Source organism: Nocardioides pini (assembly GCF_026712185.1).
Taxonomy (GTDB): domain Bacteria; phylum Actinomycetota; class Actinomycetes; order Propionibacteriales; family Nocardioidaceae; genus Nocardioides; species Nocardioides pini.
In genome coordinates this window covers 632,138-688,579 of record NZ_JAPPUX010000002.1, presented here as the reverse complement: position 1 = coordinate 688,579, position 56,442 = coordinate 632,138, and the positions used below count along the sequence as shown (strand labels likewise).

Sequence of the window (56,442 nt, the reverse complement as noted above, 5' to 3'; positions counted from 1 at the left end):
GGTGACCTCGAGGTGGACGGCTTCACGGTGCGCAACCCCGGCGACGGGCCTCCGTCCACCGGCCAGTCGCCCGCCCCCGACGCCACCCCCTCGGAGTGGGACGCGTGGGAGGCCCGCGACGCCGCCGTCCGTCGGCACAACCGCAAGGTCGAGGTGTGGAACCAGTGCGTCGAGGACGCCACGGCGGCCTGGGACGCCTGGCAGCGCGCCCTCGAGGCCGGGGCCTCGGCCTGGCAGCGCCACGACAAGGACTACGTGGGCATCGCCGGCCAGCTCATCTCCGCGAACATCCAGCTCGAGCTCGTCCGCCGCGCCACGCCGCACCTCTCGGGCGAGGTCGACCGGATGCTCACCCGGGCCGCCGAGCTGCGCGCCCACGCCGACGCGCTGCGCACCCCCGATGGCCGGGTCACCGACCCGGGTCACTTCTACGACCTGATGGACGAGGCCGACCGGCTCGACGACGCGCACCCGTCGGCACGACGTTCGCTGTCGAACTGGGAGCTGCCCAAGGGGCTCACCCGCGGCCTCTGGGTCATCGACATCGCCACCACGGGCTACGCCATCGCCTCCGACTGGGAGGAGGAGGGCCCGACCCAGGCGATCACCTCGAACGCGGTGCCGGCCGCCGCCTCGATCCTGGCGGGCACGGCGTCGGGCGCTTACATCGGCGGCGTGGTGGGCAGCTTCGTCCCGATCCCGGGCGTCGGCACGGCCGCCGGTGTCGTCGTCGGCGCGGCCGTCGGTACGGTGGTGGGCGCCTTCACCTCCGGGGCGATCGACAGCCTCTTCGACTCCGGCGCCGACACCCTCGGCGACTGGGGCGGCGCGGTAGTCGACGGCGTCGAGGAGGTCGGCGAGACGTTCGGTGCCATCGGCGAGGGAGTGGGAGACGTCTTTGACTCGATCTTCTGAGCGAATGGCCGGACGCAACGCCTTCACCTCCCGCCCCGCCGGGATCTTCACCGCGGTGGTCACCGGCCTGATCGGCGCCGGGGCGCTCTACGTGGCCGCGACGAGCCAGGAGCGGCGCCTGCTCAACCTCGTGCTCGGGGCCTTCATGCTGTCGGTGGCGGCGATGGCCGTCCTCGCCCAGCGGCGGAGCGTCGCGACGTGGCGGCGCACCGAGCTCCGCGGCCGACCGGCGTGGGCGATGTCGCTCGGGGAGCGGGGGCAGGTGCCTGCCGTCGCGCTGGTGCTGACCGTCCTCGGCCTCGGGCTCGCGCTCGCCGCGGTGCTGGACGACCGCACGGGCGTCCGCGTCGCGGCCGGCCTCGCGGCGCTGCTGCTGCTGGTGCTGGCGGCCGAGATGTGGCGTGCGTGGTCGCGACGCCCCGAGCTGCGGATCTCGGCCGACCTCGTCGAGCTGCACGGCCCCGGCATCGACAGCGAGCTCGCGTGGGACGACGTGGGAGCCGTGGAGCACGCGAACCTCGGCACGCGGTGGGCGGCCCTCGTGCTGACCGCGACGGCTGGCGCGCCGTCGTACCACTGGACGCTGAGCCGGTTCCTGCTGCCGACCGACCGCGAGCCCGATCCGCCGGGCATCCACCTGCGCTTCGGGCTGGTGCCCGACGAGGCGCAGCTGCGGCGCGTGCTGCGCGAGCTGCACCTCGCCGACCGGGGCCGGCGGGAGGCGCTGGTCGCCGCCGGCCCGCCCTCCGACGCCGGGTCCTGATCCGGCTGCTGACACCGGCCGAGCGCAGGCCGCCCGTGCCAATAGGGTGGTGCCATGGGCAAGCAAGAGGACTTCGTGCTCCGGGCGCTCGAGGAGCGTGACGTCCGGTTCGTGCGGCTGTGGTTCACCGACGTGCTGGGCTTCCTCAAGAGCGTGAGCGTGGCACCGGCCGAGCTCGAGAACGCCTTCGAGGAGGGCATCGGCTTCGACGGCTCCGCCATCGAGGGCTTCGCCCGCGTCTACGAGTCCGACATGCTCGCCCACCCCGACGCGTCGACGTTCCAGATCCTGCCCTGGCGCACGGGGGAGGACGGCGGCCCGGCCACGGCGCGCATGTTCTGCGACATCGTGATGCCCGACGGCAGCCCGTCGTACGCCGACCCGCGGCACGTGCTGAAGCGCACGCTGGGCGCGGCCGCCGACAAGGGGTTCACCTTCTACACCCACCCCGAGATCGAGTTCTACCTGTTCAAGGACGTGCCCGGGAAGGGCGACGAGCCGGTGCCGGTGGACCGCAGCGGGTTCTTCGACCACACGGCGCAGTCGCGCGGCGCCGACTTCCGCCGCGAGGCGATCACGATGCTCGAGGCGATGGGCATCTCGGTGGAGTTCAGCCACCACGAGGGCGGCCCGGGTCAGCAGGAGATCGACCTGCGCTACGCCGACGCGCTCACCACCGCCGACAACATCATGACCTTCCGCACGGTCATCCGTGAGGTCGCGCTCGGCCAGGGCATCTGGGCCTCCTTCATGCCCAAGCCCTTCACGACGCACCCCGGGTCGGGCATGCACACCCACGTGTCGCTCTTCGAGGGCGACCGCAACGCCTTCTTCGAGGCCGGCGCGCAGTACCAGCTCTCGAAGACGGGGCGGCAGTTCATCGCCGGCATCCTGCGCCACGCCAGCGAGATCAGCGTCGTCACCAATCAGTGGGTCAACTCCTACAAGCGGCTCCTCGGAGGCGGCGAGGCGCCGTCGGGCGTCTGCTGGGGCCACAACAACCGCTCCGCGATGGTGCGCGTGCCGATGTACAAGCCCAACAAGGGCCAGTCCACGCGCGTCGAGCTCCGCACGATCGACCCCGCCTGCAACCCCTATCTCGCCTTCGCCGTGGTCCTCGGGGCCGGCATGAAGGGCATCGAGGAGGGCTACGAGCTGCCGCGCGAGGCCGAGGACGACGTCTGGTCGCTCACCGAGCGCGAGCGCAAGGCGCTGGGCATCTCGCCCCTGCCGCGCAGCCTGTGGGACGCCATCGGGATCGCCGAGGACTCCGAGCTGCTGGCCGAGACCCTGGGCGAGCACGTCTTCGACTTCTTCCTGCGCAACAAGCGCGCCGAGTGGGAGGAGTACCGCACCCAGGTCTCCGCCTACGAGCGCGACCGGATGCTGCCGGTCCTCTGAGACCGGCGGCTCTCCGATGACCTCCGCCGGGACCTACGTCCGCAAGGGCTTCGTCGACGGCGCCGCCGCGGCCCGCGGGGTCGAGCGCCTCGGCGACGCCGGCCCGCCGCTCGTGGACGAGCTCGCCGCGGCGGCCGACCCCGACGCCGCCCTCGACGGGCTGCTGCGACTCGTCGACGCCCTCGACAAGCAGTCGGAGGGTTCCGGGCAGGCGATGCTCGCCGAGGTCGCCGACGACGAGGGCACCGCGATGCGGCTGTGCAGCGTGCTCGGCGCGAGCACCGCGCTCGCCCACCACCTCGTCCGCCACCCGGAGCAGTGGCGCGAGCTGACCGACCCGACGCTGGGCAGCACCCGCACCCCGGCGTACGCCCTGCGCGAGGCGATGCTCGGCGTCGTCGGCGCGGACCCGCGCGCCGACGAGCCCGTGGCGGAGGTGCCCGACAAGGAGGCGGTCGACGCCCTGCGGGTGGAGTACCGCCGCCACCTGCTGCGGCTGGCCTCGCGGGACCTCGCCCACCACGTCGGCCTCGACGACGCCGCCGCCGAGATCTCCGACCTGGCCGCCGCGACCCTCGACGCCGCCCTCGCCGTCGCCCGCGCCCGCGTCGGCGAGCCCGCGCACGCCGTGCGCCTCGCGGTCATCGCGATGGGCAAGTGCGGGGGCCACGAGCTCAACTACATCTCCGACGTGGACGTGGTGTTCGTCTACGAGCCGGCGGGGTCGGGGTCGGGGTCGGGGTCGGGTGGCGCGGACGACGGCGTCGCGCTGCGGGCGGCCACCCAGCTCGCCTCGCACCTGATGCGGATCTGCTCCGACCACACCCGCGAGGGCACGATCTGGCCGGTGGACGCCAACCTCCGGCCGGAGGGCAGCCAGGGGCCGCTGGTCCGGACCCTCGCCAGCCACCAGGGCTACTACGAGAAGTGGGCCAAGACCTGGGAGTTCCAGGCGCTCCTCAAGGCGCGGCCGGTGGCCGGCGACGCCGACCTGGGCCGTCGCTACTGCGAGATGGTCGCACCGATGGTGTGGAGCGCCGCCGGCCGCGACGGCTTCGTGGCCGACGTGCAGGCGATGCGGCGCCGGGTGGTGGACCACATCCCCGCCCACGAGGCGGAGCGGCAGATCAAGCTCGGCTCGGGCGGCCTGCGCGACGTCGAGTTCGCCGTCCAGCTGCTCCAGCTCGTGCACGGCAGGCCCGACCCGTCGCTGCGGGAGGGCGCGACGCTGAGCGCGCTCACCCGGCTCACCGAGGGCGGCTACGTCGGCCGTGAGGACGGCGAGAAGCTCCACGAGGCCTACACGTTCCTCCGCACGCTCGAGCACCGCATCCAGCTGCACCAGCTGCGGCGCACCCACGTCCTGCCCGACGACGAGGCGTCGCTGCGGCGGCTGGGCCGGTCGATCGGCATCTACTCCGAGCCGGCCGCCCAGCTCGAGCGCCAGTGGCGCCACCACCGGCGCGAGGTGCGCCGGCTGCACGAGAAGCTGTTCTACCGCCCGCTGCTCGGCGCCGTCGCCAAGCTCCCGGGTCCGGAGGCGCGGCTGTCGCTGGAGGCCGCCGAGGCCCGGCTGTCCGCGCTGGGGTACGCCGACCCGCGGGCCGCGCTGCGCCACCTCGAGGCGCTGACGAGCGGCGTCTCCCGCACCTCCGACATCCAGCGCACGCTGCTGCCGGTGCTGCTGGAGTGGTTCGCCGACTCGCCCGACCCGGACGCGGGGCTGTTCGGCTTCCGCCGGATCAGCGAGAGCCTGGGGCGCAGCCCGTGGTACCTGACGATGCTGCGCGACGAGGGCGAGGTCGCCCAGCGGCTCGCCGTCGTCCTCGGCACGTCGCGCTACGCCACCGACCTGCTCGAGCGCGAGCCGCAGGGCGTGAAGATGCTCGGGGAGTCGCTCGTCCCGTTGAGCGCCGAGGCCGCGCTCGCGGAGATGCAGGCCCTCGTCGAGCGGGCCGAGACGCCGGAGGCCGCCGTCGCGGCGGTGCGTGCCGTCCGCCGTCGCGAGCTGCTGCGGATCGCCTGCGGGGACCTCGTGGCGGGCACCGACGTCGCGCTGGTCGGGCAGGGCCTGAGCCGGCTCACCGACGCGACGCTGCAGGCGACGCTCGACATCGCGACCGAGTCCGTGCGCCGGCAGCGCGGGCTGGACGCCCCCGCCGCGCGGATCGCGGTGATCGCGATGGGCCGCTACGGCGGCTTCGAGCTGTCCTACGGCAGCGACGCCGACGTGATGTTCGTGCACGAGCCGGCCGACGGCGTCGACGCGCAGGCCGCGTCGTCGTACGCCACCGCTGTGGTCACGGAGGTGCGACGCCTGCTGTCGCTGCCGGCGAGCGACCCGCCGCTGGAGGTCGACGCCGACCTGCGTCCCGAGGGCAAGAACGGACCGATGGTGCGCACGGTCGAGTCCTACGCCGCCTACTACGCGAAGTGGTCCCACGTGTGGGAGTTCCAGGCGCTGCTGCGGGCCGACGCCGTCGCGGGCGACCCCGACCTGCGCGCCCGCTTCACCGAGCTCATCGACCCGCTGCGCTTCCCGGTCGATGGGATCCCGGACTCCGCGGTGGTCGAGGTGCGCCGGATCAAGGCGCGCGTCGACGACGAGCGGCTGCCGCGGGGCGCCGACCGGCACACCCACCTCAAGCTCGGGCGGGGCGGCCTCGCCGACGTCGAGTGGACGGTGCAGCTGCTGCAGATGCGGCACGCCGGCACCGTGGAGGGGCTGCGGACGCCCCAGACGCTGCCCGCGCTGCAGGCGGCGGTCGACGCCGACCTGATCTCGGCGGACGACGCCGCGACCCTGGCCGAGGCGTGGCGGCTGGTGAGCCGGGTGCGCAACGCCGTGACCCTCGTCCGCGGCCGCCCCTCCGACCAGCTGCCCCGCGACGCGCGCGAACGCGCGGCGGTCGCGCAGGTCCTGGGCTATCCCCAGGGGGCGTCGGACCAGTTCGTCAACGACTACCTGCGCACCACGCGACGCGCCCACGCGGTGGTCGAGCGAGTGTTCTGGGAATGAAGCCTTTTGCTTCATCCGTGGACAAATGAAGCAATGACCTTCATCATCGGGGGATGGCTGAGACCGTCGTGGCGACCCTGATCGGGGACCTGGTCAGGTCCCGATCATCGCAGGACCGCACCGTCCTGCACCAGCACCTCGCCGCGGCGCTCGCCGAGGTCAACGACCTGCTCCGACCGCTGCGACCGATGTGGGTCACCGTCGGTGACGAGTACCAGGGTGCCTTCGCGACGGTCGCCGAGGCGGTGCAGGCGACGCTCCTGGTGCGAGTGCGGCTGCTCCCGGCGTACGACATCCGGCACGGCATCGGCTGGGGCGCGACCACCGTGCTCGACGGCGAGGCGGGGATCGAGGACGGCCCGGGCTGGTGGGCCGCCCGCGCCGGGATCGAGGCCGTCGCCAGCGCCGAGGCGAGCCCCGGTCAGCGCTGGCTCCGCACGGCGTACGTCGTCGCGGAGGGGGCGGCCGACGCGCCCGACCCCGGGCTGGTCAATGCCGGGCTGGTGCTGCGCGACGAGCGGGTCACCGGCCTGTCGGAGCGCTCGGTGTCGGTGCTGCGTGGTCTGCTGTCCCACGTGAGCCAGCGCGACGTCGCCGAGGCGTTGGGCATCAGCGCGTCCGCGGTGTCGCAGCGGGTGCGCGCCGACGGACTGGCGGCGATCGTCGCCGCCCACGACCTGCTCGCGCCCGGCCGCGGGCGCGACACCGGAGAAGGAGATCGATGAGCTGGCTCGGGATCCTGCTGATCGGCTTCGCGGTCACCGACCTGACCCACTCGGTGCGCCGCACGCGCTACCTGCCCGAGTGCGTCGGGGCGCTGGTGGCGTTGTGCGTCGGCCTGCTCGCGGGGCTGACGTCCGGACGCGACGTCGCCGCGCTGCTGGTCATCGTGGTCGTCGTCCTCGTGTGGGGGCTGACCGTGACGTGGGGCTTCGGCCATCCCGGCCCGAAGGCCGCGCGACTGCCGCTGGGCGTCTTCCTCGCCTCGCTGGTGGGGGTGATCGCCTGCTCGGGGCTCGCGCCGTCCGCAGGGGGCCCGCTCGCGCGGTGGCTGGAGTCGCTCGCCATCGCCGACCTGGGCTCGATCTCGGCCGACCGGTTCCTGCTGCTGGTCGGCGCCTTCGCGATCCAGCTGTCCACCGGCAACGTGCTGGTGCGGCTGGTGCTCAAGGCGACCGGCACGATCAACCCGCGATCCGACGGCGGGATGCCTCCGACCCAGCTCAAGGGTGGCCGCCTCCTGGGCCCGCTCGAGCGGGTCTTCATCCTCGCCCTCGCCCTCGGCGGTCAGGTGACCGCGGCCAGCGTCGTCGTCGCGGCCAAGGGGTTGCTCCGGTTCCCCGAGCTGTCGTCGCGCCACGAGCAGCAGACGGTCCACGAGATGACGGAGTACTTCCTGCTCGGGTCGTTCGCCTCCTGGCTGGTCGCGCTGGGGTCGTTCGTTCTGGTGGCCTGAGCTACTGCCGGGACGGGGCGTGCTGGCCCACCGCTGCCAGGTCCTCCTCGCGGGTCCGCATCGTGCCGCGGCCGGTCAGGATCCGCTGGCGGAGGCTCTCGGTGATGTAGTGCCGCCAGGCGTCGTGGCAGACCTCGAAGCACTCGTCACTCGCGGCCAGGCCCTCGTGCGTGAAGGTGACCGTCGTCCCGTCGCCCGTGCGGGTGATGTCGAAGCGCCCCGTCGTCCCGATCCACTCCTGCTTGTCGTCGATGAAGTCGAGGTGGCCGTCGGTGAACTCCCACACGACGCGCTCGCCCGCGACGAGCTCGACGGTGCGCTGCTTGGAGTAGTGGAGGTCCGGCACCAGGTAGAACCAGTCGGCGCCCAGCTGGTCGGTGGCGCCGACGATGTTGGTCGCGCCCCACCAGGAGCGGACGTCGACGATGGCGTCGTACGCCTCCTGCGGCGTCGCGTCGACCGTGATGGTGTGCGTGAGGTCGTTCATGTCGATCCTTTCGTGGTCTGGTCCTGCAGCGCCTCGGCGAGGCGCTTGATGCGCTGGAGCCGGCCGTCCCATGCGGTGCTCACGGCGTCGAGCTGCGCGAGCGCCCGGGCGAGCTGCTCCTCGTCGATCCGGTAGTGGCGCTCGCGTCCGGCGGTCTGGCCGTGCACGAGTCCCGCCCCGTCGAGCACGGCCAGGTGCTTCGCGACTGCCTGCCGGCTCACCGGGAGCCGCTCGCTGAGCGAGGTCGACGTGCCCGAGCCCGCGGCCAGCAGCAGGTCGATCACGCGTCGGCGGGTGGGGTCGCCGATCGCCGACCACAGCGCGTCGTCGACGGGGGCGCTCATGACCGGACCCCCACCGCCGTGGCGTGGGCGACGAGGCGGGGGAGGAAGTGGTCCCACCCGTGGACGTGGTCCTCGTAGGTCGCCTCGCGCACGGCGTCCGTCCAGCCGCGCTCGCGGAACCCGGTCTCCCGGAAGCGCACGAGCGTTCCGTCTCCCTGGGGCACGAGCTCGAACGTCACGAGCAGCGAGTTGCCCTCGGCCGCGTCCTCCCCGGCGGGGTGCGTCCAGCGGAACGAGAAGCGGGTGGGCGGTTGCACGTCGACGACGGTGAACGCCTCGACCTTCCCGCCGTCCGCGTCGGCGAACAGGATCTCGCCCTCCGAGCCGACCACCGTCTCGTAGCGGGCGTCGTCGGACCACCACTGCTTCACGTGGTCCGGGTTGCTCACCACGTCGAAGACGATCTCCGGTGCCGCCTCGACGTAGAGCTCGCGCTCGATGGTTCCCAGCTCCATGACGCCCTCCTGCAACTAGTGGTTGCGTTTCACGCTACGCCCGGTCGCCGGGAAGCGCAACCATTGATTGCGCGAATCGAGCGGGTTGTCACCCCGCCCGGGGGAGGCTCCGACGGGCGGACGCATCGTTGGATCGCACGGTGAAGCCGCACTCCAGCTCGGGGGCGGCGGTGAGGTGGCAGTGGAACGGCGCCCTCCGAGGGGCGGTCACGGCCGCCCCGGCCGCAGCCGTGGCGCTGTGGGACGTCCAGGCGGCCGCGGCACTGGCGGTCGGCCTGCTCCCGGTGTGCTCACTGCCGTTGGCGCCGGGTCGCCCGGCACGCCTCCGGTCCGGCCTCGTCGGCGTGCTGGCGGCTCTCTCGGTCTTCCTGGGCGGGTTCCTCGCCCAGTGGCCGGTCGTGGCGACCCTCGGTCTCGCCCTCGCCGGCGGCCTGCTGGGCCACGTCGTGGCAGCGCGCCCGGGCCCGGTCAGCATGCTCGGTCTCGTCATCTGCCTGCCGTTGTTCGCCGTGGGGCTCAGCTACCCGGGGGCCGGGGAGGTCGCAGGACTCGCGCTCGACCTCTTGGTCGGGACGGCGTGGTCGGTCCTGGTCGCGCTGGCCTGGCCGGAGCACCCCGCACCGCCGGCCCCTCGAGCGCCGACGCCGCCTCCCGCGCTGCTGGTGACCTACGGATGGGTCGCCGGGGTCACCGGTGCCGTCTGCGCCGCCATCGGCTTCGCCGCGTCGCTCGAGCACGTCGGGTGGGCCCCCGCAGCCGCGCTCCTGGTGATGCGCCCGGACCCGCCGACGCAGAGGCTGCGGTCCCTGGACCGCCTCGGCGACGTGGTCATCGGCGCGCTGGCAGCGATCGCGCTCGTCCTCGCCGACCCTCCCGACTGGGTGTACGGCGCCGCGATCCTGCTGGTCATGACCGCGGCGACGGCTGTCGCGGGGAGCCGTTGGTACGTGCTGCCGACGCTCACCACCTGCCTGGTCTTCATCATGCTGCTCGCGCGCGACCCCGGCGACGCCGCGATGCGGTTCTGGGAGCGGGTCGTGGAGACCGGGTTGGGCGTGGGCATCGCAGCCGTCGCCGGCTTCGTGGTGCTCCCCGCGCTCGTGCGTCGGCGTGCCTCTCGCCCGGACCGGCAGGCCCGGACATAGGTCGTCTGCCCGATCCTCGGGGCGGGGTCTTAGGCGGAGGCTGGGTCCGTCGAGCCCGTCGGAGAGGAGCTCTGGATGTCCACTGCAGACGCGCGACGCCTCACCGCTCGCCCGTCAGGTCGTCGCGCACGGCGCGTGCGGCCGCTTCGGTCCGGTTGGCGACGCCCAGCTTGGCGATGAGGTGGGAGACGTGCACGCTTACCGTTTTGGGGGACATCCCGAGCTGCTGCGCGATCTCGCGGTTCGTCAGGCCGTCGACCAGCAGGTCGAGCACGTCCGACTCACGGGGAGTGAGACCGTGCGAACCCGGCGGGTGTCCGACCGCCCCGACCCGGCTGCTCCTTGCGAGGGCCTCGACGCGTCGTCGCAACGGCTGGGCGCCGAGGCGGTCAGCGAGGGCGTGGGCCTCGCCTAGGAGATCGCGTGCTCGCGTGCGGTCGTCGTCGCGGACCGCGCACTCGGCCGCGAACAGCAGCGCGTGCGCGGCGTCGTACGGCCGGTGACGTGCGGTCCACCGGGTGGCGATGCCCCACCACCTGTCCGTGGTGTCGTCGTCGTCCACCCGTCGCAGGTGCTCGGCCAGCTCGTCTCGCCTGAGCTGGTGCACGACATTGCGCCCGGGCGGGGCAGTGGTGTGGAAGGTGGTCGCGTCGCGGGCCAGCGCTCGGGCTTCGGGGTCGACGGGCGCCCTGTCGACGCCGGAGCGGAGACCGGACACGAGCGCGTTGCACAGGGTGTCCGGCGGGTCGCCCGGATGGTGGAGGGTCACGGCCCGCAGCACGCTGAGACACACCTCGCGACCGTCGCCCTCGGCGGCCGCGACCTCGGCCTGCAGGATCGCCCGCAGCTCGGCCTCCTGGGACCAGCGCTGCCCCGGGGGTGTGCCCGGAGGGGGCGCCGGGATGGCGTCGAGGTGCACCCGGGCGGCGTCGACGTCTCCGATGCGGGCACTCCGGATGCCGGCGACGGCGTTCCACCACGAGGCGATGTCGCCGCCGAGCCTGCCCTCGGTGGCGTGGTCGAGGTCGTCGCGCGTCTCCTGCCAGGCGCCGGTCCACAGGTGCATGACGGCACGGAGCATGTGCTGGACCACCCACAAGTGGGGATGCAGGTGAGGATCGCGGGTCACGGCGAGCGTCTCGTCGGCCAGCAGGAGCCCGTCGTCCGTGCGCTCCGCGTTGACCAGCGCGTTCAGGAGGACGCATCGGGCGTGGAGCACTCGCGCGGGATGCCGTCTCCTCGTCCAGGCCAGCTGCCGCTCGGCGAGCAGCACCGCCGCATCAGGGTCACCGCGACAGCACTCGAGCCACCCGAGCAGGTCCCACGCGTCCGCAAGCACGCCCACGTCGGCCACCTCGCTCAGGTCGTCGACCACTCGGTGGAGCATGGCCTCTGCGAGGTCCGGCAGGTCCTGCAGCCACTCGTCCGCCAGGTGCACCGTCACCTCGGCCACCGTGCAGTCGACCTCGCGCGCCCGGAGGCGCGTCAGCGTTGCCTCGGCCTCCGACGGGGGCACGACGCGCCCGTACTCCTTCAGCATCGCCCGCTGCGCTCGCCAGAGGAGCAGACGCAGCCACAGGGATCGGAACCAATCCTGTTCGTCCGCGAGCTCGCGCTCGAGCAGGTCTTCGATGTCGTGCAGGTCGCCGACGGACCAGAGTGCCGCGTAGGCGCGGCTCAGAGCGGCATCGCGTGTCAGCCCGTCGGGTCCGGCGGTCGCGGCGGGCCAGCGGGCGAAGGCTCGGTGCCACCACACGCTGCGTGCCTGGTCATCCTGCGTGAGGTCGGCGGCTCGGGCGGCGGCGAGCGCCGAGGTGAAGGCGTCCCCGGTCCCGGCCGCGTCGTGGTGCCTGGCGCGCTCCATCACCACCTGCAGGTCGTGACCGTCGCGCCCGGCGAGCGCGTCGAGGTAGCAGGCCCACGCCTCGTGCCACCGTCTGCGGTCCTCCGCGAGGACGGTGCGCTCCACGGCGTCACGCAGCAGGGCGTGGTGGAAACGCAACCCGTCGTTCGTCGGGTCGAGGACGAGCAGGCCGCGACCGCGAACCTCGCTCAGGGCCGCCGTGAAGTCGTCCCCCAGACCGCTGACGGCTCGCAGGCCGGACGGTGTCAGCAGGCCTTCGCCGACGGCTGCCGCTGCGAGGACCTCGCGTGCCGGTGCCGACAGCTGGTCGAGGCGTGCCTGCAGCACCGCGTGGAGGGAACCCGCGACCTCCCCGCGGGCCGTGACGAGCTGCTCGACGTAGTAGGGCATGCCGTCGCTGAGCACGCAGATGCGGTTCACGACGTCCGCGGGCAGCGACTCATCGAGCTCCGCGATCTGTTCGACGACCTGGCGCCCGGAGAGAGGTCCGAGCTGCACGACGTCGGCACGGCGACCCAGCTCCGCCAGGGCCTGGGGCATCCCGCCGGGGGTGTCCGGGGAGGTTCGGATGGTCGCCACGATCAGCAGGGGACAGGTCGCCACCCGCTCGGCGTACAGCAGGAGGTCGCGGGTGGCCCGGTCCAGCCACTGGGCATCGTCCGCCAGCCAGCACACGGGCCGGTCGAGCGCCTCGACCAGCCGGAGCACGGCGGCCATGATGTCGGCGCGGTCCACGTGATCCGCGGGCGGATCCGCTACTGCCGGAACGAGCAGGCCGAGCACGGGGGCGTCCCGGCCGACGCGCCTGCGCACCTCGGCCGGGCCCAGCGCTCGGGTGACGGCCCGCACCAGCTCAGCGGCGCCACCGAAGGGCACCTCGGTCCCGTCCAGCGGCACCCCGTGGCTCGTCAGGCACAACCACGGCGCGCCGAGGGAGCGTGCCAGCTCCTCGGCAAGACGCGTCTTGCCGACGCCGGGCTCGCCCAGGACCAGGACGGTGCGCACTGCACCCTCCGCGGCGATGCCTGCAGCACCTCGCAGCGCCTGCAGCTCGCGTTCTCGGCCAACCATCCTGGCGCGCGTCACGGCCACGCGCTCAGGGTGCCTCCAACCCGACCCCGAGGCCACCCCCGAGCGCGGTGCCTGGCGCGAGCCCGGTGCCAGACTTCCCGCATGGCCGCACCTCGCCAGATCGTCATCCAGCCCTACGACCACCAGTGGCCCTCCGAGTTCGAGAGGGTGAGGGACAGGCTGCAGGAAGGGCTCGGTGACGTCGCGGCGCGCATCGACCACATCGGCTCGACCTCGGTGCCCGGGCTCGCTGCCAAGGACGTCATCGACGTGCAGGTCACCGTCGAGGACCTGGCAGACCGACGGCTGGTTCCTGCCTTCGAGGGGCTCGGCGCGACGCTCACCGAGATCACCAGCGACCACGTCCCGCCCGGCGACCGCAGTGGGCCTCGAGCGTGGGAGAAGAGGTACTTCAGGGCCCCCGCGTCGTGGCGGCCGACTCACCTGCACGTCCGCGAAGCCGGTCGAGCCAACACCCGGTACGCGCTGCTGTTCCGCGACTACCTGCGCCACTCGACGCCCGCCGCCGCTGCGTACGCCGAGATCAAGATGACGCTGTCTCGCCTGCACCCGGAGGACGTGGACGCCTACTACGCCGTGAAGGACCCGGTGTGCGACCTGGTCATGGATGCCGCGGAGCAGTGGGCGGACGGGGTGGGTTGGTCTCCCTGAACCGAACCACGGCGACAGGCGAGTCGACCCAGCTGGAGGAGGAGACCCGGATAACGTCCGTGGGTGGCCAGTCGTCGCTCCAGTGCTCGCCGACGCGGGTCGTCCGCCCGTCGCCAGGGCACGCGACAGCGCCAGCAGCCGCTGCCGATCGCCGGGCCGGGTGAGCGGGTGTGGGTGCTCGACATCCCCTACGGGACGCAGGTCGACGGTGCCACCTGGCACCCTGCCGTCAGGACCCACCTCCACGTGGGGCGCGACCTGCCCGCGCACCTCACGCCGTACGCCCCGGGGCCGCACACGCTCGGTCGGTTCGTCGAGAACACCCTGAACCCCGACCATCCGGCACCCGGCCCCGAGCCGGTCGGGGACCTCGAGCCCCGGAGGATCCAGTTCGAGGCGGCCGACGCCATCGCGGCCCGCGCCAGTGCCGGGGGACGGCAGTTCCTGCTCGCCGACGAGCCCGGCGTGGGCAAGACGATCTCGGCGGTCCTCGGGGCGACGGCGGTGGGCGACCTCCGCGGCGCGAGACGGGTGCTGGTCGTGGCCGACCGGCCGGCCGCCATCACGATCGGGCACTGGTGCCGGACGATCACGGCGCTGGGTGACGGCGGCCTGGAGTGGGTGGTGATCACGTGGGACCGGCTCGAGAAGGTCGCGGGCCACACCTGGGACGTGATCATCGCGGACGAGGCGCACGCCCTGCGCCGTACGACGACGAAGCGGTGGAAGCTGTGGGCACGGATCTCGGGACACGGGCGGCCGCACGACGAGGCGCCGTTCGTCATCGCGACCACAGCCACGCCCGGACACACGCCGCTCGAGCTCCCCTACCTGGCTCCGGCCTACGCGCAGGCGCTGGGCGAGTCGATGCGGGAGTGGACCTCGGCGACGAAGCCCGGGGACACGTTCGCCACCGCGCTCGAGCGCCACGGCGTCGGGGTCGAACGTGGTCGCTACGGGCCGACGTGGACGACCGACCGGGCGCGGCGCGCTGCCGACCTCAAGCTCGTGCGTGGCTGGCTCGACGAGGAGCGGCCCCCGGCGATGCTGCACCGTGCCGCGCCGTGGGGACCGGTGCCGATCTCCGGCATGCCCGTGACCCTCACTCCGGCGGAGCGAGCGGCGTACGAGGCCGGGTGGGGAGAGTTCTGCCGCGAGATGGACATCGCCCGGCGGGGCCGCGACGTCGCCAGGGGCCGCGCCGCGCTCCTGCGCTTCCGGCAGAAGGCCGGGCTCATCCGGGTCGACTCGACGGTCGCCTGGATCGCCCAGCAGGTCGAGGCGGAGCGACAGGTGGCGTGCTCGGTCGAGTTCGTCGCGACCGCCGCCGACCCGATCTCCGACCGGCTGCGTGACGCCGGCATCGAGGTCGCCACCATCTACGGCCGTGACCGGTTCGACCCGGAGGCCGAGCGGCTGCGGTTCCAGACCGGGCAGGCGCGGGTCTGCGTCTTCACCACCGTCGCCTCGATCAGCCTGCACGCAGGCGAGACCCTCGCCGACGGCCGCAGTGCGAGCACGGAGCCTCGGGTCGGCGTGTTCCACCAGGCCCGCTTCTCCGGCATCGCCGGGCGGCAGGTGACCGGCCGCACCCACCGCGACCACCAGGTCTCGCCGTGGCACGTCGCGTACGCCGAGGGGACCGTCGAGGAGCGGGTCGGCAGGGTGATGGTCGAGCGGATCGCCGCCGCCTCGGACACGGTGGGTGGTGACACCACCGGCCTCGCGGACCTCGCCCAGCTCCTCGGCGCCGACTGGTTGCCCGTCACGACCCTGACCGAGGGCGACGCCTGAGCGGCTCGGCGCCGGTCAGCTCCGGTCCTCGTCTCCCGCGTGGCGCCCGAGCCCCCATGGGTTGTACGCCGAGTGGTGCAGGCCCATGTCGGACTGCCAGGCGTCACGGTCGTACGTCGTCCTGCCGCCGTAGCGCTTCTGACGCCAGCCGGCCCACACCAAGAGGCTGACGGCCAGGACCAGGAGGATCCAGTAGATCATCGCGACCACCTCGTCTCCGAGGATAGTCAGCGGCGGCCCCGAGGTCACGGTGGTCCAGTCACTGTCAGACCCCCGGGGTCCGCGGGCGCTGCCTAGACTCCGGGCCGTGCCCGACCGACCCGAGATCGTCTGCATCTGTGGCTCCACCCGCTTCGCGGAGGAGATGGCTGTCGCCAACCGCGACCTGACCTTCGCCGGTGCGATCGTCGTCGCGCCGGGCGTCTTCGGGCGCACGGACGGCGGGGGAGCGGGGGAGCCGATCACCCAGGAGCAGAAGACCGCGCTGGACGCCCTGCACCTGCGCAAGATCGACCTCGCCGACCGCGTGCTGGTCGTCAACCCGGGTGGCTACGTCGGTGAGTCCACGGGCCGCGAGATCGCGTACGCCCGTGAGACCGGCAAGCCGGTGTCGTTCACCGAGCCCGGCTGAGCCGCCGACGCGATCCGGCGAGCGGCGTCAGAGCCGCAGCACGCGACCCGCGACGACGAGGTGCACCTCGTCGCAGGCGGCCGCGACGCGCTGGTTGACGACACCGAGCAGGTCGCGGAAGAGCCGGCCGGAGCGGTGCTCGGGCACGATGCCGAGCCCGACCTCGTTGGTCACCAGCACGACGTCGTGCTCGCAGCGGCTGAGCGCGTCGACCACCTCGTCGGTCCGGGCGAGGACGAGGTCGTGGACGGCGTCGGACTCGTGCTCCCAGGCGTCGTCCGCGTCGATGATCGCCGTGAGCCAGGTGCCGAGGCAGTCGACGAGCAGCGGGTCGCGGGCGTCCGTGATCACGCGGGCGAGGTCCTGCGTCTCCAGCGTGCCCCACGCGTCGGGGCGGCGGTCGCGGTGGGCGTCGATCCGGGCGGCCCAGTCGGGGTCCTGCTCGCGGTCGGGCGGCGTGCCGGTGGCGACGTACGTGGCCGGGGCCCCGCCGATGAGGTCCTCGGCATGGGTGGACTTGCCCGACCGCACGCCGCCGGTGACCAGGATCCGCATGGCGCGCATCCTGTCAGAGTCGGCGGGGGGATCGGACGCCGAGGCACGCGCCGGCGATCGACCTGCAGATCAGGGCGACGGCCCCGACCGACGGCTACGCCGTGGCGGCCGCGAGCACGAGCACAGCGAGGGAGACCTCCACGGCCGCTCCGAGCACGTCGCCCGTGATCCCGCCGAGGCGTCGTACGCACCGGAGCAGCAGCGCGAGCACCACCGCCACCATCACCACGACCCCGAGCACCGTCGACCAGGCAGACCCCAGCCCGTGGCCCGCGAGGCCCACGACGGCCAGCGTCACCAGCAGCGCGCCGACGGCGGCGACGACCGGCACCGAGCCGACATGGGTCACCCCGAGCCCGTCCGCGCGGGCCGCGGGCACCCCGCGCACGCACGCGAGCGCCAGCGAGGCCCGGGACGCGCACACCAGGATCCCGACGACCCACCAACCGTGGTCGTGGCGCGCGACGGCTGCGAGCCCCGCCGCCTGCAGACCCGCGACGAGCACGACCGCGACCACGCCCGCGGGCCCCACCGGGCCCGTGCGCATCACCTCGAGCGAGCGGGCGGGGGAGTAGGAGGCGGTGAGGCCGTCGGCGGTGTCGGCCAGGCCGTCCCAGTGGAAGGCGCGGGTGCCGAGCGCCAGCACCAGGAGCACGACGTACGCCGTCGCGAGCGGCGGCAGTCCCACCCAGCCGGCGACCAGCACCACGGCGGCCGCGGCCAGCCCGAGGGGGAGCACCGCCAGCGGCGCGAGGACCATCGCGACACCGGCGACCCGACCGTCGACCCGGCTCGGCGGGGGCACGCGGACGGCGGTGAGCGTGCCGGTGGCCAGCAGCCACGCGTCGCGGACGGTCACGAAGGCAGGATCTCCGACAGCAGCGCCACGTCGCGCAGCACGGCGATCCCGGAGCGGAGCACCGGCAGCGCCGCGACGGCGCCCGAGCCCTCGCCGAGGCGCATGCCGAGGTCGAGCAGCGGCTCGAGCCCGAGGGACTTGAGCGCGTGGGCCTGGGCCGGCTCGGTCGAGCGGTGGCCGGCGAGCCACCAGGCGGCTGCACCCGGCGCGTGGGCCTCGGCCACGACCGCGCACGCGACGGACATGAGCCCGTCCAGCAGGACCGGGACGCCGCGCGTCGACGCCTCGACCAGGAACCCGACGGTCGCGGCGAGGTCCGCGCTGCCCAGTGCGGTGAGCACCTCGACCGGGTCGGAGGTGCGGCCGTCCGCACGCTCGAGCGCCTGTGCCACCACGTCGCGCTTGCGGATCCAGCCGGCGTCGTCGACGCCGGTGCCGCGACCGGTCACCTCGTCGGCCGGCAGGCCGAGGGTGGCCGCGACGAGAGCGGCGGCGACGGTGGTGTTGCCGATGCCCAGGTCACCGGTCATCAGCAGCTGCGCGCCGTCGTCGACGAGCTCGCCGGCCAGCTCGGCGCCCAGCGCGACCGAGCGCTCGGCCTCCTCGCGGGTCAGTGCGTCGGCGAGGTGGATCGCTCCTGAGCCCCGGCGGACCTTGCGGGCCGTGACCTCGGCCGGCAGGTCGTCGAGGTCGGCGTCCACCGCCACGTCGACCACCGTCACGGCGACGCCGTGCTCGCGCGCCAGCGCGCTGACGCCGGCGCGGCCCGCGACGAGGGTGCGCACCATCGCCTCGGTGATGGCCGGCGGGTAAGCCGAGACCCCGTGCGCCGCGACGCCGTGGTCGCCGGCCAGCACCACGAGGCGCACGTCGGTGAGCGGCCGCGGTGGCACCACGCCCTGGGCCGCCGACAGCCACACGCCGACCTCGCCGACCCGGCCGAGGGCGCCCGGCGGCGTGGCCAGGCCCGCGAGGCGCTCGCGGGCGAGGGCGGCGATCTCGGGTGACGGCGGGGCGACGTGCGACATCTCGTTCATGGCGTGAGCAGCCTAGTGACGGCCGTGTCCGCGCCACCTGCCAGTCTTGCCCGCGTGACCGGCCACTCCGTCCTGCAGCTCCCGGTGCCGGCGCTGGAGGGATGGGTGCGCGCTAGGACCGCGCACTACGACGCGGGCTTCGTCTCCACGGACCCACGCTTCGGCCACGCCCACATCACGGCCCTCGGACCGTTCGCGCCGGCGCCCAGCGCGACGGACCTCGCGACCGTCGCGCGGCTCGCCAGCGCGACCCCGCCCGTGCGGGTGCGCCTCGAGCGCCTGGGCGAGTTCCCGAACGGGATCATCCACCTCGTGCCCGACCCCGACGACGAGCTGCGCGACCTGACCGCGCGCCTGGTGGCCGCCTTCCCCGCGTGGCCGCCGTACGGCGGTGAGTTCGGCGCCGACGTGCAGCCGCACCTCACGGTCGACGCCGCCTCCTTCGACACTGCCTCCGGCTCCGCTCGGGACCGCGTCGACCTCGCCTCCACGGCGACGCTGCTCGCGGGCGTCGTACCCGTCGAGGTCGTGCTCGACCGGCTGCAGCTCGCCTGGTGGGAGACCGACCGGTGCCACGTGATGGCGGAGTGGCCGCTCGGTCGTTGACCGGCGCGCGGACCCGCATGGCAGGATCGCGGCATGGCTTCTTGGGCACACCTCGAGATCACTGTCGACGACCAGGGCAACGTGGAGGTCGGCGGCTACAACGCCGACCCCGAGGCGCTCGTGGAGGGCACCGAGTCGTGGGAGGACCTCCTGTCCACCCTCGGCGTCAACGGCTGGGAGCTGGTGCAGGTCATCCCCGGCGTGGAGACGACCTACTGGTTCAAGCGTCACGCCTGACGGCGGCGTGAGGTCGGCATGAGCGATCTCCAGGACCGCTTCCGGGCGGCATCCGCGTCGGCGGACTGGATCTTCCACCGCCCGCCCTCGACACCCGCGGCGATGCTCCGCGAGCTCGCCGACCACGCCGAGGCCCACGACCTCGCGTGGGACCGCTACGGCGAGCGCGGTGCGGTCGCCCAGCTCGAGACCGAGGTCGCCGCGCTGCTCGGCAAGCCGGCCGCGGTGATGTTCCCGAGCGGGGTCATGGCCCAGCAGGCGACCCTGCGGGCGTGGTGCGACCGGGCCGGTTCGCGCCGCGTGGCGCTGCCCGACCTGTCGCACCTCGTGCACCACGAGCAGGACGGGCCGCGCCGGGTGCTGGGCCTCGAGCTCGAGTGGCTGACGACCGGCCGGCGCACCGCGACGGCGGACGACCTCGCCGCGGTCGGCGGCCGGCTCGGTGCCGCGATGGTCGAGCTGCCGCTGCGCGACGCCGGCTGCCTGCTGCCGTCGTGGGACGAGCTGGAGGCACTGTCGGCCGCCGCCCGCGAGCGCGACGTGCGCCTGCACGCCGACGGGGCCCGCATCTGGGAGTCGGTGCCCTACTGGGACCGCAGCCTGGCCGAGGTCGCCGCGCTCGTCGACTCCATGTACGTCTCGCTCTACAAGGGGCTCGGCGGTTCCAGCGGCGCGCTCGTGGTCTGCCCGGACGACCTCGCCGGGGAGCTGCGCTCGTGGCGCCAGCGGATGGGCGGCACGCTCTTCTCCCTGACCGCGCCGGCGGTGGGTGGGCTGATCGGCCTGCGCACGCACCTCGACCGCTTCGGCGACTACCGCGCGTGGGCCGTGGAGCTCGCGGCGGCCCTGCGCGAGCAGGGCTTCCGCACGTTTCCCGACGAGCCGCACATCGGCACGTTCCTCGCCTACGCCCCCGGCACGGCCGACGAGGTCAACGAGCGGGTCGTCACCTTCGTCGAGGAGCGCGGCGTCGTCGCGTGCGGGCTCTGGCGCGACGCGGAGGTCCCGGGCTGGGTCGAGACCGAGCTGACCTGCTACGAACCGGCGATCCGCCACGACCCGGCCGAGGTGGCCGCCACGATGGCGGCGGCCGTCGCGGGCCCGCGCGGGTTCTGACGACGGGGCACGGGTGCCCTACATTCCTCCCGTGAGTGCCCAGGCCCCTTCCGCAGTGATTCTCGTCCGCGCGACCAGCTTCGTCCCCAACCCGGCGACCGCGGCGGACAACGCATTCCAGGCCGACGCCCCTGCCGGGCAGTCGGCGGAGGCGACGGCGGCCAAGGCGGTGGCCGAGATGGACGCGCTGGCCGAGGCCCTGCGCGCGGTCGGCGTACGGGTCCACGTCTTCGACGACGACGACCACACCCGCCCCGACAGCGTCTTCCCCAACAACTGGGTCTCCACCCATGCGGGCGGCACGGTTGCCGTCTACCCGATGTACGCCTCGAACCGCCGCCACGAGCGTCGCGCCGACGTGCTGGAGATGCTGAAGTCGGAGTACCGCGTCCAGGAGATCATCGACTACTCGGGCCTCGAGCCCGACGGGGTCTTCCTCGAGGGCACCGGTGCGATGGTGCTCGACCACGTCTCTCGCGTGGCCTACACCGCGCGCAGCCACCGCGCCGACGTCGCGGTGCTCGAGCGCTTCTGCACCGACTTCAACTACGAGCCGATGGCCTTCGACGCCGTCGACTCCGACGGCGTGCCGGTCTACCACACCAACGTCATCGCCTGCATCGGCACCGACGTCGCGATGATCGCGCTGGACATGATCCCCGACGAGCACCGGCGCGAGCAGGTGCGCGAGCGGCTCGCGGTGACCGGCCGCACGATCATCGAGCTGAGCGAGGACCAGATCCGCGAGTTCGCCGGCAACGCGGTGGAGCTGTGCGGTCGTACGCCCGCGGGCAAGCGCCGCTACGTGATGGCGATGTCCGCCCGGGCGAGGCGGTCGCTGCTCCCCGAGCAGGTGGCGGCGATCGAGGAGACCTGCGAGATCGTCGCGGTCGACATCCCGACCATCGAGCTGGCCGGCGGGTCCGTGCGCTGCATGATCGCCGGCATCCACCTCGACCGCCGGCCGCCCCTGGCCGAGGCCGAGCTCACCGAGGCCGTCGAGGCGATCAACGAGGACAACCCGGTCACCCCCGACGGACGCTACGTCGACGGCAACGCCTGACGGTGGGGTTCGGGTGACTGGGCCAGGAGTGTCACGTCGTCCAGGTTGAGCGTGTCTCGAAGGCGCTGCGAACCGCCGCGAGTCGGAAACGGGTAGGTCGCGCGCGGCTGGGATCCGTCCATTCGGCTTCGCGAGCGCCACCGCGTGCCCGTGATCGTTGGCCGCTCTGATCAAAACGCTGCGTGCCACAGGCCGGCGCGTAGCGAGTCGAGATCGAGAGACTAGCGCCGGTCCCGCGACGCCACGACCGGCTACTCGACCCGCTCCCAATAGCTCAGGACCACCTTGTCGAGAAGCAGGAACTTGGGCTCGGTCCATCCTTCCACCCAATCGGTGAACTTCAGGGAACCGTCGTCCTGCACCACGACCTTCGCCTCGGTGTAGTCCCCTGCCTGGGGCGACCAGCGGAAGGTCACTCTGTCGCCGTTGAGGGTGTAGGAGGCGGTGTCGGACTCTTGTTCACCTGCCCGAGTGCCAGACGTGAGGTGATGGGTCCGCGTCAGTGTTCCGTTCTCCAACACGATCCGGTAATCGCCCGCGTTGATGTCGATGAACGCCTCGTCATGGATACCTGCGCGCCCTATCTCACGGGGCGTGGCGCTGAACTCGTAGGTTCCGTTCAGGCGTGGGCCGGCGGTGGACTCGGCCGCGCCGGCGCCCGCGCAGTTGGTGATTGGATCGTCGGCATCGATGCCTGTCTTCATGTCGGTGATTGCGTCGATGAGGTCGGCTGTCGTCCCCACCGACCGGAGGTCCTGGACGACTGGGCGCGCCACGGCCTGCCATTCTTCCAGCTCGGCGGGAGTGGCAGCCGCGATCTTGCCGCCGTTGGCACAGAAGACTTCGGCACGGGCGGCATCGCTGTCGGTGGTGGCAACGGCCCAGGTCGTCGTCTCACTCGCTGCGGTCCAGAGGGACTCCAGTTGGGCAGTCGACAGCTCGAGCGCACTCTCCTCGTTGAGAACGATGACGTCGTACTTTGGGAACAGGGTGAGGTTGCCGGCCGTTTGGTCGAACTTGAGCTCGAGGTCGTACTGGGACTCCGAGACGTCGTAGGACATCGAGTCGTCGAAGATCGGCGTGGCTCGCGTCGCCGTCAGGAAGGACCACACGGCCTCCGACTGGGGTGAGCGCACCACCGTTCCGCGGAGGTCGTTCACGTCCGTCACGGCCTTCGCCTCCGTGAAGAGATGGCGCATGCCTTCGGGGGCGATTCCGAGGCCGATCAGTTCGATCTCGTCCAAGCCGGCCAGGAGGTCGGGGACGAGGTCACTCGTGGCGACGGCGTTTGCCAACGAGGTCGTGTCGATCAAGAGAGGGGTGTTTAGCGCCTGGAGGGTGGTGACTCCGGCGGTGTCGAAGGCGCGGCTCGCGACCATGGCGAGGTCTGCGGTCCCGCTCGAAACCGCAGTCACCGCGTCCGGCTCATGCGGCGCACCGGAGAAGTCCGGCGTGATCGTGATGCTGGGGTCCGCGCGCTGCACCTCCTCGACGAAGTGCTTCACGAGGGCCCCTCCTGGCGTGTCTGCCCCGTCGTATGTCACCAGCGTCAGGTGTACCGGTTCAGCGGACCGAGGCTCCGCGGGACGCGCGCACCCGACGAGGAGCGTGACCAGCGTGACGCAGACCCCCATCGCGCGCAGCGTGCCAGCGGACATGCGGATCATCCTCGTTCCTCTGCTTCGGCTTGACGAGTGGCCGGCCCGGGCCAAGGGTCCGGGCCGGCACGTGGCGATCACGGCAGGTGCAGGTCGTCGGGAAGGTTCCCGGTGACCCCATCGGTGCCGGTCACGGGCACCTCGGCGTACACGCCGCCACCCAGCACGGCACCGCCGGGCGAGACCGACCCCGAGTTCCCTGTGACGATCGAGCCGGTGAGGTCGACCGACGGGTCTTCTCCCCAGAGCGGTCCGGCCCACAGTCCGCCGCCACGGACCTCGGCGTTGCCGGATCCGTCGAGCGCCGTCGCTACCGACCGGTTGTCGGCGACATGGGACGCCCTCAGCGATAGGTGGGTGCCGTCGGCCGCGAAGATGCCACCGCCCCAGACCCTGACGGATCCGTGGTCTGCGCTCGCGGTGCTGATGTTGTCGGTGACAGTCACGTCCGTCAGGTCCGTCACCCCGCCGTCGCCGTTGCCGCACCCGCAGAGGAAGAGTGCGCCGCTCAGCGCCGCGGTGCCGTGAGCGGTGTGGAGCGTCGCGCTGTTCCCGCTGATCGTCACGCCCCTCATGACGGCGTGGCCGTCGACTTCCACGATGCCTCCCACGGGAGCGACGTTCTCGGTGGTGCCCACTCGCGCGAACAGGGTGTTGTTCGTGATGTCGGTGTCCTCGAGCAGGAGGCCCTCGCCGCCGTACTGGTAGTGCAACGCTGCGTCGATGACGAGCGGCTCTCCGGCCGGTGCGTGGGCGACGACTCGGTTGGCTGACAGCACCGACCCGGTCATCGTGAGCTGGGTGTTGCCCTCCATGAAGACGCCGCCCGATTGGGCCGCCATGTTGACCCCGGCAGGCCAGGCGGTGACTAGCCGTGCGGTGTTGCCCGCGATGTGCGAGTCGGTGATCGTGGTCGGTCGGGAGCTGTCGCCGATCGTGATCCCTCCGCCTTCAGCCCAGCGGCCGATCGTGTTTGGGGCGGGGGCGGCGGTGTTGCCCTCGATCCTGGAGCGGGTGATGTCGACAGGGCCGATCGCACTGAAGATGCCACCACCGTTGGCGTCGCTGGCACTGCCGCCCGCAAGGTTGTCGGCGACGGTGGCATCCACCAAGGTCAGCCGGCCAGCCGTCGCGATGCCACCGCCGAAGGCCCCGGCGTAGGGGCAGTCACCCTCCGGGCACTGCGCACCCGAGGGCGACGGGAGGGTCGTGGAGGGGATGGCCCTGTTTCCCGCCACCGTCACTCGGCGGAGGGTGAGGCTCGCGCCGGCACCCCTGTTGCCGTTGGAGAACGGTACGAGGATGCCGCCGCCGAACGCGTTGTAGCCGGTGGCTTTGCCACCCAGTCCTGTGCCCGTGTTGGTCCCGCCCCTGATGGTGAGGTCGGCGAGCTCGACGACCGGCCGGTACTGCGAGCTGGCGGCGACGGTCAGCACCGGGCCGCCTCCTTGAATGACCGTCTCCTGCTCCCCAGCGCCGACGACCGTGATGCTCTTGTTGATCGTGATCCCACCGGCGAAGGTGCCCTCGGTCAGGGTCACCACGTCACCGTTGACGGCTCGGGCCACCGCCTCGCGAAGCGAGTCGAAACAGCGATCCACGTGGCCGGACACACACGCGTGCGGCGGACCACCCGCTGCGGTCGCCGTGGGCGCCGCGGTGAGACCGATTGAGGTGACGACGGTTGCGCCGCCGATCAGCCATATCCATTTCCTCATCTCGTCACTCCGTTCTGCGTCAGGACACCCGGCGGAGTGCCGGGCCTCTGACGCGACGGTGTAGTCCTGCGGAAAATTCCCGGTAAATCGAGCGGATCGCGAAGCAGTGACCCCGACTAGATTGGCTCCATGGCGGGCGTCGCCCACGACGGAGAACGTGCCCTCGACCGCCGGCACCGGGTGGTCCTGTGGGCGCTGGCGATCTCGCGCCCGCATGCGGCGACTGTCGACCGGATCGCGGATGCCCTGTGGCGCGGCGCCCCACCGGCCACCAGTGACAAGGTCATCCAGGGCAGCATCTCGCGGCTGCGGAAGGCGTACGGGAGTGACGCCATCAAGACGGTCGACAACGGCTACCGCCTCTCCAGCTCGGTCGTCACGTCATGCGACCACTTCGAGAGGCAGGTCGTCCGGGGCCGGCACCTGCTCGATGTAGGGCAGTCCGACCGCGCGGCTTTCGTCCTCGAGGACGCCTTGGAGTCGTGGTCCGGCCCACCGTTCCAGGACCTGGACCATTGGTCGCCCGGGGTCGCCGAGCAGGGCCGGTTGAGCGAGTTGATGAAGCAGGCGGAGGAGCTGCGCGTCGATGCGCTCCTCGCGGCCGGGCGCGCTGCCGAAGCGCTGCCGCTGGCACGGTTGCTCGCGACAACGGAACCCCTGCGCGAGTCGCGCTGGTTGGCCTGGGCGACAGCGGCGTACCACACCGGCAACCAGGCCGACGCCCTTCGAGTGCTGGATGACTGCCGCACGACACTGCGTGACGAGCTCGGGATCGACCCCGGCGACGAGCTCGGGAACCTCGAGGTGGCCATCCTGAGACGCGACCCGGCCCTCATCCCACGGCCTCCCGATACCGGGTCCGAGACCTGCCCGTGGCGGGGGCTCAACGCCTACGAACCGTCCGACGCCGAAGAGTTCTTCGGACGCGACGCCGACGTGGCCCACGGGTTGCGGGCTTTCGAACAGGCGGGGGTGCTGACCATCGCCGGCCCAAGTGGCATCGGGAAGTCCTCCTTCGTCCGTGCCGGACTGCTGCCCGCCCTCGTGCGATCCGGGCTGGTGGTCCACGTGACGACGCCGCAGGCCGGTCTCGCGGTCGACGGTTGCGACGTCCTCGTCGTGGACCAGGTCGAAGAGCTGTTCGCGCTCGACGCCGAGCAGGCCGCCGAGTCACTGCGCCGGATGGAAGCCGTGCCATTGGTGCTGGCCATCAGGACCGACCGCATCTCGGAGGCGTCCCGGTTCCCGACATTGGCCCGGCTGCTGGAGCGCGGGCTGTTCCTGCTGGGCGGGATTGCGGACGACGGTCTCCGAGAGGTGATCGAACGACCGGCCGCGCAACAGGGACTGGTCCTGGAGCAGCGTCTGGTCGACCTCGTGCTGGACGACGTCGGAGATGAGCCCGCCGCCCTACCGATGCTTTCCCACGCCCTCGTCGAGACCTGGCGCCGTCGGGAAGGACGGACACTGACCATCGACGGCTATCTCTCCGCCGGTGGTCTCCGGGGCGCGATCAGCCACACCGTCGAGTCCCTGTACACCGAGCTCGACGAGCCGCGTCAGCACGAGCTGCGCTCGCTGATGCTCCGGCTGGTCAGCACCAACGACGAGGGCAAGACCTTCCGCGTCCATGTGCAGCGGCACCGGATCGCCGTCGACGACGACCTGGTCGATCAGCTCATAGCCGCGCGCTTGGTCACCAGCGACAACGACACACTCGCGCTCACCCACGAGGCGCTCATCTCAGCCTGGCCGCGGCTCGGTGAGTGGCTCGCCGAGGATGTCGAAGGTCGTCGCCAGCTCCAGCAGCTCTCACAGGCAGCCGCCGCGTGGGAGGACACAGGCAAACCGGCGTCCGATCTCTACCGGGGCACGCGTCTGGATCGTGCAGCCGCGTGGGCGGCGACCACGGCTCTGGAGCTCTCGCGCTCCGAGCAGGACTTCTTGGCTGCCAGTCTCGACGCTGCCCGGACCGAGCAGGACCGCGAGCGGCAGGCCCTCATCCGACAGCGTCGCAGCAACCGCCGGCTACGAGCGCTCGCCTCAGGACTTGCCGCGGTGACGGCGCTCGCCGTGGTAGCGGGTGCCCTCGCCGTCGGTCAGCAGAGACGGGCGGAGCTCGAGGCCCGGTCCTCCTCGACGGCGCGGCTGCAGGCTGATGCAAACCGGGTTGCAGCCCTCGCCCTCAACACGACCGACGCCCAGCTCTCGTTGCTCCTTGCCGTCGCTGCCCAGCGGCTCGCGCCGGGCGTCGTGACGAATCGGAGCTTGTCATCCGTGCTTGCAGCCCGACCCGAGCTGATCGCGACCGCCACGACGATCTCGAACTCTGCGACACCAGCGTCAGGCCTGAGCAACCTGGCGAGCAGCGGCGCACGACTCTACGGACTGGACGACCGACATGTCCTGCACGCATTCACCTCGAGCATGCGTCCGCTCGGCACCGTTGACCTCGGCAACGGCCGGATCGACCGTGGTACGACCCCACTCACGGCGGCCTCCGGCCTCGTGGCGGCTGCGGCCGCGCCGGGTCGCAGGCCAGCTATCGAACTCCTCGACGCCTTCACCCTCGAAGCTGCCGGGATCCGCCTTGAACGGCTCCCGACACAGGGGGCCCGAGTGGACTCGCTCGACCTGTCACCCGACGCACGCACCCTCTCCGCAGCCCTCTCGAAAGGTGAAGAGTCCGTCGTCATGACGTGGCGGCTGCCGAGCGGAGCGCTCGTCGGTGACCCGATCCCGGCGCGGGAGGGCACCCTCGTCCAAACCTCGGACGACGGCCGAACCGTGCTCACCAGCAACCCGGTCCACGCCTATGACGTGAGGTCAGGACGTCTCCTCTGGGACGCCCCTGCTGCCGCCGGACTCGCCCTGCGTGAGGGAGTGGCCGCGGTGTCGACGGTCAACGGATCGCGTATCCATCTGCGCGACGCCGTCACCGGGGAGAGACTGAGCACGCTCGTTGGGAGCCAGGGCGCCGCGACCGACCTGTCATTCTCCCCCGCCGGCACCACGCTCGCGGCGAACGTCGGCGACGGAAGTGTCACGGTCTGGGACGTCGCGTCCGGACGGATCGAGCACAGTCTCCAAACGGGCGCACGGCACGGGGTCGCCTACTCTGCCTACAGCGACACCCTGTACACGGCTGGCGGGGAGCCGGGCTCGTTGCTCGCCTGGGACCTGCAAGGTCGACGCAGCTTCTTGACCCGCATCCCATTCGACGGATTTCAAGCACTGTCAGACGGAACCGTCCGCGTCAGCTCGACCGGTTCGTGGGCCTCGCTCTCGAAGACCGTGCCCGGGAGCCCCGAACTGAGACTTGGACAGCTCCGACCAAACGGCGCCGTACGCGTGATCACACCCCAGAGCACGTGGCGTGGCGTCGGCGCGTGGAGCCCCGACTCGCGACGCTATGCGTATGCCGACGGCGCAGGGCGCCTGCACGTCGTCAATCCGGCTGACGGTTCGGACCTGCGGCACCGACGCGTCGCAGCACGCCCGGTCGTCGACCTGGCCTTCGCCGGCCCGGAGCGGCTCCTCGCCCTGACCGAGGACAACAAGCTCGTCGTTGCCGACGCCGAGACGCTGGAGGTGACAAACCGTATAGATGCGCCGGCTGTGACCACTGGCGTGACAGCCACAAGCCGTTGGGCAGTGGTGACGTCCGCGGCCTCCAAGGGCGGCACGACATGGCGAGTTCCGGTGACCAAGTGGCACCTGATCGACCTGCAGAGCGGCCGCGTCACTGCGGACGGCGCGGTTGGGGTCACCAGTGCCTCGGTGGGTTCACTCTCGCCCGACGACACCCACCTCGGCATCGGCGGGGAAGAAGAAGACCTCTCCGTGTTGACGCTGCCGAAGGGCACCGTCGTTGGGAACAGCGGACCTGGGTCCAGCAACCGGGTCACATCCATCGCGTGGTCGCCGGATGCCTCGCACCTGGTCGCCAGCGTCGCTGCGACTCTCAGGCTCTGGGACGCGAGGCGTGGGCTCGAGATCGCCCAGGTGCGCCTGCCGGCCAGCGAGTCGTCATCATCCGCCGGCTTCGCGGCCGACGGGAGCATCTCCGTCGCGACGCTGTCCGGAAACGTCTACCGCTGGGACCCCTCCGCGGAGGCCGCTGCCGAATTTGCCTGTCGTGTGGCCGGGCGGGAACTCACCCGGGACGAGTGGCGCGACGCTTTCGACGATCGCCCGTACAGCTTCGTATGCCGATGACGTCAACTGTTGTCGGAGACCGAGCGCCACTAGTGCCGGTTCACGCACGTCAGCTAATCGAATTGATCAGCCCCAATGGTTCCGTCGATTGCATTGATCGCTGCCTTGGCACGGTGCTGAACGATCGAAGGCGGGGCGTGCCATGAGAACTGGTCCCGCCGACGGCACCTACCCCGGGCAACGACCCGCATCATTCCGCCGCGTTCGCGGCATGGTCGCGTGCGCGAGATCAGGTGGGGAGCCGGCTTCGCTTCTCTGCATCCCGCAGAACTTTTTGTGTGCAATCACATCGCTAGTGCCCAGGCGTAGAAGCAAAGCTCGTCGACATCCTGCTCGATCAGCGCAGCTTGGGTGGTGGCGCCGCCGTGCCCGGAGTCGCGCAGTGGCAGCAACAGGTACGGCCCGCCGTCGGTCGCGTCTGCCTGCATCCGGGCCACCATCTTCACCGGGTCGTACGGCGGCGCCAGCTTGTCATTCATCGCGGTTACGAATGCGATCACCGGGTAGCGGACCCCTGGCCGGACGTTGTGGTACGGCGAGTAGCCGGCGAGGTACGCACCTTCGACCGGGTCCTCGGGTGAGCCGAACTCGACGGTCGCGCTCCGCCCGTTGTCGAAGCGGGTGAACCGGATCATGTCCAGCAGCGGCGCACGGCAGAACACGGCCCGGAACGCGTCCGGCGCCTGCAGGGCGGTGACCGCGACGAGGATGCCGCCGTTGCTGTTGCCGCGCGACACCAGCTGGTCGGTCGTCGTGTGGCCGTTGTCGACGAGCCAGCGGGCGGCCGAGATGTAGTCGTCGAACGCGTTCTGCCGGTTGGTCCCGACCGCCGCCTCGTGCCACTCGCGTCCGTACTCACCACCGCCGCGAATGTTGGGGAAGGCCAGCGCCCCGCCGGATTCGAGCCAGGCCGTATGCACCGGTGAGTACCACGGCGAGATGTCGATGTTGAACCCGCCGTACCCGCTGAGCCGCGTCGGCAGTGGTCCGTCGGTCCGTCGGGGCCGCACGATGAACATCGACACCCGCGTGCCGTCCACCGACTCGTACCAGACCTGCTCGGTGACGGCGTCGATCACCGGATCGGGAACGTGGTAGCCGGTGAGCTTGTCATCGTGGAAGTCGTAGCGGTAGATCGACAAGGGTTGGACGAACGACTGGAACTCGACCCACACCTCGTCGCCGTTCCAGCTCCCGACGACGCCGCTGACGACCCCGCCTCCCTCGTTCCCATTGACCGACCCGAGACCGGGCAGTGCGACGTCGCGGATCTTGGCGCCGTCGGCGGCGTGCACGCTGATCCGGTGCGACGCCGCGTGGGAGTAGACCGCGTACAGGTGGCCACCGATCCCGCTGACGGTCTGCAGAGTGTGAGCGCTCTCAGCAATGACGGTGTGCCACACGGTGGGGCTCATCAGGGATGCCCGGCACAGCCGGCCGCGCGGTGCCTCGAGGTCGGTGACGATGAGCAGATCATCGTCGACCACCTGGACCTGGTTCACGGCTCGCATGGTCGTCGCCACCGGCAGCAGCTCGTCGTCGGCCAACCTCAATAGGGAGACAGTATTGGCGTGGACGAAGTCCCACTGGTACAGGACGGCGTACCGGCCACACTCGGTCACGTCGACCCAGCACCAGTAGTCCGCATGACCGCCGAAGACCCGCCGCTCCTGGGCCGTGCCGATGCGGTGCTCGAGGATGACTTCCTTGCCGTCGGCGACCGCCGGGTAGAAGAACGACGCCGAGTCCGGTCGCCACGCGGGGCGATAGTGGCTCGTGCCGCTGGGCTCGTCGGCGAGAACGGTTCCGGTGTCGATCTGGAGGATGTGGATCCGCGCGTCGTGGGTGCTGCCGGTCGCCTTGCCGAAGGCGACAAGCCTGCCATCGGGTGACGGTACGGCGTACACGAGCGCGTCCGCGCTTGGCCAGGTGTTCGGGTCGAGCACGGTCTCGAGCGGCCCGTCCGGCTCGCGGCGCATCCGCAACGCGAGCTTCTCGTCCTCTGGAGCGGCCTGCCAGACGAACTCGCGTCCGCCCGCCCGGATCGGACGTGACAGCCGTTCGTAGCGCGACGCACGGGTGACCGCGGCGCGGAACCGGTCCCGTGTCGGGACCGCGTCGAGGAGCGCGTGGGTGGCAGCCTCCTGCTCCGCGATCCAGCCCATCACCTCAGGATCGTCGAACCGCTCGAGCCACTCGTAGGGATCAGGAACCCACTCACCGTGGAACCAGAACCCACTGTCCGGATCGGCCCTCACCGTCCCGCCCCTCCACTCGGATGCGCCCGATCATGCCGCATTCCGCGCGCACGTCGAGTGAGTCATTCCGCCGCGTACCGTCCGGGGCGCGACATTGCGCCGCCTGCCGGCGTAGCTTCAGTTGTCCGCGCCTGCCGATATGCGCTCGCTGGTTGACGGTCCACTCTGGGTGCACGAGCCGCTGTGCATACCTCGATCAGGCTATGGACCGTGTGGCCGGCCGGCGAGATCGTGGTTGTGCACCGCACACGAGGAGACCTCATGCTGCCCACCCGCGCGACTAGTTCAGCAGCGACGACCGCCTTGTGCGGGCTGATGATGGTCGGCTGCTCGGGCGACGGACCAGCCTCCGATCAACCGCAGGTCACCGCTCAGGCTTCACGAAGTGACGCGAACGAAACCTCTGCCATCTCGGACATGACTCCAGTGGACGAGTTGGTCGGAGTGCCAGGCGATCCCGCCGCCAACCTGATCGGCGCGTGGGACTACAAGTACGGCAGCGCGGATGCACGTCGGTTGATCGCCAACTTCCAAGGTCTCGTCGACCCGGACACCAAGGAGGTCGTCGCCCGACTTGGCTTCATGAAGGAGCACAAGTGGTGGTTGGGATTCTTCTTCGATGGAGACCTCATCTTGGTTCACGGCGTTCCCGAAGGGGATGGCGGCACCTTCGCTGTCCACGGCAACCAGCTCGCCACCAGTGGCGCGCATGACACCGTTCTTGTCACCTACCGTTGGACCCTGCAGGGCAACAAGCTCAGCCTGACCGCAATAGAAGAGTGCTTGATCGCAGGTGCTGCCAAAACGGACTGCAAGCGGCAGCGCTCCCGGATGGATCCGCTGATGCGCATGATCACCGAGAACACGTTCGTACGAAGTGCGGATCAGGCGACCTACTAACCATCCCGTTGCCGTACGGCCAGCTGAGCTCGTTCGACGATGCCGCTGGCGGCCGCCTGTCGGACCGAGTGCGATATCGAGCGCTGTCGTCGATGCGCACCTGGACGGCCAGTGCGTCACTTCGCCGCGATCGCCCTATGCCTCCGGTCGTCGGTTCTTGGTGTCGCCCTCCGATGCGGGCGGATGCTTCCGCCAGTCCCGTCCGCGGAGTTTGGGAAACGAGATCATTGACGCTGTCAGACGCAAGGAGTACGATCGAACAAAGTTTCGAGCGAGCGAGCTCGGGTCCTCCCTGATGCCACATCTCCGGCTGCACGAACCTCACTGATATCGGCCCACGACCACAGTCGTCCATGCGCCCGGCGAGGGCGCGGAAGGGCCAGCCAGTGAGCGCCGTACCCGTCGAGCAGCCCCACGAGGGGGTGTGGCGAGCTCCCGGCGCCGTGCCGGAGGCATCACCGATGGTGAGCCACGTGCTGGAGCGCATGCACGCGTCGCTTGCTGAGGTGAGCGAGGTGGCGCTCGGCGGTCTGTCCGACGCCGACGTCGTACGGCTGGTCGACGAGCTGACCGGCGTGACGAGCCGCCTCACGCGCGAGCTGTTCCGCGCGGTGGCCGAGGCCGACCGCAGGCGGCTGGGAGACGCGACCGGCGCGCGCCACATTCACCAGTGGTGGGCCGGGCGCAGCCGCCACACCCACGCCGACGCGGCCAGGCTGAGCAGGCTTGCACGCGCGCTCGAGGACGACCTGCACGCCCCGACTGGCCGGGCACTGGCCGCAGGCGAGCTGTTGGTGGAGCAGGCGAGCGTGATCGTCCACGCGGTCGACGCGATCCCTGCGACGGTCCGCACTGCCGAGGGCGCGACCCGGATCATCGACCCAGAGGTCCGAGCACAGGCACGCGACCACCTCCTTGCCGCCGCAGCCGAGCACGACGCCAAGGCACTGCGCAGGCTCGGCAAGCGGATCCTCGACGTGGTCGCGCCGGAGCTGGCCGAGTCGCAGGAGGCCAGCACGCTGGCGCAGGAGGAGTCCCGCGCCGACGCGACCGCCGCCTTCGAGCTCCACGACGACGGCAACGGTCGATGCCACGGACGCTTCACCTTGCCGTCCCACATCGGCGCGATGCTCAAGCGGCACCTCCTCGCGCTGGCCAACCCTGCCCGCCACAGCGAGGCCGACCTACGCGACGAGACGGGCGGCTGGAAGCCGCTGCGTCGACGCCTCGGCGAGGCGTTCATCGAGTACGTCGAGCGCTACCCGGTCGATGCCACGCCGACCACCGCGGGAGTCAACGCGACCGTTGTGGTCACCATGACGCTGGAGCAGCTCCTCGGCGAGCACGCGACCGCGATGCTGGACGACGGCACCCGCATGAGCGCAGGGCAGGCCCGGCGGCTGGCGTGCGAGGCCGGCATCATCCCAGTCGTCCTCGACGGCAGCTCGATGCCCCTCGACCTAGGCCGCAGGCGGCGACTGTTCACCAAGGCCCAGCGCATCGCCCTCGGCCTGCGCGACGGCGGCTGCACTGCTCGCGGATGCGAGACCACCGCCTCCGGATGTCACGCGCACCACGACGACCCATGGTCCCGCGGCGGCCTCACCGACCTCCTCAATGGGCGTCTGCTCTGCCCCCGGCACCATCGCCTGGCGCACGACTCGCGCTACGCGATGACCGTCCACTCGGACAACAAGGTCACCTTCGCCCGGCGGACGTAGGCCGCCGCGGGAACTCCCGCCGCCCTGGCGGTGTAGACACGATGCAGGGACCCCTCAGGACGGGAGTGACGATCAGCGCCGAGGACGATGCGACGCCGGATGCCGAGCTGGTCGGCCGGGTGCGCGCCGGGGACACCGACGCGTACGCCGTCCTCGTGCGCCGGCACGCCCCGATGGCGATACGGACGGCGGTGCTCCTGGGGGCGGGGAGCGACGCGGAGGACGTGGTGCAGGAGGCGCTGGTGAAGGCGTACCGCTCGCTGGGGTCGTTCCGCACGGACCGGCCGTTCCGGCCCTGGCTGCTGCGCATCGTGGCCAACGAGGCCCGCAACGCCCACCGCTCCGCCGTACGACGCGTCGGTCGCGAGGCCCGGGACGCCGGGCCTCTCCTGGCCGAGCTGCTCGACCCGTCTGCGGCGTTGGTCGACCGGGAGGACCGGGAGCGACTGCTCGCGGCAGTGGCGAGGTTGCCCGACAAGCTCGGCCACGTGGTGGCGTGCCGCTACCTCCTCGAGCTGGACGAGGCGGCCACGGCGGTCGTGCTCGGGGTGCCGCGGGGCACGGTGAAGTCCCGGCTGAGCAGGGGGCTGGCGCGGCTGCGCGACGACCTCGCCACCACGATCGAGGAGGTGGACCATGCCTGACGCTCTCGAGGAGCGGCTGTCCGCGCTGGCCGCCGACCTCCACGTGCCGGTGCCCGACGGGCTCGAGCGCGCCGTGATGGAGCGCGTCGCCACGACCCGTCCCCGCCGGCGGTGGCGGCGCTGGCTGGCCGGCCTGGTCGCCGGCCTGCTCGGCGTCGGCGTCGTCGCGTCGCCGGTGGGTGCGGAGATCCGCGGGTGGCTCGGCCTGCCCGGTGTCTCGGTCACGTCGGGCGACCCGGTCGACGAGACGCCCGCCGTGCCCGCGGCGACGGGCTCGCCCGACCTCGAGCGCGCGGCTCGACTCGCGGGCTTCACGCCGGTGGTGCCCTCCGCGCTCGGTGCGCCCGACCGCGTCGAGGTCTCGGACGACCGGCTCGTGGTGTCGCTCAGCTGGACGACGGAGGATGGCACGGTCCGACTCGACGAGCTGCGCGGCGACGTCGAGCCGATCTTCTGGAAGACCGCGGACCGGGCCGAGCGGCTGCTCGTCTCCGGGAGCGAGGCACTCTGGCTGCCCACTGCGCACGGAGTCACGGTGGTGCCCGACGGGGGCACGGCGCGCGACCTCCCGTCCCGCCCGGCCGCCCCGACCCTGCTGTGGCTCGACGGCGACCTCACCCTGCGGCTCGAGGGCGACCTCGACCTGGCCGAGGCGACGCGGATCGCCGGGTCCGTCGACTGACGGAACCCCGACCGGCCCGGCGGTGTATCCCTCGCAACCGTCCCGAGGAGGAGCCATGCGCAGGATCCTGGCCGTCGCCGTACTCGCCCTCGCCGCCGCCGTCGGGCTACCGGCGGCGTCGCAGGCAGGTGGGCCCACGAGCGTGCTGATCACCCAGCCGGGCCAGTCGGCCGGCGCGCTCTACTACGACGACGCGGCGTACGACGCCTTGCTGGGGCTGCTGCCCGCCGACGCGACGCGCGGCAAGCCGCTGGCGCCCGGTGGCGCGGGTGCGGACTACAACCTCACCTGGATGGTGCACGACGTGATGCCGTGGCGCTTCGACCGGGTGCACCTCGCCCCGGACGGGACCGCCTGGGTCATGACGACCTTCACGGCGGAGGACACCGGCGGGTGGGCGCAGGTCGACCAGCCGGACGAGCTGGCGGCGCTGCTCACCCAGGTGCTGGACGACTCCGCTGCGCCCGAGGTCGTCTCGATCCCCGCGGACACGACTGCGGTTGCGGCGCCCGCTCCGGCGCCCGCTGAGCCGGACCCGGCGTGGATCTCGCTCACCGGATGGCGGTGGGTGGTGCCCGGCGTGCTGCTGGGGCTGGTGGTCGGCGCGGTCGCCGCGCGACGGCACCGGGACGATGAGCCGCGTCAGGTGCTGATCAGCTCGGAGGCGTAGAGCCGGTAGAGCCAGTACGCCGCGACCGAGCAGAGGAGGTGCCAGGCGGCATGGCCCTGGAGGAGCGAGTCGGGGTCGCACCAGCCGGCGTTGCTGAGCAGCCAGATGGCGAACGCGACCAGCATCGACGCCAGGGCGACGACGCCGTGGCGGAAGACCCGGCTGGTCTCGCCGCGGCGCCACAGAGCCGTCTCCAGCACGACCGCCACGACCAGCAGGACGCCGAAGGCGAGGTTGCCGGAGTAGTGCACGACGGGGACCGGGTCCGGCCACAGGCCGACGAGCTCGCACGCCGCCACGCAGGCGACGTACGCCGTCACGAACGCGGTGGTGCCGCGCCGGGTCCAGCGGACCCACGCCCAGGCCGCGGCGAACCCCGCGACGAGGTACATGCTCAGCATGTCGAGGTGCCCGCCCCACTCGCTCTGGGTGGCGTGCATGGCGGCGGAGCCTGGCCCGAGGAGGACGACCACGCACGCGAAGAAGGTGGCGACCGTGGTCGACATGACGTCCCGGGCGTGTGCCGGATCATCCTGGCGCCGCTGGGCATGGCTCGCGACCAGCAGACCGGCGACGACGAAGCCGAGGTTCGACAGCGTGTTGGCGGGCTGCGCGACGACCCCGTCGTGGGCCCGCTCGCAGAAGTTCGCGCCGCGACCGACGTCCGGTCCCAGCCAGCCCTGCGTGACGGCCAGGGCCAGCAGTGCCGTCGACCCGGCCGCGACCCCGAGGGTGGTGATCAGGGGCCGCGGCACGGGTCGATCGTAGGGCGACCTAGGCGCGCGTGACCTGCACGACCGTCGGGCGCGGTCCGGCGAACTGGCCGGCGGCGGGTGCCGCGCCGGCCGGCACGTAGTCGGGGAAGCGCGACTGCGGAGCCGCCCAGGAGCCGTCCTCACCCGGGTGCTGGACGGCCACGAACACCGAGTCGTCGCGGTCGCGGATCACCGGCCCACAGGTCTCGGCGCCGGAGGGGACGGCCAGGAACTGCTGGACGTGGCCCCGCTCGGGACCCTCGACGGGCACCTTGAACAGTCCGTCGCTCACCTTGATCGCGCTCGGCTGGCCGTCGGTGGACACCCACAGGTTGCCCAGGCTGTCGAAGGCGACGTTGTCGGGGCACGAGATCGGCGAGACGGGGCCGGTCCAGCCGCCGAAGTAGCGCCCGGCGGAGGCCTGGTCGCCGCAGACGAGGAACAGGTTCCACCCGAACGTGTCGGCGGTGTGGTCGCCGTCGGTCGGGATCATCTCCACGACGTGCCCGTCCTTGTTGGCCGGTCGGGGGTTGGGCTCGGTGGGGCCCTCCTTGCCGACCTTGCCGCGGTCGGTGTTGTTGGTGCAGGCGACGTAGATGCGGCCGTTGTGGAGGTTGGGCTGGACGTCCTCGGGGCGGTCCATCTTCGTCGGCTGCACGGCGTCGGCGGCCAGGCGCGTGTAGACCAGCACCTCCTCGAGCGTGAAGCCCGGGACCATCGACTGGCCGCCGCGGGTGAGCGGGATCCACTCGCCGGAACCGTCGCTGAGGCCGTCCTCGAGACCGTCGCCGGTGAAGCGCGCCACCGACAGGTCACCCTCGCTCAGCAGCGTGAGGTTGTGGCGGCGGGCCTTCGGGCTGTTGCCGGGGCGCATGGTGTCCCGGGAGACGAAGCGGTAGACGTAGTCGAAGCGCTCGTCGTCGCCCATGTAGGCCACGACGTGCCCGTCACGGTTGACGATCACGTTGGCGCCCTCGTGCTTGAAGCGGCCCATGGCAGTGTGCTTCACCGGCGTCGAGGCCGGGTCGCTCGGGTCGAGCTCGACGACCCAGCCGAACCGGTTGGGCTCGTTGCGGTGGTCCGCGGTGGTGGCATCCCAGCGCGGGTCGACCGAGCGCCAGTTGCGCGAGTCCTGCGTCGGGGAGAGGCCGTAGCGGGCCTCCCGCGGGTCGGTGCCGGTGGCGCGGAAGTACTGGTTGAAGTTCTCCTCGCCCGACAGCACGGTGCCCCAGGGCGTCGTCCCGCCGGCGCAGTTGTTCATCGTGCCGCGGACCGTGCGACCGGTCGGGTCGGCCGCCGTCCTGAGCAGCTCGGACCCGGCGGCCGCGCCGTCGACGGCGAACGGGGTGTCGAGGGTGATGCGGCGGTTGAGGCGTGCGCCCGGGACGTACGACCACACGTCGCCGCGCTTGCGGCGCCGCAGCTGCACGACGGACATGCCGTGCGCGGCCCAGGCGGTGCGGATCACGGTCGCCGGGTCCGTGCCGGGCGGGAACATGATGCCCTCGTTGGTGTACTCGTGGTTGCACACGAGCAGCGCCTCGGTCCCGGCGCGGTTGGTCTCGATGATGTCGAGGTAGTCGTTGTTGTAGCCGAACTGGCCGGCCTGCGCCTCCGGCGTCTGGCGGGCGCCGTCGAACGCGGGCGCGCCGGGGAGGATCGGGTCGCCCCACCGCAGGATCGCGTCCCAGCGGTAGCCGGCCGGGACGGTGACGTCGTCGACGGTCGTGGCGGCGGGCGCGATCGGCGTGAACGGCAGGTGGTCGGGCTTGCCGTGACCGCCCTTGCCCGGCCGCGGGCCGGCGGGCGTGGCGGGCGCGGCGGCGGCGCGGGCCACCGGCACCGCGGTGAGCGCGGCGACGGAGAGGCCGGTGCCGACGACCGAGCGACGGCTCAGGACCGTGGCGGCGACGTCGCGGAAGTAGGACGTCTCGGTGGTGTTGGGCACCGGGGCGGAGCAGGCGTCACCGCAGCGCAGGTGGCAGGTGACAGCGCTGCGGTTTCCGTGGGTCTGGCCCGCCATGGGCAGCGGGCGGTTCGGGCTCGGGGTCGGGGTGAGCGACATGGGGGGAGTCTCCGGAGATCGTCGGGTCGGACGGACATCCCGACTCTCGTCATCCGGGTGGCCCCCCGAGGGACCGGCGGGTGGACACCAGGTGAACGTCCGCCGGCCCCTCGGCGAAGCGGCTGCGGGATCAGCGTCCGTGCGTCCGACCAGTGCCGAGGTCGAGCCACACGAGGCGGTGGTCGGTGACCGGGAAGGGGAAGGTGCCGATCAGGCGGGTGAACAGCGGGTCCGCGGACGTCAGCCAGTAGACGCCGGTGTCGTGGATCGCCAGCCGCTCGCTGGGGAGGACGTAGTCGACGCGGAGGTTGCCCGGCGCCGTGTCGGCGAAGTCGGCGGTGTCGCGCTCGGCCGGACCCCGGTGGCTGAGGTTGATGCCCTTGTCGCGCTGGGTGGCCTCGACCGCACCGGCTGACGTGGGCGTCGGGTCCTGGATCCGCGGGTGGTCGAGCAGCTGCAGGATCGCGTCGTCGTACGAGTCCCCGTCGACGGGGTCGGCGTTCTGGTCGCCGGCGATCACGAAGTCCTGGCCGCGGCCGAGCCCGCCGGTGCCGCCCTCGTCGTCGTAGATGTACGACGCGGCCCGGCCGCCGCTGACGTAGTCGGCCCAGAAGCGGATCTCGTCGTGGTTGCGCCTGCCGTTGCGGTCCTCGGCGCCGTCGAAGCTCGGCGGTGTCGGGTGGGAGACGAGGAAGTGGACCGGCTTGCGTCCGGGCAGCTCGATCGGCACGTCAAAGTGCGACTTCGACGAGAGGCGGAAGACGTCGAGCTCCTCGGGGGAGTACCAGTCCGCCGGCGCTGCCGTGGCCGGGTCGTCCGGCAGGACCGCGCCGGGCATGTCCTTCCACAGGAAGTGCTGGAAGGTGCGGACGTCGTCGGTCGCGATCGGGTACTTGGAGTAGACGACCAGGCCGTACTGGCCCGGGAACAGGCCGAAGCCGAGGGAGTCGTCGCCGCCGGCCTGGGTGCCGGGGGCGCCGACGACGCCGTTGTTGTTGAGGTCGAAGCCGCTCGGGACACCGGTGTTCGACGGGGCGACGTAGTAGTACGGGTAGTCGACCGGGGTGGCGCCGTTCTGGCTGACCTCGAGGTAGTTGTCGCGGAACAGCTCGGCCGCCTCGCCGTCCGCGGCGTAGTCGAACTCGTTGACCAGGATGACGTCCGCGTCGGCGCGCTGGATGGTCTCCGCGGCCCGGGACGCCTGCGCGTTGCCGGGCGTCGACAGGTCGGTGACGAGCTGGCCGGCCGTGTTGCGGTTCAGCGAGGCGTTGAAGGTGGCGAACCGCACCTCCGTCGGCTTCGTGGGCCGCGTGGTGCTCGCGGCGCCGGGACCGGCGGCGGCGGGGAGGTCAGGGCGGGGGCGCCGAGTCCGGCGACGGCGAGGGTCGCGACGGCGGCGAGGACGAGGCGGGTGGGCCGAGAGCGCATGGGTGCTGCCTTCCGAGTGGGGGGACCGCCAACGTACGACGAGCCCCGGCGCAGGCGGAAGGCTGGCGCGGCCCGGTTCGCGAATGCCTCACCTGCTGTTCATCCTGACATGCTGTCGCCCGTGATCCCCGGCCCCCGGCGTACCGCCCTGCTCCTCGTCGGATGTGTCGTGCTCGGCACCGGAGTGGCGCTGCTGCTGGCGGCCGACCTGGGCTCGGACGGCTACTCGACGTTCGTCAACGGCCTGGCCCTCACGACCGGGGTCGACTTCTGGGTCGTCAACCTCGTCGTGGGCGTCGTGCTGGTGGCGCTCGCGGCGCTCCGGAGGGTCCGTCCCGGCATCGGCACGGTGGTCCAGGTGGTGCTGGTCGGGGTCACGGTCTCGGTGGTGCTCGACCTGCTCGCGGTGCCCGACGGGCTGGGGTGGCGGATCGTGCTTCTCGCGGCAGCGTTCCCCGTCCTGGCGCTCGGCATAGCCCTCTACCTCGGCAGCCACACCGGCGCCGGGCCGGCCGAGGCGGCCGCGCTGGCGTGGGACCCGCCGGTGCCGTTCAAGTGGAGCTACAGCGTCGTCCAGGGCGGGGGAGCGCTGGGTGGGTGGCTGCTGGGGGCGACCGTGGGCGTCGGGACGCTCGCGGTGATCCTGCTGCTCGGTCCCGCGGTGGACCTCGCGGCCCGGATGCTGTCCCTCGACCTCCACCAGGAGACGGATCCCGAGCCGCAGCGCGCGGGCTAGCGTGGCGACATGCTCATCGCCGAAGAACTGTTCCTGCTGCTGCGCCGCGACGACGGTCGGCCCGAGAGCGCCACGGCGCAGCGCGGCTACGGCCTCGCCGCCGCGGTCGTCACCGACCTCGTGGTCGCCGAGCGCATCACCCTCAGCGAGGACAAGGACCCGCGTCTGAAGGTGTTGGTCCCCGGCCCCGTCGGGCACCCGGCCCTGGACGCCGCGATGGTGCGGCTGGAGCAGAAGGACGGCAAGAAGCTGTCGTCGCTGGTGAGCGATGGCAAGGTCGCGGTCGAGCGTGAGCTCGCCGGTGCGTTGAGCGCGGCAGGAGTCATCGACGTCACGGAGAGGCGCGCCCTCGGGCTCGTGCCCGAGAAGTACCCGGTGCGCGACCCCGAGCCCGAGCGGCGGGTGCGCGAGCGTCTGCGGCTCGTGCTGCAGGGCGGTACGCCGACGCTCGCCGACGCGAGCCTGCTCTCCATCCTCCAGGGCCTCGGGGTCGCCCCGAAGGTGCTCGAGGAGGAGAAGGGGACGCTCGGCAGGCGCGACCTCGCGAAGCGCATCGAGGAGGTGTCGACCGACGTCGTCGCGGGCGAGGCCGTCGCCAAGGCCGTGGCCGCGATGAACACGGCGATCATCACGGCCGTGGTCGTGCCGGTCGTGGTGTCCGGCAGCAGCTGAGGCCGCCGGACACCACGCCCCCGTCAGGCGGTCAGCTCGGCGTGATCGCCGCTGCGGCCCGAGCCCGTCTGCTGGATCTCGATCTTGCGGGGCTTGGCCTTCTCCGCGACCGGGACGACAAGCCGCAGCACGCCGTCGGCGTAGGCCGCCTCGATGCGCTCCAGGTCGAGGTTGTCGCCCAGCACAAGCTGGCGGCTGAAGGCTCCGCGCGGACGCTCGGAGGCCAGCGGCTCCCAGTCGCCGTTGCGGGCCACCCGCTCGGCGCGCACGGTGAGGACGTTGCGCTCGACGTCGAGGTCGATGCTGTCGGTGTTGACGCCGGGGAGGTCGAACTCGATGACGAAGCGGTCGCCCTCGCGCCACGCGTCCATCGGCATGACCGCGGGACGGTTGGTCGTGCCCATCAGCTGCTGGGTGAGCCGGTCGAGGTCACGGAACGGGTCGGTGGTTCGAAGCAACATCGTCTCCTCCTGGATCTGCCGGGTGGACCCCCGAACCCCGAGGTCCACGACCTGTATTTGTGGTTACAGGTTTTTTATACTCACGCGATGAGGCAGGATCAAGCCGTCCGGCTGAGAAGTTCGTGAGAACCGGGAGGTGGCCCGTGGCAGGCAGTGACGACGGCGTCTACGCGATCTCGGTGGCCGCCTCGATGGTGTCCATGGAGATCCAGAACCTCCGCGTCTACGAGCGTCGGGGGCTGCTGACGCCCGATCGCACGGCGGGCGGCACCCGGCTCTACAGCGACGACGACGTGGTGCGGCTCGAGCGCATCCGCGACCTGCTCGCCGACGGGCTCAACCTCGTCGGCATCGCGCGTGTCCTCGAGCTCGAGGACGAGGTCGAGGAGCTGCGCGCCCGGCTGGGCGAGGGGTCGGACCCGCCGTCAGCCTGACGCCGGCCGGCTCGTCAGCACCCGCACCGCGAAGTCGGTCGTGAAGTCGTTGTCGAGGAAGCCGACCACCTTGGTCACCCGGTCCAGGTCGAGCGGCAGCAGCCCGCGCGAGCCCGGGACATCGGGCGTGAGGCCCAGGTCGAGGTCGTCCCTCCCAGACATCATCTGCACGTTGAACTCGTAGCGCTCGCGGGCGCCGGGCGCGGAGAGGCGGCGGACGACGGTGGCGCCCACGCGCCGGCCGCCGGTCTCGGCCGACCAGTCCTCGAGGGCGCCCAGCAGGGCCGTGCCTCCGTTGTGGTCGATGTCGGCCCAGACGGCGTCCATCGAGCCGGCGACGTCGAGCAGGATGGCGGCCGTCTTCTCGCCGATGCCCTGCACGCCGGGCAGGTTGTCGCTGCTGTCGCCGCGCAGGGCCGCGAACGCCAGGTAGTTGGCGGGACGCACGCCGTACATGTTGAACAGGCGCGCCGGGTTCAGCATGGGGGAGCCGTGGATGCCGCCGTCGATCAGCCGCAGCACCCGGGTGTGGTGGCTGATGTGGGCGAAGGCGTCGCGGTCGGAGGTGATGATGACGCAGTCCCAGCCGTTCGCGGTCGCCCACGTCGCCCCCGAGGCGTTGACGTCGTCGGCCTCCAGGCCGGCCGGTGTCAGGGTGGCCAGTCCCAGCGCGTCGAGCAGAGCGCCCGCGCGGTCGAGCTGGTCGACGAGCTCGGGGTCCTTCTCCGCGCGGCCGGCCTTGTAGTCGGGGTAGAGGTCGCGCCGCACCGACCCGGTCCGGTCGTCGAGGCCGAAGACGACGGCGTCGGGGGCGAAGGAGTCGATCGACTCGAGGATCTGGCGCAGCATCCCGTGCAGCGCCCAGATCGGGCGGCCCTGCCGGTCGCGGAGCCCGGTGTGGGACCGCGCGTGGTGGTTGCGGTGCAGCAGCGACGGCGCGTCGACGACGAGCAGCAGCCGGCGGGTGCGGGTCACGCGGTCATGCTCGCACGAGCCCGACGGAGACGTGGTCGCCGCCCGCCGTCAGTGACCCGCCCGCGGGACGTGGATGTCGTACTGCGCGAGCTTGCGGTAGACCGTCGCCCGGCTCATGCCGAGCTCCTCGGCCGCGTCCTGCATCGAGGTGCCGGGACGAGTGATGACGCGGACGATCTCGTCGCGCTCGAAGGCCTCGATGCGGGTCAGCCGGCGCGAGCTGCCGGAGAGCACGTCGGCGGGCAGGTGGCGTACGTCGACCGCGTCGGTGCGGCGGGAGGCCTGGGTCACCACCTCGACGAGCTGGCGCACGTTGCCCGGCCAGCCGCAGGCGGTGAGGGCCGACGCGGCCGACGGGGTGAGGCTGACCCCCCGCGGGCGCACCCGGCGGGCGACGTGCTGCGCGAGGGGCAGGACGTCCTCGGTGCGCTCCCGCAGTGCCGGGACGGTGACGACGGTGTCGACCAGCGCCCCGAGCGCCGGCGGGATCGCCTCGAACGAGGTCGCGGTGAGGGCGAACGGGACCTGGGTGCCGGGCGTCGAGCGCACCCGTGCCTGCAGGACGAGGTCGCGGATGTGCTCAGCGACCCAGGCGGGCAGGCGGTCGACGTCGCGGACCAGGATGCCGGTGTCGGGCTTGCCGAGCTCGGGCGTCCAGAGCCCGATCCACGCCTCGCTGTCCTGGGGGGCCGGCGGCGACGCGGCGAGGATGCGCTCGCGAGGGTGCTCGCGGCGCATGGCCTGGGCGAGCGCGGTGGCCCGGCCCGCGCCCTCCTCGCCGACCGCGGCGACGATGCGGCCGTCGGCGATCGCGGCGGCGGCGCGCGCCACGGCGTCGGCCCACGCGGGCCCGAGGTCGGCGAGCGTGCCCGAACCGGGCTCGAGGCGCGGCGTCTCGACCCGGAACACCTCGCCACGCTGGGCCGGACGCGGCCGCTGCCCGCGCGAGCGCGCCAGCATGAGGGCCGAGGTGTTGCTGGCGGCGGACTGGGCCAGCGCGAGGAGCAGGTCGCTCGACTGGCTCGACCACGTCGTGAGGTTCACGCAGCCCTCGAGCGTGCCGGTGTGCGGGTCGAGCACCGGGACGGCGGCGCACGTGTAGGTGCACAGGCTGAGGGCGTAGTGCTCGTCGGCACGCACGACCGTGGGCACCCGGTCGGCGATGGCGAGGCCGAGGCCGTTGGTGCCGACGGTCCGCTCGGCGTAGGCGAAGCCGGGCGCGAGGTGCACCTTGTCGAGCGCCCGCAGGAGCGAGGAGTCGCCGCTCATCCGGTTGAGGACCAGACCGTCGGCGTCGGTGAGCATCAGCGAGACGGGCTCGTTCACGAGCGTCTGGTGCAGCCCCGCCAGGACCTCGCGACCGCACTCGAAGAACAGGGACTCCTCGTTGAGCGTCCCGACGAAAGAGGGCTCGATCTCGTCGAGCGGGACGCCGTAGTCCTCGCTGCGCTGCCAGGAGGCGACCAGCCGGCCGGGCAGGTGGTCGGCGTCGCTGCTGACCAGGTTGGCGGGCAGGGCGCGCTGCAGCTCGCGGTGGAGTCGTGCGCGCTCGGGGAGTCCGAGGTCGGCCACGTGGACCACCCCCTTCGGGATGTGACCGACGTTACATCCGCCTGTCGGGTGGCGCGCGGCGCCGGCGTCTCAAATTGAGACGATCCCGGATCTCAGATTGAGACAGCGCGACCGGTCGCGCCGGCCGGTGACCGACCTAGCGTCCGTAGGCATCGCACCGTGACGCCCGTCACCTCGAGCCCGCACCGCAACCGGAGGCCCCATGTACACCAAGGACGGCGAGAGCTACTTCATCGTCGACGCCCACATCGCCCTGTGGGACGCACGCCCCGAGAACATCAGGAACGTCCACGGCCAGCAGTTCATCGACTGCTTCTACGACTACCACGCCAACCTCTCGCCGGAGTCGGAGGTCTGGACCAAGGAGGACTACCTCTACCAGGGCGGCGAGCGGCTGATGAAGGACCTCTTCGAGGACGGCTACGTCGACCACGCCGTCTTCCAGCCGGCGTACCTCGGCGAGTTCTACCACCGCGGCTTCGGCCAGACCGAGGAGGCGTTTGCGCTCGCACAGGCCAACCCGGGCAAGCTGACCTACAACCACAACTTCGACCCGCGCAACGGCGAGGCCGGCCTCGACCAGCTGCGGGCGGACGCCGAGCGCTTCGGGCTCAAGGGCGTCAAGCTCTACACGGCCGAGTGGCACGGCGAGTCCCGCGGCTGGCGCCTCGACGACCCCTGGGCCTACCGCTACTTCGAGGTCTGCCGCGAGCTGGGCATCACCAACATCCACGTCCACAAGGGCCCCACCATCCGCCCGCTCGACCGCGACGCGTTCGACGTCGCGGACGTGGACCACGTCGCCACCGACTTCACCGACCTCAACTTCGTCGTGGAGCACTGCGGCCTGCCCCGCCTCGAGGACTTCTGCTGGATCGCCACCCAGGAGCCCAACGTGCACGCCGGCCTGGCGGTGGCGATGCCGTTCATCCACACCCGCCCGCGCTACTTCGCGCAGATCATCGGCGAGCTCCTCTACTGGGTGGGCGAGGACCGGATCCAGTTCTCCTCCGACTACGCCCTCTGGACGCCGAGGTGGCTGGTCGAGAGGTTCGTCGACTTCCAGATCCCCGAGGACCTCACGGAGTACGCGCCGATCACCACTGCGCAGAAGAAGAAGATCCTGGGCCTCAACGCGGCCAAGATGTACGACGTCGAGGTGCCGGCCGAGCTGCGGCTGCCCGAGGCCGACGAGACCGAGACCGGTCCGCGCCAGCCCGACGCCGCCGACATCGGCAGCATGGCGGCGGTGTGACCATGACGCTCGCCCCCACTGTCGTCGCCGGCCTCACCGCCGCGCTCACCGCGAATGCGGGCCGGACGTCGTACGCCGACGCGGTGCGCGCGGCGCTGGGCGTGGTCATGGACCCCGAGCTCGACGAGCCCATCACCGACCTCGGCTTCGTCCGGTCGGTGGCGGTCGACCAGGCCGGGGGAGTGGAGGTGCACCTGCGCCTCCCGACCTCGTTCTGCTCGCCGAACTTCGCCTACCTGATGGCGTCCGACAGCAAGGACGTCCTCGCGGCCCTGCCCTGGACGCGGAGCGTCGTGGTGCAGCTCGACGACCACCACGACTCCGACAAGATCAACGCCGGACTGGCCGCCGACGCCGGCTACCGCGGCACCTTCGGACACGAGGCCGAGCAGGACCTCGAGGAGCTGCGGGAGACCTTCCGCCGCAAGGCCCACACCGCTGCGATGGAGCGCTGCCTGACCGCGCTGCTGCGCGCCGAGCCGGACCGGCCCCTCGACGCCCTGGGGCAGGTGGTCCTCGACGACCTGCCCCGGGGCAACCACACCGACGCCCTGCTGCGGCGCCGGGAGGCCGTCGGCCTGCCCCTGACGGGCACGTCGCCGGTGCTCGTCGACCACGCCGGCGTCCAGCCGGACGACGTACCGATGGCGCTGCGCCGCGCACGCTCCACGCGCATCTCGATCGACGGCAACGCGCACTTCTGCCGCGGCCTGCTCCGCACCCGCTACCCCGGATCGGAGGACGACCAGGTCCACCGCGCCGACGGGGCCGAGCCCTCCGACGTGTCCTACGACCCCACCTTCGTCCCCCTGACCTCCCTGCTGACCCCGCCCTCGAAGGAGACCACCCGATGAGCACGATGCGAGCCGTCCAGGTCGTCGGCTACCACCAGGACCTGCAGATGCACGAGGTCGACGTCCCCGAGGCCACCGGCCCGTTCGACGTCGTCGTCCGCATCGGCGGCGCCGGTGTGTGCCGCACCGACCTCCACATCCTCGAGGGGCAGTGGGAGGAGAAGTCGGGCGTGACACTGCCCTACACGATCGGCCACGAGAACGCCGGCTGGGTGCACGCCGTCGGCTCGGCGGTCACCAACGTCCGCGAGGGCGACAAGGTGATCGTGCACCCGCTCGTCACGTGCGGACTGTGCCGCGCGTGCCGCACCGGCGACGACGTGCACTGCGAGGACAACCAGTTCCCCGGCATCAACACCAACGGCGGGTACGCCGAGTACCTCCGGACGTCGGCACGCAGCGTCGTCCCCATCGACGACTCGCTCGAGCCCGCCGACGTCGCGGCGCTCGCCGACGCCGGCCTGACGGCGTACCACGCAGCGGCGAAGGCGGCGCGACGGCTCACCCCGCGTGACACCTGCGTCGTCATCGGCGCCGGCGGCCTCGGGCACATCGGCATCCAGGTGCTCAAGGCGCTCTCGCCGGCCCAGCTGGTCGTCGTCGACCGCAACCCCGAGGCGCTCAAGCTGGCCCTCTCGATCGGCGCCGACCACGGCGTGGTCGCCGAGGGCAAGCAGGTCGAGGAGGTCCTCGACATCACCGGCGGCCACGGCGCCGAGGTGGTCGTCGACTTCGTCGGCGAGGGTGGCTCCACCGCCCAGGGCCTGGCGATGACCCGGCAGGCCGGCGACTACCACGTCGTGGGCTACGGCGAGGACGTCGTCGTCCCGACCATCGACCTCATCTCCTCGGAGAAGAACGTCATCGGCAACCTCGTCGGCTCCTACAACGACCTGTGTGACCTGATGGCCCTCGCCGCCCGCGGCGCCGTCACGCTGCACACCCAGAAGTACGCGCTCGACGACTTCCAGACCGCCATCTCCGACCTCGACGCCGGCCGGGTCCGCGGCCGCGCGATCCTCATCCCCTAGGAGCACCGCCATGGCATCTCAGATGGACCGCATCAAGCCCCTGCTGGGCATCGGCATCTCCGTCGGCGTGCTCGCCGGCGTCTGGACCTTCGCGAGCGTCGAGCTCGCGTGGATCACCTGGGTCGCGTTCATCGCGTGGGCCTGCTTCTTCGCCGCCGGTGGCGGCACCACGGGCCTGGCCAAGGGGCTCTCCGCGAACCTCGCCGGCGTCTTCTGGGGCTGGGTGATCAGCCAGGGCCTGGAGAACGTCAGCGGGTCGACGCTCGCGCTGGCACTCATGGTCACCGTCGTCGGGTTCGTCCTCTGTGTCGAGGCAGCGCTCCCGCTGCTGTCGTTCATCCCGGGCGGCTTCGCCGGGACGGCTGTCTTCTTCGGGACCGGCTTCGACCTCGGCGGCGTGGCCATCGCCGTCGTGGCCGGGGCGCTGCTCGGTATCGTCTCGGAGAAGCTCGGTGCGGCGCTGCAGTCCGCGATCGACGGACGGTCGCCTGCGCCGGCCGCCACCACAGCCACCCCGGCCACCTGACCCCGACGGAGGGATCGCCTTGATCTTCATCACCGCCAAGTTCCCGATCAAGCCCGAGCACGCCGACGACTGGCCGGAGCTCTCGCGGGCCTTCACCGAGGCCACGCGCGCCGAGGAGGGCTGCCTGTGGTTCGAGTGGTCGCGCAGCCTGGAGGACCCGCACGAGTACGTCCTCGTCGAGGCATTCCGCGACGGCGACGCCGGCGGGGCGCACGTCTCCTCCGACCACTTCAAGGCAGCGCAGGCCGAGCTCCCGCAGTACCTCGCCCGCACCCCCGACATCGTCAGCACCGAGGTCGACCAGGACGGCTGGAACGAGCTGGGGGAGATGAAGGTCGGCTGAGCCGTCCGGCGCCTCAGGCGCCGAGCTCGTCGAGGTAGTGCGCGAACCCGCCCGGCGCCCTCCCGGTCCTGCGTCCTGACGTGACGACCGGGACGGCGCCGGTGGCGAGCGAGGGCACACCGGCCTCGCGCATCGCCGTCACCAGCCCGACGTCCTCGTGCGTCGGCAGGAGCGGGAACCCGCCGGCCGTGCGGTAGGCATCCAGCGTGAATCCGAGGTTGGCGCCGTGGACGTGGTCGTGGCCGTCCGCCGTCGTGTGGCGCCGGTGCCAGGCCGACAGCGCTGCGGCGGAGAGGTCACCGGGCCGCGGCTCGACGGTGCCGACCACGAGGCCGAGACCGCCGGCCGCCCAGCCGAGGTGCGACGTCAGCCAGTGACGCGGGACGACGCTGTCGGCGTCGGTGCTCGCGATCCACAGCGAGCGCCGGCCGGTGCCCGCGGCCCACGTCGCGGCCGCCTCGACGCCCTCGGAGCGAGCGACGCCGACGGAGCCGGCGAGGGTGGTCACCGCGACGACGCCCTCGCGCTCGCGCACCACCTGCGCAGAACCGTCACGGCACGCGTCGAGGACGACCAGGACCTGCACGGGCAGGTGGGGGTACGCCGACCCCAGCTCCGCCACGGCGGCCGCGACCGCGTCGAGGCAGGCGGGCAGGAGGAGCTCCTCGTCGCGAGCAGGCACCACGACGGCCAGGGCGTCGGGAGGTGTCACGAGGTCCGACCCAGCACGTGCAGCAGGAAGTCGGGCTCCTGGTGCTCGACCAGCACCCGTCCGCCCGCCGCGAGGAAGGCCTCGACGAACGTGTCGTGGACGGCCGGTCCGGCCAGCGGCCAGCCGACGGGCTGGTGGCGCCAGTGGCACAGCAGCACGTGCCCGTCGTCGGCCAGCGAGGTGAGGCAGAGCCGGACCAGCTCGGCGAGCCGCCGCGGGCTGAGGAAGTAGCCGACCTCGGACACCGACACCAGGTCGTAGCGAGCCGCCGGCCACTCGTCGGGCACGCGCGCCAGCCGGACGTCGATCCCCGCGATGCCGGACGTACGACGGCGGGCGAGGTCGACGGCGGTGGGGCTGTCGTCGACCGCCAGCAGCCGCTCGCAGCGCGGCGCGAGGTCGACGGCCAGGGCGCCGATCGAGCAGCCGACCTCGAGGGCGAGTGGGTAGCGCTCCCTCGGCAGGCTGGCCAGCGACACCGCGCGCTTGCGGCGCTCGTAGAAGGAGCCGACGTCCCACGGGTCGCGCCGCTCGCGGTGGACCTGGTCGAGGGACCGGTCGTCGGCCGCGGGGCCACCGACGAGGAAGACCTCGTGGTCACGGTCGAAGTGGGCGAGCAGGTCGGGCCCGAGGAGCACCTCGTCACCGGGGGCGGGCGAGAGCGGCCGGACCTGGCTCTGGTGGGCGTCGACGGCTGAGCGCTTGGCCGTCACGGCGTCGGACGACAGCGCCAGCCGCGAGAGGTGGTCCGTCGCGAGGTCCTCCGGTCGCGCCCAGTGCCACATCCAGACGGGGTACTCCCACAGCAGGGCGTCGGTGCGGTGGGCCGCGGTCGCGGCGGCTCGTCCCGCCGCCTCGTGGTCGGGGTGGCCGTCGCCACGCCACGGTGCACAGAGCAGGACGTCGTCGCCGTCGGTGCCGATGACCTCGACGAGCGCAGCCACCAGGTCCTCCACGTGCCCGTCGAGCGCACCGTCGGGCAGGTCGAGGCAGGTGACGCGCGCGCCCGGGGCGAGGACCTCGGTCGCCCGCCGCAGCTCGGCCCTGCGCACCTCCGCGAGCCTTGTGGGGGAGTGGGTGGGAGAGCGCGGGTGCGAGCCCTCGCCGGCCGTCGCGGTCACGACCTCGACGCGCCGACCCTCGCGCGCAGCAGCATGCAGCAGGCCGCCCGCGCCGAGCGTCTCGTCGTCCGGGTGCGCGCCCACGACGACGACGCGTCGGCGGGACGCGGGCAGATCGAGGATCGGCACGTTCGTCAGGACGTCCGACCACGAGGCCGCCGTCGTACCGGGCTGGTCGTGGCGGAAGCGGGGAGCGATCACCAGCCCGACCCCGGGTCGTCGAGGAGCAGGCGGCCGAGTGACGCCTGGTCGCGCTCGGCGTGCCACTGGCGGAGGTAGAGCTCGAGGTCGGCCACCCGACGGGCGTGCTCCTCGTCGGTCGCCAGCGGTCCCGGCCCCAGCCCGTGCGCGGCACGCCGCAGCACGTCCTCGCACGCGCCAGCGACCACCTCACGTGCTCGGAGCGCCGCGCGCCAGCCCGCCGGTCCGGCGAGCTCGCCGGCGTCGAGCGCCGTGGCCGCCTGCTGCAGGACGGCCCGCGCCGCGTGCAGGCGAGCGTCGACGGCGCCGAGGTGCATCAGCGCCACCTGGTCGGGCTCGCGCGTCCCGGACGCCGCCACCATGCGCCTGGCGAGACCCACCGCCCCGCCGAACCAGACCGCGGCCACGCCGATCGCTCCCCATGCGAACCCGGGACGCTCGAGGTACCACCCGGGCGCGCCGACGGCCGTGGCCGGCACCTCGTCCAGGTCGAGGGGACCGGAGTCGACCGCGGCGAGCCCGCGCGCCACCCACGTCCCGGCCACGGCCTTCACGCCCGGGTGGTGGAGGTCCACGGCGAAGAGCTGGCGCTCCCGGCCGACCCACGCGCTGACGAGCGCGCCGTCGAGCTCGCCCCCGAGCGAGCACCAGTGCTTGCGCCCATCGAGGACGTACGCCTCACCGTGCCTGGTCGCGCGCAGCGGCTCACCCGGACCCTCGGCCGCGAACACGCCCCAGGCCCCGTCGCCGGCCTCCTCACCCGCCTGCTCGAGGATGGCGTGTGCGTCCAGGTGCGGCTCCAGCACCCGCGCGACGGTGAGGTCGGCCGCGGCGACGCTGGCGAGGGCGGACCACAGGTACGCCGTGACGCCGCCGCCGGGGTGCGGCAGCCGGGTGCCTGCGGCGCGTGCGAGCTCCAACGCACCGCGTACGTCACCCCCTGACGCGTGCGCCTGCTCGGTGAGCTCGGTGAGCTCGCTTCGTTGCTCGTTCGTCAGGTCTGCGAGCTCTATGCAGCGGACGCCGCGTCGGGCAGTTGCCTTGTCGTCCGTCATCTGTCCCACCGGCTGCGCGCGCACCTCCCGGACGCTAGGGCGCACCACGCGTCCGGCGGGACCTCCCAATGGGCTGGTCGCTCACACCCCGGTCTGCCGCGGATGGTTCGCGGACCTGCGGGATCGCGCGCATCGGCGAGGCGTCAGCGGAAAGTCTCGGCGGAAGTGTTTCCCTCGCCGCGGAACGGGAGAGGCTCTTTCCATGGTGCGTGTGCTGATGGACGAGGTCGTCGAGACCGACTACGGGCAGCTGGACCTCTGGTTCTCCGACGACGCCGAGGACGACGGTGACATTGAGGCCACCTTCTCCGGGCAGGTCAATGGGGTCGCTGGGGCCGCCGTCCCCGGATGGATCTACCTGAACCTCGGCCGCCGGTCCGGGGGGTCAGCGGTCCGCATCGAGGCACATGACGGGGTCATCCCGTGCGGCGCGGAGTGGGAGGACGTCGTCGAGGTGTCGACGGTCGTCGGTGAGCAGGGCGACTGCGGGTGGACCAGTTGGGCCGGCGAGAGCGGCGGTCGGTTCGTCCTGCCGCCCGGACCGCACCGGGTCCGGGTGTGTGCTCGTGGGCGTGACGCCGGAGACGCGGACGAGCTCGCGGACGGGACCGTCGACTTCTACCTGGTGCAGCTGTGGCCAGCTCCCGTCGAGGCTGATGCCATCCTTCGCGTGGGTAGCAGGAACGCCGCGTACTGGCACGAGACCTGGGGCTCCAGCCGTTAGGGACCTCGTCGGCACGACCGACGTGGGCCGATGCACCCAGCGGGGTGGCGCGCGGCGCCGCTCTGGTGCGGACACTGACCCGCATGGGTGACGGTTTGATCCCACCGCACCGGATCAGATGGCTCCGCACCGTGCTCGTCGACAGCCCCCAGACTCGAGCTGTCGGCTTGACCGAATGCCCGGACCGCAGTCGCTTCGAGATTTGGTCGACATCCGCAGGGGACAACGGTTGACAACTCTGACGTTCCATTGCAACGTCCCTGGCTCAAGGAAGTGCTGCGACGACTCGTTGAGAGCACTCTGGCACCGTTTGCCGGTACACCCGTACTGCGGCGGGTGAAATCACTTGGGGAAGGCCTCATCGAGCTTCAGCACTCGGCGCTGCTCCACGGTGTGCCGACGCACCTGCCGCACGAATGCCGCGTGGTCTCTTTGGACAAGATGCGACCACTCGGTGGCGCGTTCCCTGACCGGACGCCAGAACTCGGACCTTGAATCGTCTCCCAACCCGGCCGTCGCGGCGTGGGCGAAGTGTGCACAGCCCGCTCGATGTCAGAAGCCAGGCCGCTGGCCACAGCTGCGTGCCATGTGGGCCAGCCGGCCGGCACCTCGCACGTGTCGTCTCTTTCACGCAGGTCAGCAACCCGGTGCTCCTCATAGAGCACGCACTCGTGAGCCGCGGCAGCAAGGTCAGGCACGAGCTCTCGGTAGTGATCGACCTCGTCTGCTGCCTGTCGGACCAAGTGCTCGACAACCCCACGCCACTGCTCCTCGGACTCGAAGAACCCACCAGCACCTGGTACGCGGTTACCAAAGTCGAACGACAGGTACTTCCGGGGTTGTGCGCTCCACAGCCAGCAGATGCCGACGTTGAGATAGGACGCCTTTCCAAATCCGGAAGGCTGGAACTCGACGACCGTGAGCCACCACCCATTATCGTCCAACCAAGTACGAGACCGGCCCCTCTGACGCAGGCCCATCGGACGCAACACGTCGCGCGCGCCGGCGCTCAGGATCGAGTTCGTGGGGTCGCTGGGCACCGGTCAACGATGTCGCACTCGGCATCAAGCCGCTGGGAAACGCTCGCGCAGGTCGACTCGGCCCGCGTCGCGAGGGCTCCCGCGCGAAGCGCCTGCGGATCGGCAGATCCGCAAGCTCAATGCGGCAGATGCGGACACACGCCGAGATGGCCGCGGCCGCACGTGGATGCGATCCAGCTCACCCGCTGCACGCCGACTACTTGGCCCGGGGTCTGGTCACGCGCCGTTCCTGGCGCTGGCGCTTGGAGCCCTCCCTGGTCCGCCCTCGCGCCCTGACGGCCCCCGGCCGCAGCAGCGGTCCGGGGGCCTGAGGCCGTGCCGACGTCAGTCGCGGCGGAACAGTTCCCGCGCGAGCCGCAGGTTTGCGAGCGCGCCCACGGCCGCCCCGGCGACCGTGACCGGGTCGGCGAACTCGCCCGAGGCCAGGACGAGGCCGACGACCATCGCGCCGGGCACCCACAACGGCACCATCCGCGTGCGGAGGAGGGCACCGACGGTCAGCAGCGTTGCCAGGCCGCCGAACACCAGGCCCGGTGCCACCAGCACGTCGAAGAGCCCGCCGGTCTGGAACCGGTGGAAGCTCTCCACCGACGAGGCCGGGACGCTGCCCGGGTCGACCAGCGACCAGACGAAGGACCGGAACCCGACCTGAACGAGCAGGCCGGCGCCCGACAGGAACGTGAGCACGCCGATGACGCGCCCGAGCCGGGGGAGCCGCTGGCCCAGGACCCGCGCCAGGCCGAACGCGGCCACCATGCCGGCAAGGCCGCTGAGGGCGACGAGGATCGTGCCCGCGAGGTACCGCCCCGGCGACGAGGCGACGGAGGCGAGGAACACCTGAGCGTCCTCGCGGGGGAGCACGGCCGGCTCGACCAGGAACCACGCGGTCATCGCCAGCGGCGCTGCGACCATCGCGGTGGCGAGCACGGTCGCGAGCCGCCGGTCCGCGGCCCTGGACCGGCGCCCTTTGTTGTGGACGTCGGCCTCTGCGGGCACGACCTCGCGCGCCCAGTCGCCGACGGTGGGAAGGGTTGACTCGTGCATGTGGGTGTCTCCTCGACATCTCTGCGGCGTCGGACCTCCCGGCGCCGATGCCGACACTGCGGGACCGGTCGTCCCGCTGTCGCGAGACGACGCGTCACCTCTCGGCGGGGTCGTCCGGTCCCGTGGTCGGGCGGCATGTCCCGGCAGAGGAGGGACGTCGTGTCCCGTGACAGGGGTCGCGCCCGGTCGGCAGCATGTGCTCATGCCGACCTCCGCCGCCGACGTGCCGTCGCGCACCGACCGTGCGATCGCCCTCGGCGGGGGCGGGATCGGCCTCCTCGCCGTCGTTGGGTCGTCCTTGCTACGGGCGGTCGACGGCCTCGGGCCCGCTCCCTCCGCGGTGGCCGCCGTCGCCTTCCTGACGACCGGGACCGTGCTCGGCCTGCGCCGTGCCGGATCGGTGACGGCGCGCCTGCTGCTGCTCACCGGGCTCTCGCTCGCCCTCGCCAACCTCTTCGCCGACTGGGCCAGGCACACGCTCGTGGCACAGCCCGGGTCGCTGCCCGGCGGCGAGCTGACGCTGTGGCTGGGGTCGTGGGTGTGGGCGGTGGGCTACAGCGCCGTGGCGGTGCTGCTGCCCCTGCGCCTCCCGGACGGCGACCTGCTCTCCCCCCGCTGGCGGTGGGCGTGGCGAGCGGGTGTCGCGCTGACCGTGCTGGCGCCGCTGGCCTGGGCGGTGACGCCCTACGACCAGATGGATGTCCCTCCCCTCGAGGGCCTGCCGGAGGGCATCACCTCGCCCGTCGGCTCCACCGTCGGCCCGATCCTGCTCGCCGTGAGCCTGCCACTCGTCATGGTCGGGGCCCTCGTCGGACTGTCCTCTCTCGTCCTGCGGCTGCGCCGTTCGGACGGAGAGGAGCGGCAACAGCTGAAGTGGGTGGCCCTCGGCGCGGGGCTCACCCTGGTGCTGCTCGCGCTGTTCCAGCTGGTCGGCCCGGACGGGGGGTCCGACTTGCTCCTGGCGTCGGCCGTCCTCCCACTCCCGCTGTCGGTGGCCGTGGCTGGGATGCGCTACCGGCTCTGGGACGTCGACTGGGTCATCCGCCGCGCCTCGGGCTACGTCGTGCTGACCCTGCTGGTCGTGGCGGTCTATGCCGTGGCAGTCGTCGTCCTCGGCGACCTGGTCGGCCGGCGATCGGGCGCCCCGCTCGTCGCGACCGTCGTGGTGGCGCTGCTCGCCGAGCCGGCCCGCCGACGGGTGCAGCGAGTCGTCGACCGGGTCACCCGCGGCGTCGGAGCCGACCCCTACCGGACGCTCGTTGAGCTGGGCGACCGGCTCGAGTCCGTCGCAGCCGCGCCCCGCGGCACCGAGGCGGTGGAGCGCGTCGCCGAGGCGGTCCGGCAGGCGCTGGGCCTGCCCTGGGCCCACGTGGAGGTGACCGACGGTCCGTCGGCCGGCAGCGGCACCCCGCCGCCGTACGTCGTGGAGGTGCCGCTGGTCCACGGTGGCGAGCTGGTCGGCCGCCTGCTGGTCGCGCC

At 72.1% G+C, this 56,442-nt stretch carries 51 protein-coding genes (2 of these 51 only partly in view); 30 read left to right on the top strand and 21 right to left on the bottom strand.

What is annotated here, in order from left to right:
• The 6 genes in view from NYO98_RS09390 to NYO98_RS09365 are tightly spaced (at most 54 nt apart) and all read left to right on the top strand, a layout consistent with a single transcriptional unit that may run on beyond the window.
• Positions 1-915, top strand: partial view of a hypothetical protein gene (locus tag NYO98_RS09390; protein WP_268111367.1) — the 3' portion only. 312 nt of this gene lie to the left of the window's left edge; only the last 915 of its 1,227 coding nucleotides appear in the window; its start codon lies beyond the left edge, outside the window; the stop codon is at positions 913-915.
• A gap of 4 nt (positions 916-919) precedes the next feature.
• Positions 920-1,678, top strand: a complete 759-nt coding sequence (locus tag NYO98_RS09385) for a hypothetical protein (protein ID WP_268111365.1) — start codon at positions 920-922, stop codon at positions 1,676-1,678.
• Positions 1,679-1,732: 54 nt separating this feature from the next.
• Positions 1,733-3,079, top strand: coding sequence for a glutamine synthetase family protein (locus NYO98_RS09380; protein ID WP_268111364.1), 1,347 nt, complete (start codon positions 1,733-1,735; stop codon positions 3,077-3,079).
• Positions 3,080-3,095: 16 nt separating this feature from the next.
• Positions 3,096-6,098, top strand: a complete 3,003-nt coding sequence (locus NYO98_RS09375; protein ID WP_268111363.1) for a bifunctional [glutamine synthetase] adenylyltransferase/[glutamine synthetase]-adenylyl-L-tyrosine phosphorylase — start codon at positions 3,096-3,098, stop codon at positions 6,096-6,098.
• A 53-nt stretch (positions 6,099-6,151) separates the two neighbouring features.
• On the top strand, positions 6,152-6,823 hold the full coding sequence (locus NYO98_RS09370; RefSeq protein ID WP_268111362.1) for a SatD family protein: 672 nt from the start codon (positions 6,152-6,154) through the stop codon (positions 6,821-6,823).
• On the top strand, positions 6,820-7,554 hold the full coding sequence (locus NYO98_RS09365) for a hypothetical protein (RefSeq protein WP_268111361.1): 735 nt from the start codon (positions 6,820-6,822) through the stop codon (positions 7,552-7,554). Before NYO98_RS09370 ends, NYO98_RS09365 begins: the two co-directional genes overlap by 4 nt.
• A 1-nt stretch (position 7,555) precedes the next feature.
• Here NYO98_RS09365 and NYO98_RS09360 read toward each other — a convergent pair whose 3' ends face one another.
• The 3 genes from NYO98_RS09360 to NYO98_RS09350 are packed head-to-tail and all read right to left on the bottom strand — an operon-like array spanning position 7,556 to position 8,840.
• Positions 7,556-8,041, bottom strand: a complete 486-nt coding sequence (locus tag NYO98_RS09360; RefSeq protein WP_268111360.1) for an SRPBCC family protein — start codon at positions 8,039-8,041, stop codon at positions 7,556-7,558.
• The gene (locus tag NYO98_RS09355; protein ID WP_268111358.1) at positions 8,038-8,385 is read right to left on the bottom strand and encodes an ArsR/SmtB family transcription factor; all 348 of its coding nucleotides are present in this window, start codon (positions 8,383-8,385) and stop codon (positions 8,038-8,040) included. Before NYO98_RS09355 ends, NYO98_RS09360 begins: the two co-directional genes overlap by 4 nt.
• Positions 8,382-8,840, bottom strand: coding sequence for an SRPBCC family protein (locus NYO98_RS09350; protein ID WP_268111357.1), 459 nt, complete (start codon positions 8,838-8,840; stop codon positions 8,382-8,384). Before NYO98_RS09350 ends, NYO98_RS09355 begins: the two co-directional genes overlap by 4 nt.
• 140 nt (positions 8,841-8,980) lie before the next feature.
• Between NYO98_RS09350 and NYO98_RS09345 the strand changes: the two genes are divergently transcribed.
• A complete protein-coding gene (locus NYO98_RS09345) occupies positions 8,981-9,985 on the top strand; it encodes an FUSC family protein (protein WP_268111356.1) in 1,005 nt (334 codons plus the stop codon).
• 100 nt (positions 9,986-10,085) lie between these two features.
• Here the strand turns inward: NYO98_RS09345 and NYO98_RS09340 are convergent, their stop codons facing one another.
• Positions 10,086-12,941, bottom strand: a complete 2,856-nt coding sequence (locus tag NYO98_RS09340; protein WP_268111355.1) for a helix-turn-helix transcriptional regulator — start codon at positions 12,939-12,941, stop codon at positions 10,086-10,088.
• Positions 12,942-13,022: 81 nt separating this feature from the next.
• Between NYO98_RS09340 and NYO98_RS09335 the strand changes: the two genes are divergently transcribed.
• Both NYO98_RS09335 and NYO98_RS09330 read left to right on the top strand, forming a co-directional pair.
• Positions 13,023-13,592, top strand: a complete 570-nt coding sequence (locus NYO98_RS09335) for a GrpB family protein (RefSeq protein WP_268111353.1) — start codon at positions 13,023-13,025, stop codon at positions 13,590-13,592.
• A gap of 63 nt (positions 13,593-13,655) precedes the next feature.
• A complete protein-coding gene (locus NYO98_RS09330; RefSeq protein WP_268111351.1) occupies positions 13,656-15,386 on the top strand; it encodes a DEAD/DEAH box helicase in 1,731 nt (576 codons plus the stop codon).
• Positions 15,387-15,401: 15 nt separating this feature from the next.
• Here the strand turns inward: NYO98_RS09330 and NYO98_RS09325 are convergent, their stop codons facing one another.
• Positions 15,402-15,587, bottom strand: a complete 186-nt coding sequence (locus NYO98_RS09325) for a hypothetical protein (protein WP_268111350.1) — start codon at positions 15,585-15,587, stop codon at positions 15,402-15,404.
• 106 nt (positions 15,588-15,693) lie between these two features.
• Here NYO98_RS09325 and NYO98_RS09320 point away from each other — a divergent pair, with 106 nt between their 5' ends.
• On the top strand, positions 15,694-16,017 hold the full coding sequence (locus tag NYO98_RS09320; RefSeq protein ID WP_268111349.1) for a hypothetical protein: 324 nt from the start codon (positions 15,694-15,696) through the stop codon (positions 16,015-16,017).
• 27 nt (positions 16,018-16,044) lie between these two features.
• Here NYO98_RS09320 and cobU read toward each other — a convergent pair whose 3' ends face one another.
• From cobU to cobT, 3 genes are all read right to left on the bottom strand, one after another.
• Positions 16,045-16,572, bottom strand: coding sequence for a bifunctional adenosylcobinamide kinase/adenosylcobinamide-phosphate guanylyltransferase (gene cobU, locus NYO98_RS09315; RefSeq protein ID WP_268111348.1), 528 nt, complete (start codon positions 16,570-16,572; stop codon positions 16,045-16,047).
• Positions 16,573-16,666: 94 nt separating this feature from the next.
• The gene (locus tag NYO98_RS09310) at positions 16,667-17,431 is read right to left on the bottom strand and encodes an adenosylcobinamide-GDP ribazoletransferase (protein WP_268111347.1); all 765 of its coding nucleotides are present in this window, start codon (positions 17,429-17,431) and stop codon (positions 16,667-16,669) included.
• Complete coding sequence (gene cobT / locus NYO98_RS09305; protein ID WP_268111346.1) at positions 17,428-18,468, bottom strand: nicotinate-nucleotide--dimethylbenzimidazole phosphoribosyltransferase; 1,041 nt, start codon at positions 18,466-18,468, stop codon at positions 17,428-17,430. The genes NYO98_RS09310 and cobT overlap by 4 nt, the downstream gene beginning before the upstream one ends.
• Before the next feature lie 54 nt (positions 18,469-18,522).
• Here cobT and NYO98_RS09300 point away from each other — a divergent pair, with 54 nt between their 5' ends.
• From NYO98_RS09300 to ctlX, 4 genes are read left to right on the top strand one after another with little or no spacing between them, the layout of a single operon-like run.
• Positions 18,523-19,074, top strand: a complete 552-nt coding sequence (locus tag NYO98_RS09300; RefSeq protein ID WP_268111345.1) for a 2'-5' RNA ligase family protein — start codon at positions 18,523-18,525, stop codon at positions 19,072-19,074.
• A gap of 33 nt (positions 19,075-19,107) precedes the next feature.
• The gene (locus tag NYO98_RS09295) at positions 19,108-19,311 is read left to right on the top strand and encodes a hypothetical protein (RefSeq protein WP_191196112.1); all 204 of its coding nucleotides are present in this window, start codon (positions 19,108-19,110) and stop codon (positions 19,309-19,311) included.
• Positions 19,312-19,329: 18 nt separating this feature from the next.
• Positions 19,330-20,427, top strand: coding sequence for a threonine aldolase family protein (locus tag NYO98_RS09290; protein WP_268111343.1), 1,098 nt, complete (start codon positions 19,330-19,332; stop codon positions 20,425-20,427).
• A 31-nt stretch (positions 20,428-20,458) separates the two neighbouring features.
• Positions 20,459-21,490, top strand: a complete 1,032-nt coding sequence (gene ctlX / locus NYO98_RS09285) for a citrulline utilization hydrolase CtlX (RefSeq protein ID WP_268111341.1) — start codon at positions 20,459-20,461, stop codon at positions 21,488-21,490.
• A 251-nt stretch (positions 21,491-21,741) separates the two neighbouring features.
• Here ctlX and NYO98_RS09280 read toward each other — a convergent pair whose 3' ends face one another.
• Together NYO98_RS09280 and NYO98_RS09275 are read right to left on the bottom strand one after the other, a co-directional pair.
• Positions 21,742-23,157: a TRAP transporter substrate-binding protein gene (locus NYO98_RS09280; RefSeq protein ID WP_268111340.1), complete on the bottom strand. Its 1,416-nt coding sequence runs from the start codon at positions 23,155-23,157 to the stop codon at positions 21,742-21,744.
• A 68-nt stretch (positions 23,158-23,225) separates the two neighbouring features.
• Complete coding sequence (locus NYO98_RS09275; RefSeq protein WP_268111339.1) at positions 23,226-25,013, bottom strand: hypothetical protein; 1,788 nt, start codon at positions 25,011-25,013, stop codon at positions 23,226-23,228.
• On the opposite strand from NYO98_RS09275, the gene NYO98_RS09270 reads away from it, so the two are divergent.
• Positions 24,996-29,084, top strand: coding sequence for an nSTAND1 domain-containing NTPase (locus NYO98_RS09270; protein ID WP_268111337.1), 4,089 nt, complete (start codon positions 24,996-24,998; stop codon positions 29,082-29,084). The genes NYO98_RS09275 and NYO98_RS09270 overlap by 18 nt on opposite strands.
• Before the next feature lie 284 nt (positions 29,085-29,368).
• Here the strand turns inward: NYO98_RS09270 and NYO98_RS09265 are convergent, their stop codons facing one another.
• Positions 29,369-31,342 (bottom strand): prolyl oligopeptidase family serine peptidase, encoded by a 1,974-nt coding sequence (locus NYO98_RS09265; protein ID WP_268111336.1) that lies wholly within the window; start codon positions 31,340-31,342, stop codon positions 29,369-29,371.
• A gap of 261 nt (positions 31,343-31,603) precedes the next feature.
• Between NYO98_RS09265 and NYO98_RS09260 the strand changes: the two genes are divergently transcribed.
• The 5 genes from NYO98_RS09260 (at position 31,604) to NYO98_RS09240 (ending at position 35,959) form a co-directional block, all read left to right on the top strand.
• Complete coding sequence (locus NYO98_RS09260; protein WP_268111335.1) at positions 31,604-32,242, top strand: hypothetical protein; 639 nt, start codon at positions 31,604-31,606, stop codon at positions 32,240-32,242.
• Between the two features lie 386 nt (positions 32,243-32,628).
• Positions 32,629-33,963: an HNH endonuclease signature motif containing protein gene (locus NYO98_RS09255; RefSeq protein ID WP_268111334.1), complete on the top strand. Its 1,335-nt coding sequence runs from the start codon at positions 32,629-32,631 to the stop codon at positions 33,961-33,963.
• A 65-nt stretch (positions 33,964-34,028) separates the two neighbouring features.
• Positions 34,029-34,607, top strand: coding sequence for an RNA polymerase sigma factor (locus NYO98_RS09250; RefSeq protein ID WP_268111333.1), 579 nt, complete (start codon positions 34,029-34,031; stop codon positions 34,605-34,607).
• Entirely contained in the window at positions 34,600-35,289 is a 690-nt protein-coding gene (locus tag NYO98_RS09245; RefSeq protein WP_268111332.1) for a hypothetical protein, read from the top strand. The genes NYO98_RS09250 and NYO98_RS09245 overlap by 8 nt, the downstream gene beginning before the upstream one ends.
• Before the next feature lie 55 nt (positions 35,290-35,344).
• Positions 35,345-35,959, top strand: a complete 615-nt coding sequence (locus NYO98_RS09240; protein ID WP_268111331.1) for a hypothetical protein — start codon at positions 35,345-35,347, stop codon at positions 35,957-35,959.
• Here the strand turns inward: NYO98_RS09240 and NYO98_RS09235 are convergent.
• The 3 genes from NYO98_RS09235 to NYO98_RS09225 form a co-directional block, all read right to left on the bottom strand.
• Positions 35,932-36,714 carry a ceramidase domain-containing protein gene (locus tag NYO98_RS09235; protein WP_268111330.1) on the bottom strand — a complete coding sequence of 261 codons (783 nt, stop codon included), beginning with the start codon at positions 36,712-36,714 and terminating at the stop codon, positions 35,932-35,934. The two genes, NYO98_RS09240 and NYO98_RS09235, sit on opposite strands and share 28 nt — an antisense overlap.
• A gap of 19 nt (positions 36,715-36,733) precedes the next feature.
• Positions 36,734-38,779 carry a PhoX family protein gene (locus NYO98_RS09230; protein ID WP_268111329.1) on the bottom strand — a complete coding sequence of 682 codons (2,046 nt, stop codon included), beginning with the start codon at positions 38,777-38,779 and terminating at the stop codon, positions 36,734-36,736.
• Between the two features lie 130 nt (positions 38,780-38,909).
• Positions 38,910-40,067, bottom strand: coding sequence for an endonuclease/exonuclease/phosphatase family protein (locus NYO98_RS09225; protein WP_268111328.1), 1,158 nt, complete (start codon positions 40,065-40,067; stop codon positions 38,910-38,912).
• A 261-nt stretch (positions 40,068-40,328) separates the two neighbouring features.
• Between NYO98_RS09225 and NYO98_RS09220 the strand changes: the two genes are divergently transcribed.
• Together NYO98_RS09220 and NYO98_RS09215 are read left to right on the top strand one after the other, a co-directional pair.
• Complete coding sequence (locus tag NYO98_RS09220) at positions 40,329-40,943, top strand: hypothetical protein (protein WP_268111327.1); 615 nt, start codon at positions 40,329-40,331, stop codon at positions 40,941-40,943.
• A 9-nt stretch (positions 40,944-40,952) separates the two neighbouring features.
• Positions 40,953-41,615 carry a GOLPH3/VPS74 family protein gene (locus tag NYO98_RS09215; RefSeq protein WP_268111326.1) on the top strand — a complete coding sequence of 221 codons (663 nt, stop codon included), beginning with the start codon at positions 40,953-40,955 and terminating at the stop codon, positions 41,613-41,615.
• Positions 41,616-41,638: 23 nt separating this feature from the next.
• On the opposite strand, the gene NYO98_RS09210 is transcribed toward NYO98_RS09215, so the two are convergent.
• Positions 41,639-42,076, bottom strand: coding sequence for an Hsp20/alpha crystallin family protein (locus NYO98_RS09210; protein ID WP_268111325.1), 438 nt, complete (start codon positions 42,074-42,076; stop codon positions 41,639-41,641).
• Positions 42,077-42,219: 143 nt separating this feature from the next.
• Here NYO98_RS09210 and NYO98_RS09205 point away from each other — a divergent pair, with 143 nt between their 5' ends.
• Positions 42,220-42,510, top strand: a complete 291-nt coding sequence (locus NYO98_RS09205; RefSeq protein WP_268111323.1) for a MerR family transcriptional regulator — start codon at positions 42,220-42,222, stop codon at positions 42,508-42,510.
• On the opposite strand, the gene NYO98_RS09200 is transcribed toward NYO98_RS09205, so the two are convergent.
• Positions 42,502-43,485 carry a 5'-3' exonuclease gene (locus tag NYO98_RS09200; RefSeq protein WP_268111322.1) on the bottom strand — a complete coding sequence of 328 codons (984 nt, stop codon included), beginning with the start codon at positions 43,483-43,485 and terminating at the stop codon, positions 42,502-42,504. The genes NYO98_RS09205 and NYO98_RS09200 overlap by 9 nt on opposite strands.
• A 48-nt stretch (positions 43,486-43,533) precedes the next feature.
• On the bottom strand, positions 43,534-45,057 hold the full coding sequence (locus NYO98_RS09195) for an AAA-type ATPase lid domain-containing protein (RefSeq protein ID WP_268111321.1): 1,524 nt from the start codon (positions 45,055-45,057) through the stop codon (positions 43,534-43,536).
• Between the two features lie 202 nt (positions 45,058-45,259).
• Here NYO98_RS09195 and NYO98_RS09190 point away from each other — a divergent pair, with 202 nt between their 5' ends.
• Genes NYO98_RS09190 through NYO98_RS09170 form a run of 5 tightly spaced genes read left to right on the top strand, consistent with a single transcriptional unit; the run spans position 45,260 to position 49,066 of the window.
• Positions 45,260-46,312, top strand: a complete 1,053-nt coding sequence (locus NYO98_RS09190) for an amidohydrolase family protein (protein WP_268111320.1) — start codon at positions 45,260-45,262, stop codon at positions 46,310-46,312.
• Positions 46,313-46,314: 2 nt separating this feature from the next.
• A complete protein-coding gene (locus NYO98_RS09185; protein WP_268111319.1) occupies positions 46,315-47,166 on the top strand; it encodes an iron-sulfur cluster assembly protein in 852 nt (283 codons plus the stop codon).
• A complete protein-coding gene (locus NYO98_RS09180; RefSeq protein ID WP_268111318.1) occupies positions 47,163-48,197 on the top strand; it encodes an NAD(P)-dependent alcohol dehydrogenase in 1,035 nt (344 codons plus the stop codon). The genes NYO98_RS09185 and NYO98_RS09180 overlap by 4 nt, the downstream gene beginning before the upstream one ends.
• A gap of 10 nt (positions 48,198-48,207) precedes the next feature.
• Positions 48,208-48,723, top strand: a complete 516-nt coding sequence (locus tag NYO98_RS09175) for a DUF1097 domain-containing protein (protein ID WP_268111317.1) — start codon at positions 48,208-48,210, stop codon at positions 48,721-48,723.
• Positions 48,724-48,742: 19 nt separating this feature from the next.
• Positions 48,743-49,066, top strand: a complete 324-nt coding sequence (locus tag NYO98_RS09170; protein ID WP_268111316.1) for a putative quinol monooxygenase — start codon at positions 48,743-48,745, stop codon at positions 49,064-49,066.
• Between the two features lie 13 nt (positions 49,067-49,079).
• Here NYO98_RS09170 and NYO98_RS09165 read toward each other — a convergent pair whose 3' ends face one another.
• From NYO98_RS09165 to NYO98_RS09155, 3 genes are read right to left on the bottom strand one after another with little or no spacing between them, the layout of a single operon-like run.
• Entirely contained in the window at positions 49,080-49,778 is a 699-nt protein-coding gene (locus NYO98_RS09165; RefSeq protein ID WP_268111315.1) for a glycosyltransferase, read from the bottom strand.
• Entirely contained in the window at positions 49,775-51,100 is a 1,326-nt protein-coding gene (locus NYO98_RS09160) for a bifunctional PIG-L family deacetylase/class I SAM-dependent methyltransferase (RefSeq protein WP_268111314.1), read from the bottom strand. Before NYO98_RS09160 ends, NYO98_RS09165 begins: the two co-directional genes overlap by 4 nt.
• On the bottom strand, positions 51,097-52,179 hold the full coding sequence (locus NYO98_RS09155) for an acyl-CoA dehydrogenase family protein (RefSeq protein ID WP_268111313.1): 1,083 nt from the start codon (positions 52,177-52,179) through the stop codon (positions 51,097-51,099). The genes NYO98_RS09160 and NYO98_RS09155 overlap by 4 nt, the downstream gene beginning before the upstream one ends.
• Before the next feature lie 178 nt (positions 52,180-52,357).
• Between NYO98_RS09155 and NYO98_RS09150 the strand changes: the two genes are divergently transcribed.
• Positions 52,358-52,879: a hypothetical protein gene (locus NYO98_RS09150; protein WP_268111312.1), complete on the top strand. Its 522-nt coding sequence runs from the start codon at positions 52,358-52,360 to the stop codon at positions 52,877-52,879.
• 1,364 nt (positions 52,880-54,243) lie between these two features.
• Here NYO98_RS09150 and NYO98_RS09145 read toward each other — a convergent pair.
• Positions 54,244-54,963, bottom strand: a complete 720-nt coding sequence (locus NYO98_RS09145; protein WP_268111311.1) for a DUF4386 family protein — start codon at positions 54,961-54,963, stop codon at positions 54,244-54,246.
• 202 nt (positions 54,964-55,165) lie between these two features.
• Between NYO98_RS09145 and NYO98_RS09140 the strand changes: the two genes are divergently transcribed.
• On the top strand, positions 55,166-56,442 hold the 5' portion of the coding sequence (locus tag NYO98_RS09140) for a sensor histidine kinase (protein ID WP_268111310.1). 793 nt of this gene lie beyond the right edge of the window; only the first 1,277 of its 2,070 coding nucleotides appear in the window; the start codon lies at positions 55,166-55,168; its stop codon lies beyond the right edge, outside the window.

What these genes read in the sequence shown, in the direction of transcription:
- NYO98_RS09385 (WP_268111365.1), top strand. Translation starts at nt 920, where the DNA reads ATGGCCGGACGCAACGCCTTCACCTCCCGCCCCGCCGGGATCTTCACC.
- NYO98_RS09380 (WP_268111364.1), top strand. Translation starts at nt 1,733, where the DNA reads ATGGGCAAGCAAGAGGACTTCGTGCTCCGGGCGCTCGAGGAGCGTGAC.
- NYO98_RS09375 (WP_268111363.1), top strand. Translation starts at nt 3,096, where the DNA reads ATGACCTCCGCCGGGACCTACGTCCGCAAGGGCTTCGTCGACGGCGCC.
- NYO98_RS09370 (WP_268111362.1), top strand. Translation starts at nt 6,152, where the DNA reads ATGGCTGAGACCGTCGTGGCGACCCTGATCGGGGACCTGGTCAGGTCC.
- NYO98_RS09365 (WP_268111361.1), top strand. Translation starts at nt 6,820, where the DNA reads ATGAGCTGGCTCGGGATCCTGCTGATCGGCTTCGCGGTCACCGACCTG.
- NYO98_RS09360 (WP_268111360.1), bottom strand. Translation starts at nt 8,041, where the DNA reads ATGAACGACCTCACGCACACCATCACGGTCGACGCGACGCCGCAGGAG.
- NYO98_RS09355 (WP_268111358.1), bottom strand. Translation starts at nt 8,385, where the DNA reads ATGAGCGCCCCCGTCGACGACGCGCTGTGGTCGGCGATCGGCGACCCC.
- NYO98_RS09350 (WP_268111357.1), bottom strand. Translation starts at nt 8,840, where the DNA reads ATGGAGCTGGGAACCATCGAGCGCGAGCTCTACGTCGAGGCGGCACCG.
- NYO98_RS09335 (WP_268111353.1), top strand. Translation starts at nt 13,023, where the DNA reads ATGGCCGCACCTCGCCAGATCGTCATCCAGCCCTACGACCACCAGTGG.
- NYO98_RS09325 (WP_268111350.1), bottom strand. Translation starts at nt 15,587, where the DNA reads ATGATCTACTGGATCCTCCTGGTCCTGGCCGTCAGCCTCTTGGTGTGG.
- cobU (WP_268111348.1), bottom strand. Translation starts at nt 16,572, where the DNA reads ATGCGGATCCTGGTCACCGGCGGCGTGCGGTCGGGCAAGTCCACCCAT.
- cobT (WP_268111346.1), bottom strand. Translation starts at nt 18,468, where the DNA reads ATGAACGAGATGTCGCACGTCGCCCCGCCGTCACCCGAGATCGCCGCC.
- NYO98_RS09295 (WP_191196112.1), top strand. Translation starts at nt 19,108, where the DNA reads ATGGCTTCTTGGGCACACCTCGAGATCACTGTCGACGACCAGGGCAAC.
- NYO98_RS09290 (WP_268111343.1), top strand. Translation starts at nt 19,330, where the DNA reads ATGAGCGATCTCCAGGACCGCTTCCGGGCGGCATCCGCGTCGGCGGAC.
- NYO98_RS09280 (WP_268111340.1), bottom strand. Translation starts at nt 23,157, where the DNA reads ATGATCCGCATGTCCGCTGGCACGCTGCGCGCGATGGGGGTCTGCGTC.
- NYO98_RS09270 (WP_268111337.1), top strand. Translation starts at nt 24,996, where the DNA reads ATGGCGGGCGTCGCCCACGACGGAGAACGTGCCCTCGACCGCCGGCAC.
- NYO98_RS09260 (WP_268111335.1), top strand. Translation starts at nt 31,604, where the DNA reads ATGCTGCCCACCCGCGCGACTAGTTCAGCAGCGACGACCGCCTTGTGC.
- NYO98_RS09245 (WP_268111332.1), top strand. Translation starts at nt 34,600, where the DNA reads ATGCCTGACGCTCTCGAGGAGCGGCTGTCCGCGCTGGCCGCCGACCTC.
- NYO98_RS09240 (WP_268111331.1), top strand. Translation starts at nt 35,345, where the DNA reads ATGCGCAGGATCCTGGCCGTCGCCGTACTCGCCCTCGCCGCCGCCGTC.
- NYO98_RS09230 (WP_268111329.1), bottom strand. Translation starts at nt 38,779, where the DNA reads ATGTCGCTCACCCCGACCCCGAGCCCGAACCGCCCGCTGCCCATGGCG.
- NYO98_RS09215 (WP_268111326.1), top strand. Translation starts at nt 40,953, where the DNA reads ATGCTCATCGCCGAAGAACTGTTCCTGCTGCTGCGCCGCGACGACGGT.
- NYO98_RS09210 (WP_268111325.1), bottom strand. Translation starts at nt 42,076, where the DNA reads ATGTTGCTTCGAACCACCGACCCGTTCCGTGACCTCGACCGGCTCACC.
- NYO98_RS09190 (WP_268111320.1), top strand. Translation starts at nt 45,260, where the DNA reads ATGTACACCAAGGACGGCGAGAGCTACTTCATCGTCGACGCCCACATC.
- NYO98_RS09185 (WP_268111319.1), top strand. Translation starts at nt 46,315, where the DNA reads ATGACGCTCGCCCCCACTGTCGTCGCCGGCCTCACCGCCGCGCTCACC.
- NYO98_RS09180 (WP_268111318.1), top strand. Translation starts at nt 47,163, where the DNA reads ATGAGCACGATGCGAGCCGTCCAGGTCGTCGGCTACCACCAGGACCTG.
- NYO98_RS09175 (WP_268111317.1), top strand. Translation starts at nt 48,208, where the DNA reads ATGGCATCTCAGATGGACCGCATCAAGCCCCTGCTGGGCATCGGCATC.
- NYO98_RS09150 (WP_268111312.1), top strand. Translation starts at nt 52,358, where the DNA reads ATGGTGCGTGTGCTGATGGACGAGGTCGTCGAGACCGACTACGGGCAG.
- NYO98_RS09145 (WP_268111311.1), bottom strand. Translation starts at nt 54,963, where the DNA reads ATGCACGAGTCAACCCTTCCCACCGTCGGCGACTGGGCGCGCGAGGTC.